Below are 57,671 nucleotides of genomic sequence, written 5' to 3'. Positions count from 1 at the left end.
CATAAAAATCCGAGTGTGTTATCACGGAAGTTGTTAGTGGAGTTAAGCTACAGCCCAACCCAAAACCAATGGCAGTTTAACACCAAAGATATCTATACATAATTTGTACTGACGTGAGAATGCCCTGTCATGCAATGGACTCTGCCCCCTAGGCGATCACACCTAACCGGAAACACACAGACTGTTGCCATTCGCGTCTTCTCCTGCTGGTTGCTCCTTCATCACAACGAACGAGCGCTCACTATGCTCCTTACCTAATATATATCCCTACCGCTTTGTCAATGACCTGAGTTTTGTTTTAGGGGCATTTCGCCCCTCCGACCTACCCAGCGAGCGCCGCTATCAAAAAGGTGTGCTCGTACAAATTAACAGTAATAAAAAAGCTGCGAGTTAACTCTCATCCTATCTCGCGGTGACAAATTGACCTGTAAAGGAGAATGACCCTCCAGATGGTCCATTTCCCTGTAGTGGATTATCTTGTAGCCCAAAAAAACTAAGCTCAATTGTCCCTTCTACCGTTTGAGTTTTCGGATTAAAGGTAGCGCTATAATCATTTCTTGCAATACCGCTACCACCAGAACTTGAGATACTAAAGTTGAGTGCCCTCGCTGTAATCGCCTTCTTTCCATTACATACCCAAGTGCCCTGAGAAGTGGTAAAAGCATCAAACTGACCCGAAATACCACCTTGGTTTGAGTCGTCAACAATCAAGTTACCTTCTTTGGTAAGAGTAATCAGCGCACGTGAAGCAAAGTTTCCATTGGCATCTTTAATTGTTGCAAGATATGTACCAGTGACAAAGTTGCTGCAACCTGCTTGTTCTGAATTGGTATTAATTTCAGATTCAGCCTTTACCGAGTGAATGTTCCAGATATTTAAAATGCCGACTGTAGAAAGTATACCAATTGTCAATCCGACTAATGTCTTACGAATTTTCATGATGAACAATAGTAAAGAATTTATTGAACTCTACTTAGAAACATATAGAGAAAAGAGACATATTCTTGATAAATTTTTGTTAATGTTTGGTTAAAATCAGAGGCTTCCAGGAAATAAGGGGATACCCAGCGCGGCAGACCCTGGGAAGAGCAAACGGCTGACACTAAAGCATCACAGGAGTCAGAACGGGCATATCCGGATTGAAATGAGAGATGCGGTGGATAGTACCACCCATCGACTTGTAAATCCCAACAAATAACCGAAAGCTGGTAAAACGAGAAAAATCTGACATACTGACGGTAACGCTACCCCTTGTTCCATCGAGTTTCGGTGTATGTCTGCACGCTCATACCTTACGTGATACCCAATTATCGAAAGTTGGTAAAACAGAAAAAACTGAGCCTGCTGTCTCCAGATGCAAGTCTCCAAATCAACGCAGCTATGAGAATATGCGATGGCACGGAGTGCCCGCCTCCGGCGATCGCACAGGTGCCATCCGGGAGGCAATCGCGGCAATATCTCTTCTCCTGTTTGGTTAAAACAGAGAAGTAAAAAGCTGAAATCTATATAAGATAAGCTTTAAGAGCCTCTATTTCCGTTGTATGCAGAGTTCTCGGCTCAATGCCCTTGAGACACATGAGAAACAGGAGTTAGGAGCATCTCCCCTAGCTTTCAACCACACTCTGCTTTTTGATGACAACCATTTTTTACGACGGCACTAATCTGTCACCAATAACAAATAATTAGTCACTGTACACCAACCATCACACACATATATCAATACCATCCTCAGTATTTTTACTATTTTTTAATAAAAAAAATACATAGTTACTATAAGCTTAAGAATGTTTTTGGAATTCCGAAGATAACAATTTTACCAATTTTATGGAAAATCACTACTCTTTGTAGCTGATTTTTTCAACAGCAGAAATCCTTAAATATTTACATATAATATAGGGTTTTGAGAAATTGATGGCAAAACAACGTTAAATTTTATTGTAATTTTCTAAACTACGGTAGTCACAATTGAACTTTTAATACAAAATAAATTTATACATTGGGCAAGCGTTGTTGAGTTCATTGCTGCCTATGCACATTATCTGTGCAACAGCGCATTGATAGCTTGGCAACTCACAAACAACGCGTATATCCGGATGTGTAGCGACCAAGCGGCTGCGTTTCCCATGCTCTTGTTATTGTAGGTGCATTGTCTCATCAGTTCATTTTCAATTAGACCAAACACGAGTTACACAGGACAATATCGTCACTGACCCCAGCTATCGCGGCATGGGGCTTGTAAGAGGAAAACTCACTAATTTCTTAATACAAGACTAAAACAGTGTCTAGCCATTAATACTGAACTATCTGGGTGTAGTAACCCACAAGACGTTAAGAATGCCTCCCTAGTTTCTAACCTCTCTGATAGTCAGTGGCGAAGGGATATATATACCTAGCAATAGGACTTATCGTAAATGTTTGTACCAGTCGTAGATTCAAACAATCGACCCCTGATGCCAACAACGCCCAGTAGGGCAAGACGTTGGATAAAGTCAGGCAAGGCTACACCGTTCTTTAAAAAAGGAGTGTTTTGTGTTCGACTCAACGTAACCGCAACTACCGCAAACTACCAACCTATTGCAGTTGGCATTGACCCAGGTAGCAAGCGCGAGGGCTTCACAGTTAAATCCAAGGCTCATACTTACCTAAACATCCAAACTCATAGCGTGGACTGGGTAAAAGACCATGTAGAAGTTCGGCGAAATATGCGACGCGCAAGACGGTTTCGTAACACCCCGTGTCGTCAAAATCGGCGCAACCGACTTGTTAATAAAGAAAAACTGCCACCATCAACAAAAGCCCGTTGGCAGTGGAAATTACGTATTTGCAAGTGGTTAACGCTGATGTTTCCTGTTTCGGTCTTTATTGTTGAAGATGTTAAGGCGAAAACCTGGAAGAATGCTCGAAAGTATAATGTCATGTTTTCCCTAATAGAAGTTGGTAAAAAATGGTTTTACCACCAACTTAGTTCCATTGCTAACGTGGAAACTCGCACGGGGTTTGATACTTACGAAGCAAGGCAAGCTCTAGGGCTGAAAAAGTCCAAGAACAAGACAACTACTAAGTTCGATGCTCACTGCGTTGATTCATGGGTATTAGCAAATTGGTATGTTGGTGGTCACGTTAGCCCAGACAATACAGCCTTAATTGAAATTGTTCCTTTAGAATTTCATCGTCGTCAACTTCACCGACTGCAATATCAAGCAGGACATATTAGACCTCGATATGGCGGAACAATTAGTGCAGGATTCAAGCGTGGCTCAGTTGTTAAACACCTTAAATATGGGTTTTGCTATGTCGGTGGTTGGCAAGAATCCCCAACAAAAAAAGACCCTAATAGAAAAACGATTAGCCTGCATAGTTTACAAACTGGCAAGCGATTGTCCCAAAATGCGTTACCCACAGATTGTAAGTTTTTGTCTTACAACTCGTGGCGAATAGCAAATTAACTTGTAAAGCCGTCCTACAAGGACGGGGTTTCAGACCCAGGAATTTCGATGAGTAGCGCCCTAATTCTCAAGGAAGGCTCAACGGGACAACAAGTTGTAAACCTGCAATACGTCTTAAACAGACAGGGGTTTTATTCAGGTTCATTGGACGGTATTTTCGGACCAAAAACCAAAGCAGCTGTGGTTCAGTTTCAACGAAATCATCGTCTTGAGGCTGATGGGATTGTGGGAACAGCTACTTTGAAGGCTTTAGGTAATTTAGAGGGTATAGGCGGCTAGTTGACCGTTAGTGTTGATTGAATTGCAAAATTCTGTAAAAAGTTTTAAAAGGAGAATATCATGGCTACCACGACTTCTATCCTGCCTCTTAAAGAAGGCTCAAGCGGACATCCAGTTACCGTCATCCAAGGATTCTTAAAGACACTCAAGCTATATTCAGGTGCAACTGATGGAGTTTTTGGTTCGCAAACTAAAGCTGCTGCGATCAAGTTTCAGCAGAATAACAAGCTGACTGCTGATGGCGTTGTCGGACCAAGAACGGCGATCGCATTAGACAATGCAGTGTGGGTATCACAGAGAAAGACTTTACAAGAAGGCTCAAAAGGAGATGAAGTCCGAGACTTGCAGGGACTTTTGACCAACTACTACAAGCAAGTTAATATTGATGGCAATTTTGGACCGAAGACTAAAGCAGTGGTTGCAGATTTTCAAAAAGCTAGGGGTCTTAAGGCTGATGGAGTGATGGGACCACTAACTTGGGCGTCTTTATACACTCTGATTACCCATGATATTCCAGAAGATCAGCGAATTGCACAAATTTTTTCTGAAGAAGCCTGCTAAGAAGTTTGGATAGTCTTTTAAAAAGAGGTTGTACATTTGATGCGTGAAGACTAAACTTCACTTTTATTATGGTGCGTTAGCTAAGTGTTACGCACCTACTTATACCAACTCTCTGTAACAATGCGCTTAATAATTACCCCCCGCCTACGGCGTCCCCCCGATGCCTTGGGGGGACTACAGGGGGGTGGAATTAAGCTTAACTTTATAGAGAAATGGTATTCTTTAAGATTTTCTTTATCAATTTGTTTTCATAAGTTCGTAGTGAGAACTTTAGTCCTCATTTTTCGTCAGGAGTAAAGTCCTCACTAGAAACAATTTTAACAAAGGAAACTATCATGACTACAACTTCCGTGATTCTCAAAGAAGGCTCAGGAGGAGCAGAAGTCACCAAGCTACAAGAAGCATTGAAAAAACTCAATTTTTACTCTAGTGCTGCTGATGGTATTTTTGGATCACAAACCAAAGCAGCTGTGATTAAATTTCAGCAGGCGCAAGGGCTTGTTGCTGATGGAATTGTTGGTCCTACAACATGGTCTAAATTGAATGAACTACTGAACAAACAGCCAGTAACTAGATGGCGGCTGATGACAGAAGTCGAGGAGATAAAAGAAATTAAATCACTGATTAACAGTCGGCTGGGTGTGGCTGCGCTGAATCAAGTAGCATTAGAAAACTTTATTGGTTTTGATTGCACTAGACGTTTTTATATCAACGAAGAATTTGGTGGTTTCCAAACCCTGATGCGGGTTAAGTGTAGTACACCAAGAGGAGCATCTACCGCGATCGGCTACGACGAAATCCGAATTATCTTTAATCGCTTTGAAGGCAATATTGAGAATTTTGACATCGAGCGAGTCTCAGAAGAAACTGCTGCAAAGATTGTGCTACCAGATTAGTTTTCACCAAAACAGTGCTGAGTAAAAATTACTCAGCACTCAGCACTCTAAACTCCAATACGGTTCAGTTAAGGTTGATGTGTAAAAAATCATGTGTGTAGAGACGAGAGGTGGCGCGTCTCTACATTGTCTTCCTGATAAGGGTTCTGATCTTATCTGAACCGTATTGCTCTAAACTCAGGACTTTAGTGACTAGCAACTTTCCCATTCGGGCGTTGAATAATCTTTTCTACCACCCGCCGCTTCGCCTTTGGATCTATTCCTACCAAGCGCACATACTCGTTGGTGTATTCTGTTAAACAAGATTCCAAAGCCGATATTGCATCTGATTTGCCATCAATTGTACCAATCGGGCAACTTTGCCAAGAACCTGTGCGGAACCGCCGTTCGTCTACATGTTCAATGGCTATTTTGTAACCCTGTGACAAAATTTCACGTATCTGTTCTTGTGTCTCCAGAGTTAAATGGGTATCTGATAGCTGCTGTTTCTGGTGTCCATTGCTTCTTTCCAATGGCTTTGAGCTATTGGTTGATTGATTGGGTACTGCTGCAGGAGCAGGTGCTGGAGGCGCAGGTTGATAATTTCCGCCTCTATTCAACCGATTGTACTCATCAACCAATTGGGAATTTTCTACCCGTTTTTGTTCACCAACGATCAAGTTGCCCATTTCAATTAAGTGAGACAAGCTGAAATTAGGCTTTCTAAATTGCGGCGGTCCTTCGGTGCTGTTCACCACACGCTGGGATATGCGCTCAATTCCTATTTCATGTATAAAGTGACGAATTTGTTCGTCGTAAATTTGGGAACGCAAAGCGCTGAAAAAGTCTATTGATTGATGGGAGAAAGTATCAACTAACTGTTCAATTTCCCGGCGTGACAGTCCATCCGGTTCAAAAATCCCGCCAACAATGCCAATCTTGTCATCGCGGTCTGGTTCCCAGTAAAATTTCTCCATCCGACCATCGCGAATGAGCGGCGCATAAAGGGTGGAAAAATCATTGCCTGTCACAAGAATCGGCACGCGATGTAAAGGCGTTGAGTCGTAACTACCGGGGAGTTGCACATCGGTGGGGTTATCAGCAATATTCATCAGTGTGGCATTCACCAACTGAGTATTGACCGTATACTGAGTGCCTTCATCAAAGCGTCCAGCACCTGCATCCAAATCGTTAATCATAATCACGCACATTCTGCCGCGCACGCGGATGAGTTCCGCTGTTTCTCGATAGCGCAGACGAATCAGACGTGCTGGATCTCCTGCATCTGGACTTTCCAGTTCGCCGCCAGAGATGTGAGTCACTTCGACACCCATTCTCTCGAAGACTAACTCACATTGAAAAGACTTGCCCTCGCCTTTGCGTCCGTGAATACCCAAAATTAAGGGGACTCGGACACCAGGAAGGTCAAGGTAGTTTTTAGTGATGTGAACTGCAAGTTTATCCAAAAAGCGAGGGGAAATATAGTAACTCATGAATCTTTACAGATAATTTCAAGCCCTGATAGGGATTAGTGACTGTTGCCAACAGAAAATTGACACCAATTTAAGGATAAGTTAATTTGCTTAAAATAATATTAATTTTTTATAGCTACTATTTTTCATTGATTTTGCTTTAAAAGCAATTTTTTCTTTTTATCTAGATAATTGGGCTGACTTATGTTATTTAAATTACATATTTTATCATCATGTTTCATAACTAGAGGCAAGACTAGAAAGGCAAAAAACAGATTTTATCGTACTCCCAACTTGATGACTGGCTTCCCGTCAGAAGAATATCTATCCTAGCACTGCCGTAGCTTGCGAGAGTCAGAAGGCGAAGCGAAGCGTTAGACACCCCTCGCTCTAAAAATAAATGAATGAACTTGACACGAAAACATGGGGATGCGGGGAAAAGAGGTCGTCCACCTTGGGCGAGGTCTCAACCTTACATCAAGACAACGCTTGTATTATCCGTCTTTCATAACCCCTATGATTGGCGATCGCCTCCGGCACTGGCACCTTTGCAATCGCCTAATTGGAGAGTCACGATGGCGTCTTGCTTTTCTTACGATAGTTACTACATATCTTGTCTACATTGTCAATGCGTAAGTCCTATTCCAGTCTCCGCGTCCTCTTAGTAAAAATACTTGAGAGCTCTACTAAGCTTTAACTAGAAAACGGTGGCAGCAGTACAAGTTGGACTTTTTACTCATCGAAGAATTATTCCAAAGCCTGCTACTCCTTGTCACCCTCCGTTAACTTCACAATACCTACGAGATAATAAATCTGACAATTACTTTACTAGCAAGCGCCGTTCTTATTTAACACAACCTTTAGGGTTTTCAGCAGCAAATTAATATCGTAGCCAATAGACCAATTGCGTTGATACTTTAGATCCATGCGAACAATATCTTCAAAGTCCTTAACGGTGGAGCGACCATTAGCTTGCCATTCGCCTGTCATACCCGGTTTGACATTCAACCTCTCCCAGTGGTGATTTGAGTAGTGCATCACTTCATCGGGAGTGGGAGGACGGGTACCGACTAGGCTCATTTCCCCCAGCAGCACGTTCCAGAACTGAGGGAGTTCGTCTAGGCTGATGCGGCGGAGAAACTTTCCTACACGGGTAATACGAGAGTCATTCTTATTTTTGAAGATATGATGACCTTTGGCTTCATTATTGACCAGATGCTTGAGTCGATCAGCCCCGACCACCATCGAACGGAATTTCCAAATCTGAAAGGAACGTCCGTTTAGACCACAGCGAATTTGACTGTAGAAGATCGGACCCGGGTTATCCAGGTAAATGGTTATAGCAAGAGGAATCACTACGACTGCTGTAATAGCCAGCCCTACAAGCGCACCCAGGATGTCAATTATACGCTTGGCTTTGCTTGTTACAGAAGGATGAACTGGAAGCCTGGCGAAATGAACAATGTAAGCACCATCCAGAACTGGTATATGAATGGGGTAAATAGGGTGGGAAGTAGAGGAGTTAGACATGGTAATCACAGTTTCAGCGGGTCGGTTTAAGAAGCGAATTAGTTGAAAAGACTGGCTTTTTAGCAACTTAAGTTGCTTGGTTTTGATGGGATTGGCTGGTCAATTAAGCAAGCGGATGGGTAATACCAATTGACCAAAACTTGGCTAGACAACAAGGGTCTTAAACCCTTGGTCAATACTTCACAGCTGAGTGTTAACCTTGGTCAGCACAGCGTCGTAACTATCAAAAATTTCAAACACTGAATCTAGTTGAGTCAGTTCAAAGATTATCCGGATAGGTGCTTGCAAGTTGCAAATGACAAGGCGACAACCACTGGAACGTGCAGCGGAAAGCCCCGTTACTAAGGCACTTAACCCTGAACTATCCATAAAATCCACTTGGGCTAAATCAATCACCCAGAGATGTTGAGACTGAGGCACTAAACTAGTTAACTGTTCCCTCAAGACCTTACCATGCTGCAAATCTAAGCGTCGTTGAGGCTGAAATACAATCAGTTTATATTCTTGTGTGAGAGCCATAAATTTTACTATTGATTCCGGTAGGTGTCTATTGCACGATTGAGAAAATCTTGGCAGGCAAAAGCTATTGAGGAGTATTAGCAAAGCTCCACTGCAAATGCTTATGCTTGTTTATTTAAATTGACGCTGCGACTGGCAGAGAGCTTTGTCATTGAAGCTTGGCGATCGCTCGTTGAACACAGCTTTGTGTGGCTAGAAAAATGCTAGACGGTTATCTCGAGATTATCAGGATCTACCTAAACAGTTTGAGAGTATCTTCTATTGAAATTGTTGTTAAAGTCAGAGCAGTTTGGTAGAGCTAAAGTCGCCTAATGTGATTCGGCTTTTCGTTTTGTGTTCTTATGTTGTTTGTTCGCCCCCACGACGTGGGGCAAAGGCGTAGGATAGCACCAAACTTAAGAAGACAAGGTTGCCTATGAGATAGCGCTGCCATAGCCGACCCGGTTCCATTGCTAGTCGCCACAGCCACTCCATACCAACAGCACGAATTGCATATGGGGCACGGGGTACACGTTCAGCGACAAAATCCAACAGAGCACCCACGCCCATACAAGTGATACCGGGGAGAAGGCTTGCGTATTGATTGATCCAAATTTCCTGTAACGGTACTCCCATCGCCACTAACAGCAGGTGCGGGCGGGCTGCCCGGATAGCCTCTAATACCTGCTCGGTTTTTGCTTGAGGGAAATAGCCGTGCTGAGTTCCTGCAATAACCAAACCAGGATAGGCTTTCTTTAGGTTAGCTGCCGCTTCTTCAGCTACACCTGGCTTAGCACCAAGAAGATAAACTGATAAACTTTTTGCCGCCCCATCCTTGCACAAAGCCGGAACTAGGTCGGTGCCATTGAGGTTATGCACCAACGGTGTACCCAGTAAGGCACTACCCCAGCGAACTCCACTCCCGTCCGCTAACAACAAATCACTGTGATCTAACGCCTCCGCCAGTACTGGGTTTTGGGCAGCAGTTACCATCGTGTGCGCGTTGGCATAATACACGCGACCGCCCTGCTGCCTCAGTAACCGCGCCAGTAAAAGCTCGATTGCCTCGGACGAGGACATACGATCAAAATGGGTGTTGAGAAAACTAACTCGGTCTGCCATATAATTTGAACCTTATAATTTAAAGTTGAGAAATGCGGAATTCAGAGGATAGGTGACGTTGTGCTATCACCGGAATATACTTAGAGCTTTATGGCTGGGTAATATCAAGCCTGTTCAATTGCTTGCAATCAAACAATGGCTGCAACCGGACTAAAATCTTTATCTATCGGGGCTTTTAGCATACTTGCATTACATGCTTATGCGTAACCACAACAAAAGACTTGATATGACCTGAGACTTTATCTACAAGTCTTAGTATCAGTATCGTCTGTAAATACCGAAGAGAAATACTATCTGATGGTTACTTAAAGCCTTTTGGATACAGCATCCTTTAAGGGGAGAAAATTGTCCACTTAGTTATCCGCTAGGCTGTAGTGTGCAGACAGTCTAAGCGTCATAATGGATTTATCTACTAGATAGGTTCACGCATTACCGATTATAGTTGGTGTTGCACAAGTATCTGATGATTCTGCTGGATAAACAGCATCTGGGCACTTATCCTGGTGTATCCTTTTCAACGGAAATGCTGTAATTTAGCCAATTGGATGAAAGTTGCTCAGGCTATATGATTATTTGTATGTCATACTAATTTCGACATAGAATTCGACAAATAACTAGGTAGAACCACAAGATCCTGAGCCTTTACAGGTCATTTATGTATAGCAAAAATTTTTGAAATTGGTATGAGAAGGTAACAAGGCTATCTCAAATATTTTACCTACTTAAATTAAAGCCTTCGCAACTGCCTTAATACTTCGGCAAAAACATAATTTAATACTAAATTATTAGCAATTTCCCACTAACTATACTAGATGACGTTTGAAGGTGCAGAATGTAGGCTGTATATACAATATCCTCTCATTAACCTGTAATTAATATGAAAAAGCATCGAATTATGGTCATTGGTAGCAACGTTACTACAGTACAGCGCGTCAGTAGTTACTGCCTCAAACAGAGTTCAGAAGTTTTACCCTACTACGGTATCCCCTCAAATGAAGAGATAACTTTGTTCGCCCCCGAAGTCTTGGTGCTATGTTTACCAATCGCTAATGACTTCTGCTATCAGATATATCCATACATTTTATGGTCAGAACAGTTTATGGATAAGGGGTTCCCATCGGCTACCACCCCTACAGAACTGTATGCCCGTCTGCAGGAAGTCCTGCAAACTTAAATCAACCCTTGGCGCACAGCCAGAGCTGCTGCTTGGACGCGATCATCAACGCTGAGTTTGTTGAGGAGCATACGCACATAAGACTTGACGGTTCCTAGTGAGAGGTAGAGCTGGTCGGCAATCTCTTGGTTTGAGTGTCCCTTGGCAATAAATTTAAGAATCTCGCGCTCACGATTACTGAGAGCCGGTTGTTGGAGTCCCTCAGATGTAGGAACCTCGGGGGTGACAACGGTAGGCTTGAGCAACCGGGCAACCTTTTGAGCTATTTGCGGGTCCAGATAAGCACCACCTTGGAGAACCAATTGAATAACAGCGATGAGTTGCTCCCATTCGATGCTCTTAAGGCAGTAACCATCCGCACCTGCTGCAAGCATCCCCATGACCTGGGTATCCTGGTCAAACGCACTCAACGCAAGGATACGAGTGGTAGGGCGATCGCTTTTTATTCGCTGCGTGGCTGTAATCCCATCCATCACTGGCAGATCAATGTCCATCAAAACGACATCTGGCTGGAGTTGCGCAGCTAATTCAATAGCTTGTGCACCGTCACCTGCCTCTCCAACTACACTAAAGGCAGGTTCAAGGGCAAATTGACCTTTCATGCCTCGGCGTATCAAAGCGTGGTCATCGACCAGTAGAATACGCACGGTTTTCTGTTCACCATTGTCAGGCATCATTGGCATCATTCTTTCTCCTACATCTTTTCATGCTCAGACCTAGCCTTATCTGTGGTAACTGGGAGGATAAACCAGAAGATGCTACCCTCTCCGAGAGAACTTTCGACGCCAATGCTGCCTCCGTGAGCCTCAATAATTTGACGACACAAGTATAGACCCAGACCGCATTTCCCACGCCGACCTCGTCCCTGAACAAAGCGATGGAACAGTTGTTCCTTCTCCTGTGGCGCAATTCCGGAACCGCGATCGCGCACGGAAAGCTGCACTTGAGCTTCCCCAACGGGCGTTACCTTCAGGAAGATTTCTTTGTTTGGCTCACTCACGCGCACAGCGTTATCAAGCAGGTTTTGCAAAACCCGTTGAATCTCTATCTCATCACCGTAGACGGTCGGCAGTAATTGAGAAATTTTATAGCTGACGGTGAACTCACGCTTTGAAGTAGCTTTTATCTTGGCAATCGTTTTGACAAAAATTTTTTCCCAGTTAAGGGGTTCGTAGTTCAAGTGAGTCCGATAACCAGCTTCATAACGGGAGACGTTCAAGAGGGCTTCCACAAGCTTGAGGAGATCTTCGTTAGCTTCGCGGTACTCTTGGAACACTTCCCTCAAGGTACCACTGACAGGACCAAAAGCTCCTTTGAGCATACCTTCTAAAGTATTGCGGGTAGCAAGCAGGGGAGTGCACAGGTCGTGGGAGAGGGCAGAAATCAGGTTCTCAAGCTGTTGGTTGTGCACCTCAATGGATTCCTGACGATAGCGAGCCTCGCCTGCCATTGCGTCGAGAACTCTAGCCAACCGACCGATTTCATCGGCAGACGAATAGCCAAGCCGGACTTCCATTTGACCCGTCCGCCAAGCTTCACCTACCTCCATCAACTTGTGCAAGCGAACCTCGACTCGTCGAAACAAAAGCCGGAGATTCAGGCACACTCCTACCAAGATCACGATTGTGCTAAAGATGTTTACAGCAGTGTTTACATGATAGAGTTGCTGTAAATTATGCTTGCGTTCCTCCAAAAGTATCTCCTCGCGCTCAAGCAAGACTCGAATCTGAGTGCGCAGGGAATCAAATAAAATCTTTTCCTGCAGAGTAAACCTACTGCTCAAGCGAAAGAGATCCCTTTCACCCAACTGGCTTTGCCACCGAGCATGGACATTTTTGATCTTATCGAGTTGCTGGAGTTGAGTAGGGTTGTCTTGTACAAGAGTATATAGGCGGCTGAGGCTGCTGTAGAAAGCGAACTGTGCATTACTGCGAGTTTCTAGGAAGTTTCTTTCCTCATCTATCACAGCGTTGAGTAGACGTTCTCCTTCACGCTCTACGACTAAAGTATGGGTTACTAAATCGGCTGCTTGCTGAGTATGGAAGGCTATCAAGAGGTTTAAGCCTTGTTGCCCCAGTATCAATAACACTAGCACCGCAAAGCTAATGTACAGGGGCGCAAATAAATGAGTTTTCAGAGTCGATGGAGCAAATAAACGCACTAAATTAATAGCTCACACTATCTAATAAATCTTTATGCTTATACAGGTAATATCAGACAATTAGCTGACGTATTGGTTGAGCCAAATTTGCTTTGCTTTCACGCCTTTGCCAGCACTAAGTTTTTGGCAGTGGTGATCATGGTGTACAGGTTGGTATAAAGTATATGCCATCGCGCAAAGCGCCACCCCGAAGGGGTATTGCCCTTCCGCCTTAGTAACCGTGCCAGTAAGAAATTGCCTACCTCGGGCAAGGACATATAAGTAAAACAAGCGTTGAGAAAAATTACTGTATCAGTCATGTAACCAAAAGCAAAGATTCTTACAAAGTATTTTAATTAGAACAATTTACTCTACCAAATTACGGTGTGTCAAAATTAATGTATGAATTTATACACATTGCTGCTCGGACTTATTAGTTAGTGTTTAGTGTGAAAATCTATCGGTTGATACTACGGTTTCAAGTTGCACTTAATTCTTAACCAATGGAAATATTACTAGTATAAAATATAACATAAAAAATGTTAATATCTGTACGGCAGTAATCTAGAGTACAACTAAAGGTTTCTTCTTAGAATCAACCTCAATAGATTTGCAAAGTTTTTTGTCAGATGATTGTTTAGCAGAATAAACCATTTTTATTTCCTTCACAAAACTAAAGTTGTGAAAGACAAGTTTTGTCCTTTATATGTTCAAATATTATACCAAAAAAAATTGATTGGTATATATTTAAGGGGCAATCCTCCTAAGGAGAGTTGGAGCGTGGGGTTGGGGCAAATCTAGAAAAATCTGGGCAACCGTATGAGAAAACGTACCATTTAGTGTCCACTATGAGTGCAATTTCGGCGCTTTATTGCAAATATACAGCAAAAAACCGACTGCCCAAAGCGCCGAAATTGCGACGGTAGCCGAGATTTTTACAGGTTTAATGAAGGGGTACGTACGCTTCGTGATCGCATAGCAATAGCGCAGCCATGATCACCTAGAAAGGGAGAAAATTAGAAAGTTGGCAGACCTACTCTCTTTTTAACACCTAGATAATCAGTGAAATCTTGGTGAATAAAATGCGCCTTGCCAGCGAAGAAGTCACCCCAAAGTTATCAAAAAATAAAGGTCTAAATTCTTATCTAAAAAGGCATTTTATCGGGGTGCAAAATTCAAATTTGAACCAGTGAGGTTTTGTATTATTAGTACTGCCTAATCCCTAAATAAGAAGTATTGCTGCCAAAGTGACAAATAAGGGATTAAGCTACAAACTGCCTATTATTTTACGGAGTTCCGTAGTAGATTCCCCTGCCATTGGTGCCAATAAAAACGAGTCCGAACTGCTGAGAGCTAGCCTCCATAACATTAGGGTCATTACCAATAGGCTTATGCGGATCACCAATGCTTGTCCATGTTTTTCCATTATCTAGAGAACGGAAGATTCCCTCACCCAGACCAGTGATTTTGCCATACAGATACAGCGCTGGAATTGTGCTTCCCGTCTGCGGCTTCCCAAACGCAAATAAATAAGCTCTCTCCACGCCAGCAATAGGATCAAACTTCACACCGCCATCTGTTGAGCGGTAAAGCCCATTCCAGTTGAGACTCACCCAGACTTCGCCGCTGTTTCTCGGAACTGTTTTGAGCATCGACCAACCTTCACTCGGCAGCGATGAGTTCACAATGCTGAAGGAAGCGCCCCCGTTGCCACTACGGTAGACTTTGCCGCCACTGTAGTAGTAAAACGTGTTGCCATTGACTTTGTCTGCTTCCAGGGGTTGACCCCAGTACCACGGTCCCTTCGGTCCGTTGGGCAATCCTGATACTGTGGTCCACGAAGCTCCGCCGTCGGTTGTGCGTATCGGTTGTCCGTCACTCAGGATCACAACGAATAGATTTGAGTTGGTTGACGACATAGCTACGCGCAGTGGTATTATTTTCTGCGGAAATGATGAAAACTTTGTCCACGTTAGTCCGCCGTCTGTCGAAGTGGCTCCCGTATAAGTATTATTCCATCGGTTACCTCCGACACGCACCATTTGTGAGGGATTGCTTTCACTGTAGGCAAGGCTATAGGTGTCTTGAAACCGGGGACCGCTCTTGTTGCCCAACGGTTCAGACGGATAGACATCTAGTCCGCTGCTGTGGTTAAACCCGTCTAGATCAGCGACGCCGCTCAATAATAGAGACCCCCGTGGAGGTGAGACTAGGGCGAAGCTAACTAGCTCCTCGTGTCCTTTTTCATAGTTCGACCAGACAGACGACTGCGCGTTGATGTTGTTTGTCTGCCATGTTCCGAACCAGTCTGTTAACCAGACTTTACCAGGAACCTTCGGGTCAAATTCAATGGCTGAGGTACCTGAGGCAAAATACCAGTCGGACCACCAAGGGACTTGAGGGTTCAAGGTACGCGTTTTCTTTTGCCATGTAGCTCCACCATTAGTAGATTGAAAGATACAATAATCTTTATTTTGAGCATACTGCTCAGAAACGATTAAAACGTGATTAGGGTTATTTGGATCTACAGAAAGGGGATTGAATGCAGTTTTCGCGTTACTTGGCGTGATATTGCTCCAAACCTCGTTCGCATATTTGCTCACACCTGATGCGTGCGTCACATACAACACTCCGTTGCTAGCCAGAGCCATCCGATTCGCTTCTGATGGACTTCCTGCTATTTTGCTCCACGTCACACCCGTGTCGGTGGATTTATAGATTCCGTCTCCATGGGCATTGGCGTAGACTAGACCAGACGCCTTTTTGTTAAATAAGATGCCTGCGATGCCAATATCTGCTTTCGGCTTTGCAGGGAATGAGGTAACTTTCACCCATGTCGCACCAGCATCTGACGACTTCCATAACCCATTCAAGCGGGAGCCAAAGAAGATAACATTGGAATTAAATGGATTGACGGCAAGTCTTTCTCCTACCCACCGATGAGTCTCGTTGCCGCCCATCGGCAAGTCTATGTTCAGCTTGGTCCAAGTTTTCCCTTGATCTGTAGACTTAAAAATTGTCCCCAAGCCAGCTGAACTAGCGGTGTATTTGCCAGTCGCGATGTAGACGATATTTGGGTTGTTCGGGTCAAGTGCTAGTGCTTCTCCCCCATAGTAGTTGCTCTTGGCAAGCCCAAAGTGGTCAGTTAGTGAAATCCATCTCTTATCTATTGAATTCCAACGATAAAAGCCACCTATGTCGGTTCTTATGTAGACGAGATCCTGGTGTAGCGGATGCAGATAAACACCCGTGACATAGCCCCCTCCCCCGATGGATACATTAGTCCATTGATATCCCGAGGTCGTGCTGCAAGTAGGCTTAAGGGGTTCAATTGCTATAGCAGTAGCCAGCGCAATCATCACAATGCACGTTGTTTTTCTTAACACAGTCCAGAAACGGCGATCGCTCATACCAATTAACTAGATTCTGCAACATGAATAAATGCGATGCGAGCTAAACTTGTCACCCATGACTTTCTATACTTCTTGTTGATCAAGAGTGGAATTTAGCCTTATCTGGCGCAACAGGTAAAGTAAACCAGAAGGTGCTACCCTGACCGAGAGTACTTTCGACGTTGATGGTTCCTCCGTGAGCCTCTATAATTTGGCGGCATAAGTAGAGACCCAGCCCAGCTCCGCCACCTCGTCCTCGTTCCTGACTAAAGCGATGGAAAAGCCTTTCCTTCTGTTGGGGAGCAATCCCTGGTCCATAGTCGCGCACTGATACCTTCACTTTGTCAACTCCAAGTGGTGCCACCTCAACGATAGCTTGCTGATCCAGCTCACTCACTCGTACAGCATTATCAAGCAGGTTTTGCACAACCCGTTGAATCTCAAGCTCATCACCGTAGACAGTCGGCAGTGACGGAAAAATTTTATAGCTAATAGCGCACTTTCGCTTACTCCTGGTATCGCTGCGGATAATAGCTTGGACAAAGATATTGTTCCAATCAAGGATCTCGCAGTTGAGATTCTTACCAACTTCTGTTTTATGGCGAGAAATATCTAAGAGAGCTTCGACAAGCTTAAGGAGGTCCTCGTTAGCCTGGCGGCAATCTTCAAGCACGTGTTTCCAAATGTCGGTTATGGAACCAAAAGCACCACCGAGTATAGCACGCAGAGTAGCGCGAGTTGCTAGCAAGGGAGTACGCATATCGTGGGAAAGGGCAGAGATGAGATCTTCAATGTGTTGCCGTTCAGCAGTGGTTATACGTTCCAGGTTGTCTAAATTACGCCTTAACTCCAGTTGGGCAATCACTTGACGACTTAAGATACGCAATGCCTGCACTTGTTTTGGACCAAACTGTCGTGGAACACGGTCAATGACACAAAGTGTTCCCAGTGCATATCCCTCGGGTGTGATCAGCGGGGCACCAGCATAAAACCGAATATGAGGGTCAGAAGTTACCAGTGGGTTCGTGGCGAACCGATGGTCGAGTAGTGTATCAGGAACAATCAAAATGTCATTGGGCTGCAAAATGGCGTGGGCACAGAACGCCACATCACGTGACGTTGACTCAGCTTCTAATCCGACTTTCGATTTGAACCACTGACGGGATTCATCAATCAGGCTGATTAAAGCTATAGGAGTGCCACAAATTTCTGCCGCTAAAAGGGTCAGGTCATCGAAAGCAGCTTCACAGATAGTGTCCAGAATTTGATATTGGCGAAGGACTGTAAGCCTCGCCGTTTCATTTTGAGGCAGCATGGGTTTTATTAATTGGTTCCTACTTTAGCCAAACCTCATAGACTGGACATCAATGTTACCTGAAATATAACACTATCCCGCTGCTGACTTGATTGATTAGTTATATTTGCAAAGCCCAATTTTCAGACACTCCCCAAAGTAATGCATCACTCGTTTAAGACCAAGACTGCTGCTCACTATGTAACCAGTACCAATGACACAAACACGCATATTCTTTGAATCCTCTCACTTTTCACTCCTAAGACTGCTCCTGTAAAATGCGGCGCTTTTGGGTAGCCCCCGTGCTTTTTAAAGCAACAGCCTCAATTGAACTGTAAAGAGACTGGGGCAAAAGCCACAAAAAATAGGCAGCAGCCAAGCTTATAAGTGTACGGCGCGGCTCTTGCAGGAGAATACGCCAGTTGGTCGCCAAAGCTCGATTGAGCAGTTGTACAGCCATTGAACCATCTTGCAGACGTACTGCCCTGCGAGCTAAATACCGCAGTTGATAGGCTCTGGCTAGTGTTTCCCATCGAGTCACTATTTCTGGAGCGTAGGAACGTGTTTTTTCAATCACCTTTTCCCAAGAATCTAACTGCTTGAGCATATTTGCTGAAAGCCCGCCTGAATTCACCCGATACAAAGTCAGGGCTTCAGAAATGCCCTCTATTTCCCAATCAGTCTTAATGGAAATGCGAATCCAACATTCTATGTCCTCAGATTGGCGGAAGTGTTCGTCAAAATAAAAATCCTCTATAGTACCGTGAAGATTATCTTGGAATTTAATAGCTTCAAAAACTTCTCTGCGAATCACGGGAGCCGAGCCATTGCCAACCGGATTGCGGCAAAGTAAATAGGGTGTGGTAATTCCTTTCAGCTTAGGCATCTGATACGTACCTAAGGCTTTTCCAGCTTCATTGATAAAAGCAGAGCGACTAAAGCTAACGCCGACGGCTGGTGAATTTTCCAAGTGAGCAACCTGTTTTTCTAGCTTTTCTGGTAACCACAGGTCATCTCCATCTAAAAAAGCTAAATATTCTCCTTGAGCATGGCGAATACCAGTATTCCTAGCTCCAGCTAGCCCTCGATTTGCCTGGTGAATGATTTTAATTCTGGGGTCAGTGAATTGCTGACAAATATCTATACTCCTATCCTCAGAAGCATCATCGATAATGAGAACCTCAAAATTTTTATAGGTTTGATCGAGAACGGATTGCAAAGTAGCAGCTATGTACTTCTCGACTCCATAAACCGGAATAATTACAGAAACTTTTTTCATCTTTAAGACTGACTTTGTTTCAGTCACGCTCCGCTCTTAGTTTGTAATGTTAATACTGTAATCTCTAATATTGCAAGAGAAATACTACCTGCTGGCTACGATCGCACTTTTGTTGATAGTATCCGATCCAGAACCAAAATTATCCATCTGGCTATCCGCCTAGTCGTAGACTCGACCTCAACTCCCAATACTGTCCGGATAGGACAAATTTACAATCGACTAATCTCGATCACGTACAGCGACACAATAGACCTAGCCGCAATAATGAGGCGATTGCCATGCAGGGCAGTGCGCAAGAGCGTCATGGCACGGAGTGCGCGCCAAGGTGCGATCGCTTACAAATCTAAAATATTTTCGTCTGGTTCTCGTTACTTAGAACAAGTTCCCGTATCCTAAAATACATTGCTTCTGACGTTTGGATAGTTTACTTGAAATTTCTAGCAACTCATCTCTAGACAATATAACTTTGTTAAAGATTTTTATGGGTCGTCTAGAAGTGTAGGAAAAAGTGATTGAAAATCCGTCTGCTCCTACAGGTGGCTTGGCACGATGAAAAACATTACGTGTGTCACTGAAAATTACTGTGCCAGAATCAGAATTTCATCTCTAATGGAATACATGATTTGTTGTCAGAGCTTGAAGAAGAATTTCGATTACGAATAAGCTTTTTTCTGAACTGATACCAGGATTGAGGAGTCCAGAACAATGATGTAATGGGTTGTGCCAGGATGTATAATATAGCTAATAAAAAAGTTTTATACAGCATCGGGCGTCGTAGAAGATTTTTAGGAGCTAAAAGCAAAGCCTTAATGAGCCATGAGAGAGTTCGCCAGTGGTCTCCAGATTGTTTGCTCATAAAGGCAAACCAGTAGTACATCTCACTTCTATGTCGGTTGTATATATCTGTTGAAATTTCTGGGTGTCGAAGCCGAATATTTTCAACCACTAAGTTATAAGACTTTGCCATAGTTAAGGTGTTACGGGACATACTCCCAAATACCTGACGATAACCAACTAAAACCTCTGGTATAACTCGGAACTCATAATGTTCAGCAATGCGAAGGTATATATCAAAATCTTCTAATCCTTGAGCATCTTGTTCTTTCAAATTTGTATCGTAAAGACCTACTTTCTCTAAGTAGGAACGGCGTATTAGAGGTACACTGGCATTGCCAATTGGTTCTTCACAGAATATAGCTGTCAAGACGTTACCCTCGAGGTTGCACCTATGGTATGTTCCCGTGGGTAGACCCTCTTCATTAATATGAGCTGTCCATGTATAGACCAAACCCACGGATGGACTCGCTTGGAACATGCATTGCACTTGCTTTTCTATTTTTTCTGGATACCAAATATCATCGGCATCAATCGGTGCGATATATTCCCCTTTAGACTTTTGAATCGCTAAATTTCGCGCCGCAGCAACACCAGAATTAGACTGTTGAAACAGAATCACTCGATTATCTTTTGCCGCAAATTCTTGGACAATTTCAACTGTTCGATCTCCGGAACCATCGTCTACTATGACAACTTCAATCTTCTTATAACTTTGTGATAAGACAGATTCTAAGGTGGCAGCAATAAATTTTTCTGCGTTATATGCAGGAATAATCACAGACACCAAGGGCAAGGTATCATAGCTATCAAGATTGGGATAAACATTGTAGGTCTCAGACATCAGAAATAACCTCCTTATGCTTAAATTTTAAGGTTATATTCATGTACATCAAAGGAAAAAATAATGCTTTAATGACTGCCATTATGAATGTTTTAAGTTGTTATATTCCCATGTCTTAAACGTTTTTCAAAAAGAACCCATCCTATTTGCTCTTCCTCACATGCCCTAGGATTTAGGTCATCTAATGAATAAATATTTTTACTAGGAAGACGCTTCTTTCTGAAGAAATACCAAGAGCGAGGAGTCCATATAAAAGATGTAATGGGCTGCGCCAAAAGGTATAGTATAGCCAAAATGAAGTATTTATATAGCATAGGACGTTTTAGAATGTTTTCAGGATCTAGTAGCAAAGCCTTAATGAGCCAAGATAAAGTTAGCCAATGATCTCCTGATTGTTTGCCCGCCCAAGCAAGATAAAAGTAAAACTCACTTCTAGACAAGTTGTATATGGTTTTTGGAATTTCTGGGTGTTGAAGCTGAATATTTTCCATTAGCAAGTTATAGGACTTTGCCATAGTTAAGGTGTTGCGGGACATACTTCCGAAGACTTGACGATAACCGACCAGAAGCTCCGGTACAATACAAAACTCGTAATGTTCAGCAATTCGCAAGGCTATGTCCCAATCTTCACAGCCCTGAGCACCCTGTTCTTTCAACTTTGTATTGTAGAGACCTACCTTCTCTAAACAGGAACGTCTTATTAGAGGTACGCTGGCATTGCTAACGAAGTATGTGTATACCAAGGCTGCAAGAACCTTACCCTGCCGATTACTTGCATGGTATCCCCCCGCCAATAAACCTTCTTCATCAATAAAGGCTGACCATGTATAGATTAAACCTACAGATGGGTTGGCTTGGAGGATGCATTCCACCTGCCTCTCCAATTTTTTGGGAAACCAAATATCGTCGGCATCAATGGGCGCGATATATTCCCCCTTAGACTTTTCAATTGCACAATTCCGTGCGGCAGCAACACCAGAATTAGCCTGCTGAATTAGAATAACTCGATTATCTCTTGCTGCAAAGCATTCAACAATTTCAACAGTTTGGTCTCTAGAACCATCATCTACTACAATGACTTCAATATTTTTGTATGTTTGCGATAAAACAGACTCTAGTGTTGCCCCAATAAATTTTTCCGCATTGTAAGCAGGAATAATCACAGACACTAGGGGCGAGGAATCAAAAATATTAAGATTGTGAGAATTTTCTTCTGGTTTCAACATCATGTTTTCCTGTATTAAATACCTATGATTCAACTATTTCCCCAATTAAGGCTTCCAACTTAACTAAGTACTTTTGCCAAGCATTTTTTACTGATTCCCGACCAGCCTTCCCCCAGGTTTCTAAATCTTGAGTTGATAGGGATGCGATCGCCACAGCTAGTTTGACCGGATCTCCTGGCGGCACTAAAATACCGCAATTATGTACTTGTTCGCTTAAACCATCTACGTCAGAAACAATAACGGGTTTACCTGCTGCTTTAGCTTCTAAACAAACAATACCCCAGGGTTCCCAACGAGAGGGAATCACCACGGCGTCACACTGTTGCAAGAAACTCGGGACATCATCAATGCGCCCCAAAAATTTGACATTATCCAGCCCTTGAGCCAATTGCTTCAGTTCCGCTTCTAATGGTCCTTCTCCTCCAAGGTGCAGTTCCACCTCCGCAGGTGAAACTAATTTCATAGCTTTTAGCAAAACATCAAATCCTTTCTGGACACCGAAGCGTCCATAGGCTCCTAAAATTAAGGGGCGTTTAGCAGGTTTTGGATCAACAGCAAAAAACTTTTCTAGAACGTTAGAAGATTCAATTACAGTTAGTTTCTCTGGAGAAATCAGACGATTTTGCTGCATCCATTCGCTCTGACCCTGCGAAACTGCCACTACACGATCAGCAAGACCATAGGATAGTTTGAGCATGAGGTGAAACCGAGACAACGAAGAGACATTGTACTGTTCAAATCCCCCAGAATAGTGATGATCTTGGATGATGAGCTTTGTCTGCCGATTTAGTAGCTTCAGAGACAGCAATTTTGGTAAATTTTTCCAATTACAAGCAGTTTTAAAAATGATTACGCTTGGTTGTAAACTACTAAGTATTTGCTTAACTGTATCAGTTGGTGAAACTATGAATTCAAACTTTTCTGTCAATTGAGAAGTGCAGATAGCATCGACCGTGGATTTGATTCCACCCATTTTATTGTCACTGACCAACATTAATACTTTAGGTTTCATTACTAAAAATGAAATGTTAATTTTTCTAAAATTACTGGTGGTGCTGAAGAGACTTATGCCATGTGGTTCAAATGCTGAAAATAAAAATCCAACGCTTAAGTGAAATTTTCTGTTGATTTTATTGATGAGAAGAAATACTTGATAACAAATAAAATTCTCACTAGTTTCTTAGGTAAAAGCATACTAGATAATGCAATTATGTTTATATATGAAAATAACTCTTTAGAACAAGGATTAGGTATTGTTCTAAATTCGATATGAGCTAAGTCAGACAAATCCTGGTGATAATCCATCTTTTTAGATATCAAATCGAATAATCGATTGATTTTAAGATTTTTTTTGTATATATAGGATTCATTAAATTTACTATTTCCCATATAGTAGTTATTCCCATGAAACCTATACTTAACAAGTGGCTTAGCCATATAAAACTTTCTAGCTTCTACTAATGAAGAACCATAAATCAAACAGTTATCAGCATCCATCCACCAGTCTTTTAAATACGGAATGGGTAATATTTTTTCCAGAATACTCCTACGCATTGAGAGTGTTGAAGTGGCAGAACCTATCCATTCTCGATGATACAGAGTTAGAATTACTGAATAGCCCAGATCGCGATCATCGTCGTAAAATTCTGACACGTTCTCTACAATTTTGCTCTTTATTTTCTTTACAAGCCTGCTTTGCGATGGCAAAAAGATCCCTTTTGAATTCCCAAATATTTCTGGTGGACAAAATAGAAAATCACACTCTTTATTTTTCTCGTAGAAATCTAAAGCTTCTTCAAGATACGTATCTTTGTAAATATCATCCGCATCAAGAAAAAAAATGATGTCGCCAGTTGAAGCAAGATAACCCTCATTAAAACATGAAAGCTGACCCTCATTTTTTTCCTTCAAAATAAGCTTTATTTTATCGTGACCCAAAAACTTTTCTTTAAGGATTTGGACTGACTGGTCTGTAGAACCATCATCAACAATAATTATCTCATCAAAACTAACGGTTTGGTTTAGAGCACTATTAACAGCCTCTACAACAAAATTACTGTAGTTAAAATTATTCACTAAACAAGTTGTTTTCATTTCTTCCTCCTAATGTGTTAAAGTTATCAACGAATTTCTACTGAATTGAGTCAAGGCTACTTTTTGCCGAATACATATCTAATGCCCCAAAGACTGAAGATAGGCTGGCACAATCCCTGACAAATGAGTACTGTTGCGGCTACCCAAAAGATTCCCCATTTCACAGCTACTAGCAAGGAAATCGCGAACAACACAGTATAAATTAGATTCCAGTAGAGATTGATATGGGTTTTACCCACAGCGTTGAGTAGCAGGTATGTGGCGTTGGAAAAGGGGAGCGGCAGAGCTGAGAGGCAGATAAGTACCAAGATTGGAATTGCCGTCACCCACTTTTGCCCGAAAACAATCGGCACATAGAACGGAGCTAAGCTCGACTGTAGAAGAACGAGTGGAACTACAAATATGCCAACCGTTTTGAGACTACTAAAAAATCGCTCTTTAAGCTGCTTGAAATTTCCACGGGCTGCACAAAGATGAGGGAACAAAGCCGAAGTAAATGCATTTATCACATTCAGACTAATCCCTAATCCAGCATTGAAGGCAAAATAGTATATTCCTAGGGCATCAATTCCCAGAAAACGTCCCACTAGTAAGTAATCTATATTACCTCTAAGCTTATTTAGTAACTCAACGCCAAGTATATCTTTGCCAAAATTAGTAATTTCCTGCCACCGCTCCAGCCTAAAGGACTTGGGAGGTCGCCAGGAATGATTCATATAATTGATTACGATCCAAGCTGGAGTGGTTAGGACAATGGGTAAGACTACAGCCCACATCCCCAGTCCCTTTATGGCTAGACCTATTGTTAAAATATTGGCGAGTAATGACTGGGTGACATTACATAACGCCATAATGTTTAGTCGGTTCTCTCGTTGAATCAATGCCGACTGAACCATGAAAATCGGTAGCATTAAGTAGACTAGGGCGCAAATGCATATTGGCAAAATAACTTGGTTATTTCCATAAAACCAAGCAATCGGAAAGGCAGCAATACACTGAATAATAAAAAGTGAGCCGCACAGAATCCAATTAAGCCAGTACGATGTATCACATATAACTTTTAGATCCTGTTCCTCTGCCTGAATAATCTTAGACCCGATTCCAGACCTGAGGGTAAAAACAGTTGCAAATTCATTGGTGGTCAAAACGACTGCTACCAGTCCGTAATCGTAGGGGTTGAATATGCGAGCTAAAGTAAACGTTGTCCCCAAGCGGAAGATACGATTCGCTAACTCTGCTCCCCCTAGCCAACCAAGATTGCGAATAAATTGACCTGATAATACCTGCTTCAGTTTATTAGTAATTATCATAGTTTTGGTATTAAAGTGAACCATATCTTTTCCTGTGGCTTTTACTTCTAATGAGGCGTTGCTTCTGAGTGCTTTCCAAGAGAAATAGGACCCTGCACTTCTCCTTTAAGTGCAATGCCGATTATGACTAAAGCAGGCCAAAAGAGATACGATAAAATTTCTAAATTTTCACCAAATGTATAGAGAAATAGTATTAATATCATGCTCAAACCAACTTTTGCCGTTTCACTTTGTTGAGCTTTAACCAGTAAATCTAAAAAAGTACATAACATAGGAAGAGCTAAGGCAAAAAGTCCTACAAAACCCTTGACAAATAAAAGACCATACCAAGTATGGTGAGAGCCAATCGGCATATATTCCACTAAATGCGGTCCTTGTTCTACAACGCCATGTCCCCATATAGGTGCTTCATTCGAGGAACGGTCGAGGGCAATTTTGGCTAAAGTTTTACGAACTCGAGAAGAGTCTGGTCTAGCGTCTGTGAATTTCTGCTGAAAATCTTCATAACTTCTCAATAGAGTTGTTGTGATTAGACTACCGATGAAACTGACGAAGCCTAAAGCAATTAAAACGATTGGACGAGCTAAATTAGTTAACAATGAGGTCAGCAAAAAAACTACTATTATTGATAACAAAGCCAAGCGGGATGCGGAAATAATACACATGAAGAGGCTGCCGACTATAGCTATCCATCGCCATTTTTTATTAGTTTCTTGCAATGCCATAAAAAAGTAAATATTAGCCATAAAGCCTAAAGCTGGTGCCCAGGGAGTAAAAAGTCGCCACCGGGGTAACCCATTGCTGGGATCGATTTCGTAAAGCCTTAAGGCAAAAAACTCGTCGCCTGGTCCACCGACAATTTTTAAAGGAGAAACATAAGCAGTTTCAGGTAAGTGGAGTAGGTATGCCAAAAAAAACACAGGTGCAAAGAGCAATGTTTGAAAACAAACTATACAAGCAGATCGCCAGAGTAACTGAGGTCGAATTTTTAACACGCCAACTAAAGGAAATACAGCTAATAAAGCCCAGCCTTTAGCCCAGCCAATAGAAGATTTAATCAATAAGCTTGTACCTAAATCAAAGTTAAAATGCCCTGCAATCAAAGCTAATTCCATAACTAGCATTCCCCCAATCCATATCCAAGTTGTTAAAGGAATCGTAATCCTTTCGTCTGGAGGTGTTGCTTCTGTTTGGTTCCAGAGCTTTTTACATAAATAAATTAATAGTATCCAGCCTATAACTGACCCGACAATATAGAGACCACCAATTAGATAAAAAACATAAGTACCAATTATCGAATACCAAATTATGCGTTCAGGAAAGTTAATGGGCTTCATTGCAATTCTTATAGAAGAAAATGAGTCAACAACTGACTAATAACCTTGCACTTAGTTAGAACTGGCTTGCTCTGAATATTTACATTCAACTCATTCACGTATCGAAGTTTGACGTTTGCGATCGCGAAGCGGCTCCTTGAGAGCATCGCCCGTTAGGGCGCTGCGCTTTGCGCAATCGCGCAGCCAGAGTAACACCACTCCAGTGGTGGAAAAAACCGAGCCTAGGGCCGCACCTAGATAAACATATGATTTTTTTGGCTCAGTAGGACTATCGGGTAAGCTGGGTTCTGCGAGAATTTGAATGAGTGGATAAGAACCAAAGGCATTAGATTTGCCAATATCCAATCTAGTCAAAGTAGAGGAAAAGACTGCTTCAGCAAGTTGCATATCCCGTTTCAGGGCATCTAAGTTAGACTCTTGCTGTGCCAGCTTTTTAAGTCTAGTTTCAAGCTGGGCAATCTGTTGTTCTATTGCTTGAGCTTGAGCGGTGAGTCCCTTTTGGTCTGCCTGAACTGTAACCAGTTGTTGGAAAAGAGTTTCCCTAGCAGCGCTAGAGTTAGTGCTATTACTAAGGTTTAATTGCTTTAGAGTTGCCAGACTGACTGGTCGCCCTAGTAGAGACTGACTCCGGGCTTGCAACGCTTCTTGAGCAGCATCTCGTTTGGCTTTCTCTGCAACCACTGTAGGATGGATAGGCAGAAATTTGGATTCTAGAACAACCAAAGCAGCGCTAGCTTCACTATAGTTTTTTAAGTTCTGCTGAAATATCTGGTCTGTTTGAAGGATAAAAGCATCTGTAGCTTGCCCAGCAGATAGTTTTAAATTAGCCGATAATTGTGCCAGACGAGTACTAGCCTGTTGCTGTTGAGCTAGTATTTCCGCTCGTTGTCTACGTAACTGTTCAATGTTGGTTGTAAGATCCTTGATTTGCTCGTCAGAGTTCAAACCCGAACGCGCTTTGTAATCGGAAAGTCGCTTCTGAGCGCTTTGCAATTTTTTCTGCGAGGAATTGAGGCCTGTTTGGAAACCTACGTCTCTTTTAGTAGCTTCTTGATTTCTCAGCTCATTAAGTCTTGCTTCAAGGGCTTTGTAAAAAGCTAAGGATTTATTCCGAGCTTCGTCGGGGCTCGCACCTTTAAACTCAACCTTGATGACGCTTGTATTAACTAATACCTTTATTTTCGGTCTACCAAACTCTTCTAAGGGCATATTGAGCTGATCTGCTGCTGCCTTGAGTACAGGTTCGCTTTCAGCAATAAATTTATAATTTTCTCTTGGGTCTTGAGAAGAACTCATAGCGTACGGAGACGGATTTTCATAGGAAGCTTGACCAATGCCTGGTAAATTAACATTGGCGTTTGAACTTGCTCCTGGCAGATTAATAGCTGAAGAACTGGTATAGGTTGGTGGTGTAATCTTTAAATAAAATAAAGCTGAAACCCAAAAGGTTAGATTGGTAGCTAGACCTAGAAGTAAGTAACGCTGCCAACGTCCTTGTTTCGCTACTGATTTGCCCGATCTGCTAGGGTAACCCGCAGAGATTTCTATATAATTGGTCATTAACAATCCTCTCAATCGGAACCTGGCGGAATTACAGAGCCTACAGGGTGTTGTGCGATCGCGCCATAGGCGGGTGCTACGCACCATCGCGAAGACAGCGCACTGCTACGGCTGGGCATCGCCTGAATCTACTTCCAGACTTATGCCTTAGTGACCTAAGACTTTATTTGTAATTCTTAGTACAGTTTCCCCCTGAAACAGCGATGGCAAACACTATCTGATGGCTACGATGCACCTGAGGCAGATAGTGTCCTATGGGCGAGATACAATTATCCACTAAGCTATCCGCCTGGATATTGTGGCTTGTGTTGCAAAAACTTATTGAGGACATGAAAACGGGTGCATCTTATTACAGGAACACACGCAGAATGTCTGGAACGTAATTTTTCCTTTTCTCCCCTGCTCCTCTTGCACCCCTGCACTCCTGCATAGTTTGCTTACTGTAAAGACACAATAGGCAACACTTCGATAAGAACAGCCGAGAAAATCGTTGATTTCTTGATAAGTTTTTCCATCATTCATTAGCAGGAGAAGCCGCTACTTTGTCTATGCACTTTTTTCTGGGGCGTTTATTATTTAAACCAATTTAACCAAGCTTCCCAATTTTCCACGATTTGGGCAAATTCTGCATAGCCTCCTGCTCTGGGATGAGCACCATCATTAGCTTTTGCCTCATCTATCCAAATCTTTGACTTGGACAATATCGGAAAAACATCTAAATAAGGCACATTCAATTCATAACACACATGAGCCAACTGTTTAGATAAATCGGTCGTTCTTTGCTTTCTTTGATTATCTTCCGTATCCGCATACGGCGCTGGACCAACCATCAAAACAGGATATAACTGTTTAGCTTCACTTAAAATTGTGTAGGTATTTTCGATTGATTTTGTAAATTCAACACGAGTTTTACTGTTTTCCAGCGTTGTGTCATTCAGTCCAAAAGAAAACACAATTCTGCCGTCGTATTCTTTAGGTAGCCGAAGTGATACTTCTTGTAACCAACGATTTGCTATATCAGTACTCGTATTCCGCCTAATTCCTAAATTATAGTAGGTAATGTCATAGCCTTTTTTATTCGCATGAACACATATTCTTCCTGTCCACCCAAGGCATTCAGGATCGCCAGTACCGTTGACAAAGGAGTCGCCAACAAAACAAATTCTTACTTCTGGTAGATGTTGAAATTTCACAACAAATTATTTAAAATATAGTGCGTTAACGCACCTTACATTTTATGATTATTTTCTTAGGCACTTCCAAATTAAAAAATATTTAACTTTTCTTGTGGGATGCGATTGGGGAGCGTCCTATAAACTGGGCGGGCAAGGATGCCCAACGCCAGTCACCTCTGTCGGGAAACCCTCCAAAGGGCGCTGGCTCCCCCACAAGTTGGATAATTTCTTTGTTGGAAATTCCTTAATAAAAAAGAGAGGTAGATAAATTTACCTCTCCTAATGGGTGATAGAAAAATGGCTTACACCTTTCTCACAATCAATTTCAACTGATCAGCTTTAGTATCTGCTGCTATTAGGCTTGTGAACGATAAAGCTGAGAACTTGGCACTGCTTGATGTTGTCAAAACCCACCACGCGGATAAAGTTGTTGCCGTACTGAGAACGGCAAGCTTGAACTTCGTTTACTACTTCTTGAGTAGATCTTGCATTAAACAAAGGCAGTTTCCAAAGAGTCCAGTAATATACTGTCGGCTCCGAATTCTCGTTGAACTCAATTGCCGGAATGTAACCTTGGTTCAGAATGTACTGGATTTGCTTGGCAATCTGAGCATCAGAGAGGGGAGGCAGGTAGGAGAGGGTTTCGTAGCGACGCTCTTTTGGTAGGGTTTGCATAAGTGATGATAATGGGTTGTGGTTGATATCAGTTATTAGTTATCAGTTATCAGTTATCAGTTCTCGTTTGTTAACTGTTAACTCTTAACTGTTCACTGTTCATTGTTTGGATCTGAAGTTGCTTGCTGTTCTGGTTTAGGACTGGGAGTTAATGTATCTATTTGCGTGATTCGCTCAAGATGCTGGCGACGGTGTTCCATATTGCCTTGCTGAATGCCAGTGCGAACCATTTCGGGTAAGTATTCAATGACTTGTTCCGCGATGTGTTCTCTAACAATCATGATCCGCAAAGCCAATTCGGGTTTCTCTTGGAACAGTTGCCTAATGTATGCTTCTCCGTCCTGAACTTTGTCGGCGGAAAAGCGTTGTAGCCAAAGTGCCAAGGGAGGATTTGTTTCGTTGATTTGAGCCAACACCGTTCTCAGTGCCTGATAAGTCAGGTAACTTTGCAGCGTCTTGGCTGTGTCCTTCGCAATTTGCTTGATATCCATGCTTGACCCCAGCCCCTTGAAGAATGAAGAGTGAAGAACGAAGAATGAAGAATAGCTTCTATCTTCATTCTTCTATCTTCTATCTTGCTCAGACGGTATCAACTGCTTCAAACTCGAACTTAATTTCCTTCCACAGTTCGCAAGCAGCAGCCAGTTCAGGAGACCACTTAGCAGCTTCGCGGATAACATCGTTACCTTCGCGAGCCAGGTTGCGACCTTCGTTACGAGCTTGGATACAAGCTTCCAGGGCGACGCGGTTAGCGGTCGCGCCAGGAGCGTTACCCCAAGGGTGACCGAGGGTACCACCACCGAATTGCAGCACGGAGTCGTCACCGAAGATTTCTACCAGCGCTGGCATGTGCCAAATGTGGATACCACCGGAAGCTACAGCCATCACACCAGGCATAGAAGCCCAGTCTTGGGTGAAGTAGATACCGCGAGATCTGTCTTGCTCAACATAGTTTTCGCGCAGCAGGTCAACGAAGCCCATTGTGATACCGCGCTCACCTTCGAGCTTACCAACAACGGTTCCGGTGTGGATGTGGTCACCACCAGACATCCGCAGTGCTTTAGCCAAAACGCGGAAGTGGATACCGTGGTTCTTCTGACGGTCGATAACGGCGTGCATCGCGCGGTGAATGTGCAGCAGAATGCCGTTGTCACGACACCAGCGAGCCAATGTTGTGTTGGCGGTGAAGCCTGCTGTTAGGTAGTCGTGCATGATGATGGGCATTTTGAGTTCTTTAGCGTACTCTGCCCGCTTCAGCATTTCTTCGCACGTAGGAGCGGTCACGTTCAAGTAGTGACCTTTGATTTCACCAGTTTCCGCTTGTGATTTGTGGATAGCGTCTGCAACAAACAAGAAGCGATCGCGCCAGCGTTGGAATGGTGCAGAGTTGATGTTTTCGTCGTCTTTTGTGAAGTCTAGACCACCGCGCAAGCACTCGTATACAGCGCGTCCGTAGTTCTTAGCAGACAGACCCAACTTGGGCTTAATCGTACAACCCAACAGAGGACGACCGTACTTGTTCAGTTTGTCACGCTCTACTTGGATACCGTGTGGAGGTCCTTGGAATGTCTTCAGGTAAGCAACAGGAATCCGCAAGTCTTCCAAACGCAGTGCTTTGAGAGCCTTGAAACCAAATACGTTACCTACAATTGAGGTAAACATATTGGTGACAGAGCCTTCTTCAAACAGATCCAGAGGATAGGCAACGTAAGCAATGAATTGGTTGTCGTCGCCGGGAACTGGCTCGATGTCATAGCAACGACCTTTGTAGCGATCAAGGTCGGTGAGCAAGTCCGTCCATACGGTTGTCCAAGTACCGGTGGAAGACTCAGCAGCTACAGCAGCACCTGCTTCTTCTGGTGGAACTCCTGGCTGGGGTGTAACGCGGAATGCCGCTAAAATGTCTGTATCTTTCGGTGTGTAATCTGGGGTGTAATAAGTTAATCTATAATCTTTTACCCCTGCTTGATACCCTGTTTTTGTCTGAGTCTTCGTTTGAGCGTAAGACATAGTTCCCTTCCAAGAAGTTTCTCTTTTTATTTAACAAATCACGTGTTGTGCAACTTTCCCTCACGTCAAACTCCTCCCCTGTGAGTGGGGGACAGATAAGGAAAAATCGCTTGTTAGGGGTTGCTTATTGCAAAAACTTGCTGTTTTTCTGCAACTACTGACGGAAATTCACAGATTGATCACTGAAAGACACAAGTCGCACATCACGTTAGTTTGTAGCCTGTTTCACAATATATCAAGAATCTCATAAGTTATTCTTTGAATATTTTTAACTTTTGTATTTAAATTTGTTATTAATGAATTATCTTAACATTATATTAAGAAAGCTTTACAAAAAGGATGTCATAATAGTAAGTCGCTTTCAATTACGGGTGTAAGGATGTTACGGTGCGGCAGACTCATTCTCCTGTAGGTGTACGGGAAAATAATTCCCTGACTCGTCTACACCCCTACACCTTGAGAAACATTCCTAAAATGCTTATTCCTGAACTTGAAACCCAACGCCTGCTGCTACGCGGATTCCGTGAAGAAGACCTTGATGCTTACGCCGAGATGTGCGGCGATCCTGATGTCATGCGCTACATCGGCGAAGGCAAACCTCTATCCCGCCCTGAGTCTTGGCGAAATATGGCAATGATGCTTGGTCATTGGCAACTACGAGGATATGGTATGTGGGCGGTTGAAGAACGTTCTAGCGGTGAAATGATTGGTCGGATTGGCTGCTGGAAACCTGAGGGCTGGATCGGTTTTGAAATTGGTTGGACGTTGCGGCGAACTTATTGGGGACGTGGCTTTGCAACGGAGGCAGCAAGGGCAGCAATGAACTATGCTTTTGGCAAGTTACAGCGATCCCATGTGATCAGTTTGATTCGTCCGGAGAATTATGCTTCAAGGCGAGTTGCCGAGAAGTTAGGGGAAAAACTGGAAGGGACAACGGAAATGTTTGGAGATGAGGTGGTCATTTACGGAATGAGTCGGGAAGATTGGCTAACGATAACGAATTGCTAAAGATGGTACTCTCTGGGTCTGCACTGGGTTTGCTACGATTAAATCCATATACTCAAGCAATGCTCAGAGCAAGTTCCCAGTCTTCCTTGTAGCCGTGTTTTCAGCATTACTTCTGAGGCTCGGTAATAAGTTATGGATTGGTACCAGTGAAGGTCTAGCTTGGTTCACGCCCAAAATTTAAGGCACAAAACCTGATCTAGCTTTGACTGGCACCGTCAAATAAACAAATTGGGAAGATGAGGAAGTTTTTTTTCCTGTATCTCCCCCCACCGCCCCCACTTTCCCCATTCCCTCGTAACTCTTGACTTAAACAATGGCTGTCACAACCCGACAATTAATCGAATGGAAACAAAAGGGACGTCCAATTGTGGCGTTGACTGCCTGGGATTATGCGATCGCTCAGATATTAGATACAGCTGGAGTAGATTTAATCCTTGTGGGAGATACAATGGCAGTGGTGTTGGGGTATGAAACAACACTGCCAATTACTTTAGAAGAAATGCTTCATCATGCCAAAGCTGTGCGTCGCGGCGTGAAGCGAGCATTAATGGTCGTAGATTTACCATTTTTGACGTATCAAGAAAGTCCTCAGCAAGCGATCCACTCTGCTGGGCGTGTACTTAAAGAAACGGGCGCTCAAGCAGTAAAGTTAGAGGGTGGCTCAAGAGCAATGGCAGAAACTGTTGCCCGTTTGGTGCAAGCAGGAATTCCGGTGATGGGTCATGTGGGTTTGACACCGCAATCCATACATCACCTTGGTTTGCGTCAACAGGGGAAGACAGAAGAAGCAGGGGAAAGGATATTACAAGAGGCGATCGCCCTAGAACAAGCAGGTGCATTTTGTATAGTGCTAGAGCATATCCCCGCTGAGTTAGCATTACATATTACGCAAAAAGTCAGTATTCCCACGATTGGCATAGGTGCAGGACCCCACTGTGACGGTCAAGTACTAGTGACATCAGATATACTCGCACTTTCAGAAAAGCAACCACCATTTGCAAAAATTTATACTAATTTGCGGGAGACAATTACCAAAGCTGTGCAGGATTACAGTACTGAGGTGAGGGAGCGAAAATTTCCAGAACTGGGTAGTAGGTAGTTGTTGGTTGTTAGTTGTAGAGACGCGCTCTCATGAAAGCGTCTGTACATTTGGAGCGTTGTTAACCACTAAGGAAAAATGCGTTATCAAGCAATTTGCACCACAAGTACAAGGAACTGGCGCACGTTATAAGGCAAAGGAACTATTTGAGCAAGAAGCAAGGCGACTGCAACAATTAGGGGATCATCCAGAAATTCCCACGCTATTAGCATATTTTAAGCAAGATAATCGCCTGTATTTGGTGCAACAGTTTATTGACCAGTAGTCTAGCAAGCAACGAGTGCAAGAAACAAAGCAGGTGACATACTCCTACACTCGTCCTTCGGACGCTCGTGTAGGCTTCCAAGACAATCCGGCTATTGCGCGCGGAGGCTCTTGGCTTTAAGAACGGAATGCCCTACCGCTCTATTTTTTATATTTATCGCTGCATTGTGGTCACGATCTAGCGAACAACCACACTGGCAAGAATGCCAACGTTCATGTAGTTTCTTGGGAACTTTCATGCCGCAACTAGAGCAGTCTTGTGACGTGTTCCTGGGATTCACAGCTATCACAAGCAAACCAGCGTTCTCGGCTTTGTTTGCAAGTATTGACAAAAAACTTGACCATCCCGCGTCATGTACAGACTTAGCTAGCCGCGTTCTTGAAAGTCCTTTAACGTTTAGGTCTTCATGAACAACAACATCATATTTTGACAACAATTGTTTTGCCGTTTTGAAGTGAAAATCCTTACGCTTATCAGCAACTTTCTTGTGTTGCTTACCCAACTGTTTTACTGCTTTACGTCTACGATTACTACCTTTTTTACGACGTGATACCCGTTTTTGAATGACACGTAACCGTTTTTGAGACTTGCGGTAATGTTGAGGAATAGCAATAGGTTCACCTTCAGAAGTTGTCAAGAACTCCTTTAAACCCATATCAATTCCTGTTATCGAATTAGGATTAATATCAGGTTTAACAGTTGGAACTGTTGAATCTTCTAGGCTTAGAGTTACATAGTATCCATCAGCCTTTTTGGTGACAGAAGCAGTCTTTACCTTAAATCCAGTTGGTATAGGACGATGCAATACAAGCTTGATTGAACCAAGCTTTGGTAAGTTAATCAAATTACCTTGAATGCAATCATCCTTCATCTGTGGATAGGTAAAAGTCCGGTAGCGGTCGCGAGGTTTAAACCTTGGTCTCCCACTCCGTTTTCCATTACTGTCACCACTTAAAAAACGGTCAAATGTTACCTTAACTCGCTTAACCACATCCTGCAAAACCTGTGAATGGATATCACTGTAGTGAGGATGACTTTTTTTAAGTAATGGTAACGTTTTCTTTTGTGAATAGTAATCTGGGTTATCCCTCAATTCTGGAAGATGACAAACGAGAGGACAGACGTTGATTGGACAACGATTCTGCTCATACCAATTAAATCTATCCGCCAACAAATAATTATATTGAGCGCAAAGCATAGACAACCATCTGTCTATTTCAACAGCTTGTTGCTTTGTTGGTCGTAGTTTGTATTGATATGCAGTCCTCATTTATTTATCACCTCCTTGTTGCAACTATGATAACATAAATGCAAAGGCGTTGTGTAGGCATCCATGAAGAATAAAGCATTAAATTTGAGGATATCAGAACGCAGGTTAAATAAGTTGCGGCTATACTCAGCTTGGAAAGATAAGACTATGACTCAAATACTTGAAGACTTCATTGACTCGTTACCAATTCCAGAGATAGACAAAAACTCGGACACCCTCTCCCGCGCTGACTGACAGTCAGCATAGGTCGAGGGTGTACCTCCTTTTTGTCCGGGCATTCATCTCACGCTCCCCTTCGGGTGAGACGTGAGGCTTCTGCCCGATTAAGCTAAACCTAAGAAAATTTCACAAATATATAGGTTTTGGATATGGGTTTTGGCACTGTGAATAGTTTATATTTACCGAGTAAGTGGCGTTAGATATGGGAGGAATCGCTGCACAGTTCTAACAATTGACCCTCTAGTATCATAATCAACAGACGTGGGCGTCACTTACTGCATATAAAAAGTCATCATTTCTGCTAAATTGCAAGCGTTTGAGTCTAAACTGAAAAGTCCGTCTTCCGGAATACCTCTAGCTTTAACATCAGCAATCATGTCTAAGGTTCTTGTCTCCGATCCAATTGACCAGGCTGGGATTGATATTCTCTCCCAAGTCGCCACTGTAGATGTCAAAACAAATCTAAAACCAGCCGAACTCATAGAAATCATTGGTGAGTATGACGCGCTGATGATTCGTTCTGGTACCCGTGTTACCAAAGAAATTATTGAAGCTGGGACGCAGTTAAAAATCATCGGTCGTGCTGGTGTCGGTGTGGATAATGTGGATGTCCCCGCCGCCACGCGCAAAGGAATTGTGGTCGTCAACTCTCCTGAGGGTAACACCATCGCCGCCGCCGAACACGCGCTAGCTATGATGCTGTCTATGTCTCGCTACATCCCTGATGCCAACGCTTCAGTGAAACGCGGTGAGTGGGATCGCAAAAGTTTTGTCGGAGCCGAAGTATACAAAAAAACCCTGGGTATTGTAGGCTTAGGTAAAATTGGCTCCCATGTTGCCGCTGTTGCCAAAGCAATGGGGATGAAATTGTTAGCTTTCGACCCCTTCATCTCCACGGAAAGAGCAGAACAAATTGGTTGTCAATTAGTAGATTTGGATTTATTGATACAGCAAGCAGACTACATCACGCTGCATATTCCCAAAACTCCAGAAACCACCCACTTAATTAACACCGAGAGATTGGCAAAAATGAAACCTACCGCCCGCATTATTAACTGCGCTCGCGGTGGGATCATTGACGAAGAAGCTTTAGCAGTCGCTCTTAAAGAAGGGAAAATTGGCGGTGCCGCATTGGATGTGTATGAGACAGAACCCTTGGGCGAGTCCTCATTAAGATCAGTGGGGAAAGAAGCTATCCTCACCCCACATTTGGGCGCTTCGACAACAGAAGCACAAGTCAATGTGGCAATTGATGTTGCTGAACAAATTCGCGATGTGTTGCTGGGACTTCCTGCGCGTTCAGCGGTGAATATTCCGGGACTGAGTCCTGATGTCATAGAAGAACTCAAACCCTATATGCAGCTAGCGGAAACCTTGGGTAACTTGGTGGGACAGTTGGCTGGTGGACGAGTGGAATTGCTCAATATCCGGCTGCAAGGCGAACTGGCTACAAACAGGAGCCAGCCTTTGGTAGTAGCATCTCTCAAAGGTCTACTTTACCAAGCCCTGCGGGAACGGGTGAATTACGTTAACGCCAGCATTGAAGCAAAAGAGCGCGGAATTCGCGTTATTGAAACGCGGGATGCTGCGGTTAAAGACTACGCAGGTTCCCTGCATTTAGAAGCTACAGGTTCTTTGGGAACTCATGCTGTTACGGGCGCTTTGTTAGGCGGGGGGGAAATCCGCCTCACCAACTTAGACGATTTCCCGATTAACGTTCCCCCTAGCCCACATATGCTATTTACCCTGCACCGTGATATGCCAGGGATTATTGGCAAACTCGGTTCCCTACTTGGTAGTTTTAATGTCAATATTGCCAGTATGCAGGTCGGTCGCAAAATCGTTCGTGGTGATGCGGTGATGGTTCTCAGCCTTGATGATCCCTTACCTGATGGGATTTTGTCTGAGATTACCAAAGTGCCTGGAATTCGTGATGCATATACGGTAACACTATAGGAGTCAGCACTCAGGAGGAGCCAGCACTGTAGGAGGGTTTCCCGACAGAGGTGACTGGCGTTCAGAAGTCAGAAGAAATAAATAACTCCCGTGTCTTCTGGCTCCTGAATTCTGAATTGTGAATTATGATTTATGGCAAACACTTGGTGGGAATTACAAATTTTATGTGAACCAGAGCTAGAAGATTCCATCTTTTGGCGGCTGGGAAATCTTGGTTGTCGCGGAATCGCTAGTGAAAGAAAAGGAAATAACTTGTTGATACGGAGTTATTTGCCCGAATTCCAAATGCAGCTTTCTTCTTTAGATGAACTCTCACAGTGGCTGCGTCAAGATGCTCTTTCTATGGGATTTTCTATACCGACTGTGCAGCGGGAGTTGATTGATGAGCAAGATTGGGCAACGAGCTGGAAACAATATTGGCAACCCCAGGAGATAGGCGATCGCTTCCTGATTAACCCCGCATGGCTACCAGTACCAGAAAATTCTGACCGTCTAGTTCTTCGTATGGACCCTGGTGTAGCATTTGGCACTGGCGACCATGCCACAACACAGCTGTGCTTGGAATCATTGGAAATGCAGTTGACTGACGCCCCTAACTCGGAAGGGAATGTGATCATTGCGGATATTGGTTGTGGTTCTGGTATCCTTTCGATAGGGGCGCTGCTGTTAGGAGCAAAGAAAGTCTATGCAGTAGATACTGACCCTTTGGCGGTAAAATCAACCGCAGAAAACCTCGCACTCAACAGTATAAGTCCAGAAAGGTTAGTGGTGGCTGAGGGGAGTGTAGAGGTTTTGACGAAACTGATTGAGCAACCAGTCGATGGTATCGTCTGCAATATTTTGGCAGATGTGATTATAAAGTTGGTTCCACAAATGAGTGCGATCGCTTTCAGCAGTGGGCAAAGCCCAATCGCCAAACCCAGCAGTTGGGGTATTTTTAGTGGCATTTTAGTTGAGCAATCCAAAGCCGTCTGCGACAGCCTAGAAAAGCATGGGTGGGTAGTTGCAACCGTGTTGCAGCGCAAAGAATGGTGTTGTATTAATGCGCGGCGTTCTTAAGCAGTCCTAAAAAAGGACCGCAAAACCAGTATTCAATTGAGTGCAATATAGCACAATACGGTTCAGTTAAGGTTGATGTGTAAAAAAATACGTAGTGTAGAGACGTGCCATGGCACGTCTCTACATTATGTTACTGATAAGGGTTTTGGTCTTATCTGAACGGTATTGCAATATAGCAGGATTGTAGGGGCACGGCAAGAACAGCCTCTACCCCAAGCCCTCGTTACCAGGCTCGAGCCTCCTGGTAACGCTGTCATTCCTAGGCTCTTGCCTCTCGTGTTTGGAGGAGGCAGGAGCCTCCAAAAAAAGCATTCCCAGGCAAAACCTGGGAACGAGGGATTCCTCCGAGTCCCCAATCCCTAACGTTTCGGACTTCGGCGTGAGCGCTCAGTCGAACGCTTCGCTCAACGTTAGCCCCGAGCGAAGTCGAGGGGCTAATCCCTAGTCCCCAATCCCCGTGAAGCTCCTTTCATCAAAGTTCGGTAATCATTATTTATGAGGTGATAAAAACCGGATTATCAATCACTTTATTGTTCAATAACATAAGAATCAAAGCAAGCTAAATGCTGAATTAACTAAACAAAATCCTATTGGTTGGAGACAAAACAATGGCATTAGTTCGTTGGAATCCTTGGCAAGAAATGAACTCCTTACAACGTCAAATGAACAGCTTATTTGATGAGATGCTCGTACCATCAGCATCTGTTGAAAGAAATTTCCCTAGAATTCCTGCTGCTGAATTGCAAGAAACAGCAGAAGCTATCCATCTCAAGCTAGAACTTCCAGGAATAGAAGCTAAAGACTTGGATGTGCAAGTCACACAAAACGCTATTTCTATTAAAGGTGAGCGTAAGTCAGAAACCAAGACTGAAGAAAAGGGTGTTACCCGCAGTGAATTCCACTACGGTAAATTCCAGCGCGTGATTCCTTTACCGGCTCGTATTCAAAATACCAATGTCACCGCAGAATATAAGGATGGTATTTTGAATTTGATACTGCCTAAGGCTGAAGAAGAGAAGAACAAAGTCGTCAAAGTTAACTTGGATCAAGCTGCAGCCTAATTGATTTTCAACAGTTATTAACTGCCTTTACCTTTAAGGCGATTTAACTTAAATGCACAGTTGGTTAGCCTAAAGGTAACGCTCAGTCTCTTTTATGAGACTGGGCTTTTTTATTGAGCAAAAAGCAATGCTACCAATTCTCTGTAAAAGCCCCTCCAGAATTGTCTAGAGGGGCTTTGTTTACGCTTGACCGCTTATCCTACCTTGGCTTAGCTACAGGTGAGTTCTGAACGCAGTTGTTTACGTTCTGGTTCTGATTCACATTCTGGGTATTGACGTATGCCCAGCTAGATCCAAATGAAATTGCAGCACCCACGAGCGCAGCAATAAGCGTTGGTGGTATTGGCAAACGGAGATTCAGCGAAACCTCTGATGATTCATGTTCAGAAGGAGATTTTGCCTGGAAGTTGCTATTAGAATGAAAGTTTGGCATAATTAAGCGGGCATCCTTAGTTACCTAAGCTGCCTGGTAAATTTTATAAAACAATTTCAACCTTGACCGTCGCCAAACGCAGGGTAAATAATCACAAGACTCAGTATGATTTGTCATGCTGAGTCTTCAGCTATCTAACAACTAAAATACTCGAACGAAAATTCAGTTGTCAAGCCGTTAAGCTTTAATATTATGGATGAATTTATTATTACCAGATTGTATTAACTAATAGGAATTGAGTTGATAACAAATACAAAATTAGACATATTTAAAAATGTACAAAAATATATTTTAGCTATATCAAAAAATAGTTGAAAGACGTTCAATGTAAGCCTAGCAAAGACAAAAAGTGTTATTTTTAAGGGCTAAAATTTAAAAAATACGTAAAAAATACAAAATTCAAACTCTATAAAAATACAAAATTATATTTTAGCTATATAAGCAGTAATTGAAAGGCTTTCAAGCTTCAAAAAATGGTATTTATATTAACTACAACTTAAAAAATATACAAACAATACGAAATTCAAACTTGATAAAAAATACAAAATTATATTTTACTTTTTGTCTCTCTCCATCAGAAATCCGACCTTGCGTACTACCAGAGCCAATTACCAGAGAATTTTGTAATTAAAAAAGCCCCTCCACGGTCAATGTAGAGGGGCTTGTTTTGTTTGGGCTGTGTGTTTGGTCTTGCTAGGCTCTCGTCCCTTCTAGGGGCTGTATACGCTTGTATACCTCTGTAGACGTTATGTGACTGTCATGTGGCTGGGTTGATCGCGTAGTCGCTTGGACTACGCGACAGTTACCTAAGAGATTGCACTTAAAATAATACCCCCTCGCGCTCTGCAACCAGCCGAACACGACAGCGAGGGGTATCATGATAACTAAGCTTTCCAATTACCTACTCCATTAAAAGCCTTATCTAACATACTTTTTCCGTAGCTCGGTAAGAATAACCAAATTAATGGATCTTCCATTCCTTTTCTTTTCTCCGAAGCATAAAGTTTTTCCCCTACGGTTCTTAGCTTGTTAAAAATTTCTTCAGAAAATTGTCTTTCATTTTCTGGTGACAAAAGCAGGATACCGATAAATTTAAAAATTAATAATCTTGCCTTGCTAAAAAACAAACTATCAGAAATGTCTAAGTCAGAAGGCTCGTATAGCTTGTCCTGTGTCTCTAGGCGCAAAGATAAAGCACCCAACTCAAAAAATAAATTTTTCCTAAATGCTTCATGGAACTCATATGAGATAGCTAAATTTGCGGTGACATACTCAGGCGTTATATTGAGGTCTAATTCCAGGTAGGCAAAAGTTTCAGAAAAGACGGCGTAAGCTCTGGCTAAGTACTTTTTGTAAAGCTCAATTTCCTTACTATCGCTCCTTTCTAAAGTTTTTATAAATGTATAGGTATCAATTAATTCATCCTTAATAGCTTCTTTTTGGTAGTTTTTCAATTCGCTGCTTATGTCTTCTGGTATTAAATCTGCATCCCCAAAGTTTTTAGAGAGTTCTGTTTCACTTAAGTTTTTCAGATAGTTAATTCTTGCTTCCAACTCTACAAAATATGGCTCGTGTTTTTTAACAGGCGTATTAGGTAAGCTTTTTAGCCTATTTAACACCTTTCTTCTGTTTTTATTGCCCATGTTTTGACTCTTCCACTACGGATAAGCTGTATCACTACAATGATACCCCTCACACTCGTTGATCATCTGATCGCAGAGAAGAGGGGGGTTCCCCCCGTTGTGGGAAGTGTCCGTTGTCCATCTGTGGTTTTTTTTCACAAAATTGACTTTAGCACTCTTATTTAATGAAACCGCAGCGCATCACCTGATTGAATATCAAACCAGTGAATATTTTGGGGTGGCAAAGCTAATGTAATTTCCTCATTATTCCATTTTTGGTCTGGAGGTAACAAAGCACGCACAGTCAACGGTTCTGTTTCAGAACTTGCAACACGCACACTTACTAAATTGTGCATACCCAAGTTTTCCACCAGATACACTTGACCTTGAATCGTCTGTGTATCATCTGGTTGTGGAATGCGGACGTGTTCTGGACGGATACCTAATATAATTTCCGGTGGTACTGTGGGTAAATCTGGCAAAAGTATTTTTGCATCACCAAGCATCGCATAACGTCCCTTGCAAGGTAGCGTCAGCAAATTCATTTGCGGACTCCCAACAAATCCAGCGACAAACAAATTAGCTGGTTGGTTGTAAATGCGTTCTGGCGGGTCGAGTTGCTGGACCAAACCGTCGTTGAGTACAGCCACTTTTGTGGAAAGTGTCATCGCTTCTGTTTGGTCGTGAGTTACGTAAACCACAGGGGCTTTTTGGGCGGCGAATATTTGCTTGATATCTGCACGGACTCGTTCGCGTAAGAGTGCATCTAGGTTACTGAGTGGTTCATCCAACAAATACACTTGCGCGCGACGCACCAACGCCCGACCGACGGCTACCCTTTGTCTTTGTCCCCCCGATAATTGACCGGGTTTGCGTTGCAATAATTCTTCTAATCCTAGAAGTTTTGAAACTTCTGTGACTCGTTGTTCAATTTCGGCGCGAGGAGTTTTTTTCAGCTTGAGTCCAGAGGCTAGGTTTTCGTACACACTCATGTGAGGATAAAGTGCATAGCTTTGAAACACCATTGCCATATTGCGATCGCCTGGTCGCTTAAACGTGATATCCTCGCTTCCAAGAAATATTCGACCACGAGTCGGTTCCTCCAATCCTGCAATCATTCGCAGTGTCGTAGATTTACCACAGCCACTTGGACCAAGTAAAGTCAGAAATTCATCTTCATCTACAGTTAAACTAACGTCTTTAACCGGAATGACTTTGGGAGTATAGGTTTTATTTAAGCTTTGCAGTTCAAGTGTAGCCATAATTTTTATTGCGGTTTGCAACCCTTATAAGGTAGACCAAAGAAATAATGAACCACAGATGGACACAGATGGACACAGATAAATAATTACTTCATTCAATTGAGTTGCGCTATATCTGTTGATTATCCCTTAACAGCACCAGCAGTAAGACCTTGAATAATCTTGCGCTGGAAGAACAAAACGAGTAAAACTAAAGGCAAAGTTCCAACTACGGTTGCTGCAGCAATGGGACCATAGGGAATTTCAAAGGTTGTTGCACCGCTTAATTGTGCCGCAGCAACGGGAATAGTTTTCATGTCTTCACGAGTGATAAATGTCAGAGCAAAGATAAACTCATTCCAGGCAAAAATAAATGTGAGAATTCCAGTCGTCACCAAAGCAGGAATTGTCATGGGTATTAATATTTGCAATAGCATTTGCAAAGTGTTGTACCCATCTACCCTTGCTGAATCTTCCAAATCTTTTGGTAATTGCTGGAAAAAGCTGCGTAACACTAAAATTGTCAAAGGTAAATTGATAGCAGTGTAGGGAATAATCAGCGCTAAATAGTTATTGCCCAAATGCAACTTTTGGATAATTTCTAATAGTCCCACGAACAGTAAAATTCCAGGAAACAAAGTCACAATGAGGATAGCTGCAAGGATGGCTCTTCCACCCCAAGGACGTAACCGTGCTAAAGCATAAGCAGCAGGCGCACCCAAGAGTAAAGATAAAGCTGTGGAAACAATCGAGACGAAAGCACTATTTAAAATGTAGCGCCAAAACGGACGGCGAGTAAATAATTCAATGTAGTGATTGAGGGTAATCCGAGTGGGAAAATAAACAGTGGGAATTTTGGCAATATCCTGATTCAACTTAAATGAGGTCAGTAATTGCCACATTACCGGTGCAAGACAGAAAACGACGACTAAGGCGATCGCTATCCAAAGCAAAATCTTTTTCCCAGGATTCTTTCCTTTTGTTGCTGGTTTAGGATGTGTGGTTAATCTTTCCTGAGTGACAGCCATAGCAATTTTAGATTTGGTTTATATTTGAAAATTTGCAGTTAGTAAGAAGTATTGATTCGAGATTTGTTGAGTAAAAAACTGGCAATAGCAACCGCTGCAATCAATAAAAGAAAAGTTACCACTACTAATGCAGCTCCATACCCAAAATCTAAGTAGCGCATGACAGTAGAATAGATATACAGCGATACCACTTCTGTTGCACCACCAGGACCACCTCCGGTCATGACAGCCATCAAATCAAAAACCCCAAAAGCCTGTGCAAACCGAAACAGCATGGCAATAAGAATTTGTGGCATCAAAAGGGGTAGAGTGATTTGGTAGAAGCTTTGCCAAGGTGTCGCGCCATCAATCGCGTGGGCTTCGTACAAATCTGATGAAATCGACTGCAACCCAGCGAGTAACAAGATGCTAATAAATGGAGTCGTTTTCCATACATCTGCAACTATCACGGCTATCATTGCCAGTGTTGGTTGTCCCAACCAGTTAATTCCAGTTTGAATCAAACCCAGCCGCAGCAGAATGTCATTGACAACCCCAAACTGGTCGTTAAAAATCCATGCCCAGGCAAGACCGATGAGCGCAGTAGGCAAAGCCCAAGGTAAAATGGCGATTGTACGCACTGCACCCCGTCCAAAAAAACGCTGATTCAAAATCAGAGCGATACCGAGTCCTAGCACTAACTCTAGAATCACCGTTGTTGCTGTAAATACTGATGTTGTCCAAAAACTTTGCCAAAAACGACCATCTCCCGCCATTCGTGCGTAATTTTCCAAACCAGAAAACACAGGTAGCAGCTTCGTTCCCAAATTTTGGGTAAAGAAACTCAACCAAAAAGCACGGGCTATTGGATAGCCGAAGACAAACAACAGCAACAGCAAGGCGGGTAGTAAGAAAAACCACGCTGTTCGTTGTTCTCGACTTCGTATTGTTTGCATGTGAGTTGCTAATTGTTAGTTGTTAGAGACGCGCCATGGCGCGTCTGTACATTTGTTGGTTGTTAGTTGTATACCAGTACCTACTACCCACTATCCACTACCTAACAGTCGCCTGGTTTCATTAGCAGCAGCTTGCATCGCCCTTTCAGGAGTTATGCGATTTGTGAGTGCAGCACTGAGGTAACGTTGCAAAATATCTGATGCTTGAGGATATTGGGCGATAGGCGGACGTAAAACTGCCTGATCAACTATCTTGAGTAACTGGGGGTAGTAAGGATATTTGCTGACAATTTGTGGATCTGTAAATAATGAGCGTCGGCTTGGTACAAAACCTGCATTTAAAATAAATTGGCGCTGTGCTTCTTCACTGGTAAAATATTGAATTGCTGTCCAAGCTTCTTTAATATGTTTGGAAGATTTGGAAATTCCCAAACCCCAGCCTCCCAAACACGCTCCTCCACTGTTACCAGGAGTACCAACCATTGCTTGAATGGCGATTTTACCTTTGATGGGAGAATCTTGAGCATTAGCTAAGGGCCAAACATAAGGCCAACTCCGTAAAAATGCTGTTTGACCGCTTTGAAATATACGTCTTGTATCTTCTTCAATATATGTTGTGACACCAGGTGGAGAAATTCCTTGTTGAATCGTGTCTTTCAAAGTTGCGATCGCCTTTAATGTTTCTGGTTTATCTAACCCAACTTCCAAGGTATTGGGATTCACCCAATATCCACCAAAGCCTTCCAACACTTCCACAAACATAGCAGCGAGTCCCTCGTACTGGCGACCTTGCCAAAGGTAACCCCAATTAATCTTTCCTTGCTTTTTTAAGGACTCAGAAATTTTCAGCAAATCTGCAAAGGTTGCTGGCGGTTGAAAACCTGCTTGCTTGAGTAAGTCTTCCCGGTAGTAGAGAACTCCAACATCACTGCGCATGGGAATTCTGTAGAGTTTACCTTCGTAACGTCCCCCTTCTACGTCTTTGGGTGAAAATGCTGCTAACTCTTGTTTGGATATGCGATCGCTCAAATCTAACAACCATCCAGCAGCAGCAAACTTGGGTGTCCAAATCACATCCATATTGATCAAGTCATAAGGAGAATCACCCAAGATAAATGCCGAAGTATACAGGTCTTCCAGCAAATTTGTCGCATTTGGACCTTCAATAATATTGATCCGAATGCCCGGATTTTTTGCTTCAAAGTCTTTGATTATACCTTGTCTCCAAGGTTGGGCATCAGGAGCAGTCATCAACATATTCAGGACTACTGGTTGCTGTGATAAAGCTTGCGCGATGGAAAATAAGATGATGCCCAGTAATACAGCCAAAAATATTCCTGTAGGATATTTTATTTTTTGTAATATTTTTGGCTGTTGTTTTAGTTTTTTTAATTCAAACATTTTTACCTAACAAATCTTACCCGACAACAATTGATTTTTAATATTTTTTATTAAAACACTTTACTATTCCCTATCATGTCTTTGTTTGAAATATTCACTATTTCTGTAATATTTTGAAAACTTTAGATAGCAGTTAGGCAGTCTCTCTCATTTTTGGAAACACCAGTTCAGAACGTCGGCAGCTGGAACTCTGCCTATTTTGTCTTGGCAGTTTTAAAACTTTCATTTTTTCATATCTTGTGCGTAAGTTCTGTTAGATTATGATTATTAAAAATAAAACATTCAATTGGATCAGGTGGGAAAACATCTTTCAAAATAAATAGTTATTTTTAATTATAAAAAAAATCTTGTACTTCCTAATAAAATCCATCTTTAGGTAGATTTATGACTTTCTTAAGGTAGAACTACTTTACAAAAATACTATAGATATTAAATAAGCAAAAATCAGAATTTTATATTGAGACTTGTTGCTTGGAGTGCAAAGCACCCCTTTAGGACAATAATCGCAGGAGTCATCTGCATTTCAAACCTTTTCCGATTCAAGAATCACTTCCCAAAAAGGCTATGCCACTCACTAGGAAAAAACTGCAATCAAAAAATAATAGTCTCACTTTGCCAGAAGGTTGCCGATGAACTGAAAAGCCTACGCTGTCTTGCGTAAGCGTAAAATGTGCCGCAGGCATATGCATAGCGTGGCGTGCGGGCTACTAAGAAGGCATAGCAATCACGCTAGTACACGACGGCGGAAATAAAGCTACCATTCAAAAGCAGCGAAAAGCCCACAGAATCAGCCTTTTGACTTTTGACTTTTGACTTTTGACTTCCGCGCAGCGGTACTAGGAGTCTGTCACATTTTTAACTCCTAACTTTCAGAAGGTGACGCTTGCGTGATCACAGATTACACTGAGGATGATGTTAATCACTGGTTGCCTGTAGCAACACTTACATAAATTAAATGACATAGTTAAACATTCCTAATGTGTAATTCTATATCAACATCAGTTATGTCAGTTCATCAACGTAGTTACGGTCATACCGCCGATTTAATTATTAGTGTTGCCAGTCAAAAAACCCGCGAATTGCCCCAAGATACCACTCGTGTGGGTTCTTTTGTCAAACGACAAGGAACGATATCTAGTTTTCTGGCTCCTCTGACCCAGGATACTTTTAAACAGGTCGTTACGGAAGTTGAACAAAAATTAAGAATTGTCAACCAAACCTTGTCCATGTTGGATTCTCAAGGTTTTGAAGCAATTCTACACGAAATGCTACAGTCAATTACTTTGAAAACAGGGGAATTACTATGTGCTGACCGCACTACTATATTTTTATTGGATGAAGAAAAAAAAGAACTTTGGTCAATATTAGCTGAGGCAGAGGGCGATCGCTCGCTAGAAATCCGTATACCAGCAGATAAAGGCATTGCTGGCGAAGTTGCCACACATAAGAAAATTATCAATATTCCCTTTGATTTTTACAACGATCCCCGCTCAGTATTTGCCCAAGAGCAAGAAAAAAGAACTGGCTACCGCACCTACTCTATGTTGGCTTTGCCACTTTTAAACGAACAAGGGCAATTAGTCGCAGTCGTACAATTACTGAATAAGTTAAAATTGCCTAGCCATCCAAATGCTCCTCTTTCAGAGCGGATTGATACTAGGGGTTTTACTGATACGGACGAAGAATTATTTTTGGAATTTGCTCCATCGATTCGGCTCATTTTAGAGTCCTCGCGCTCGTTTTACATAGCAACTCAAAAACAGAGAGCCGCCGCAGCCCTGATGAAAGCAATCAAATCACTCAGTCAAAGTAGTCTTGACTTAGAGGACACCCTGAAGCGAGTGATGGCTGAAGCGAAGGAACTGATGAACGCAGATCGCAGTACCTTATGGTTGTTAGACCGCGACACTGGCGAACTTTGGACGAAAATAACCCAAGACGACGGAACAACCAAGGAGTTGCGAGTACCGAAGGGTAAAGGCTTTGCTGGTATAGTTGCCCTTACCGGCAAGACGCTGAACATTCCCTTTGACCTGTATAATCATCCAGACTCGGATACTGCTAAACAAATAGACCAGCAAAATGGTTATCGCACCTGTAGCTTACTTTGTATGCCAGTGTTTAACGCCGATGGAGAATTGATTGGCGTGACTCAGCTAGTGAATAAAAAGAAACCAGGGCATTTTCCCCCTTATCATCCCAGATTGTGGCCCAAGCCTCCTGAATGCTTCCAAGCGAGTTTTGACCGCAACGACGAAGAGTTCATGGAAGCTTTTAATATTCAGGCGGGGGTGGCGTTGCACAATGCCCAGTTATTTGCCACAGTTAAACAACAGGAACTTTTACAGCGAGACATTCTTCGCAGTCTTTCCAATGGGGTGATTTCTACTGATAAAGCAGGGTTAATTATCGCCGCAAATGAAACCGCCAAACGCTTGCTGGGTGTAGAACCAGAAGAACGCTTGGAAGGTAAATTAATCAGTGATGTTGTCTGCATCAAAGAAGGCGACTTTAGCAATTGGTGTCAAGCAGCCTTAAATCCAGCAGACTTAAGATACCGCGAGCAGTACTATCCGGATCGCACCCTGCTGACGACTAGCAAAACACAGCACAGTGTGAATTTATCGATCAGTGCGATCGCAGACGCCAGCGACTCTCAGCAAGTGCGTGGGACGTTGGTTGTTATGGATGACATCAGCGATAAAAAGCGGCTCAAGAGTACGATGTATCGCTACATGACTCAAGAATTAGCAGAAGAGTTGCTGAAATTGGATGACGCGAAACTGGGAGGCGATCGCAAAGAAGTTTCGATTTTGTTCTCTGATATTCGTGGCTACACCACTTTGACCGAAAAACTGCAAGCAGAAGAAGTGGTAAGTATGCTCAACGAATATTTTGAATCGATGGTAGAGGCAGTTTTTCAATACAAAGGTACCCTAGATAAATATATCGGCGATGCCATAATGGCTGTTTATGGTTCCCCCTTGCCTTTACAACAACACGCTTGGATGGCGGTGCAAACGTCTATAGAAATGCGCCATCGCTTGCAAGAACTTAATGCCCGTCGTCAAGCCGTTAACAAGCCAAAAATTGATATAGGTATAGGTATAAATTCTGACATAGTTATTAGTGGTAATATTGGCTCAAGCAAGCGAATGGAATTTACTGCCATTGGCGATGGCGTTAATCTAGGCTCCCGACTGGAAAGCGTGACCAAGCAGTATGGCTGCGACATTATTATTAGTGAAAACACATATCAGCCTTGCAAAGAGTACATATGGGCGAGAGAACTCGATTACATTCGTGTCAAAGGGAGAAATGAGTCGGTCGCCATATATGAATTAGTCGGGTTGCGTTCCGACGCGATTTGTAGCAACAAGCTGCAATTAATTGAGTATTATCACAGAGGGCGCGAATATTACTTGAGTCGCCAGTTTAGCCGTGCCCAAGCTGAATTTGCCAAAGTTTTAGAAATTGACAGTAAAGACTTAGCCACAATACTACATTTGCAGCGTTGTCAGTATTGGTTACAACAATCTTCATTAGATAGTAATTGGGATGATGGGGTGTGGACATTTAAGGAAAAGTGACATCCTTCCTGAGTAATCGCTGGGGCTATAGTCAGGGATTCCAAAATTGTATTCTGTGTTCTGCGTTTTTCTTTAATATGTCCACTTACTGATTAAAGACATTCTTTAGATAGAAGATGGAGGAAAACATTAGCAGTTACCGTACTTAATCAGAGAGAAAATTTTTTGGCTCTTTCTTCCAAAATAAAAAAAATTATAAAGCTCGGCTGCTTTTTTTACTTTTTGGAAACTGAGATATTTAATATGACTTCTACAAAACGATCTAATTCTGACAAAGGTACTCTTCTCAATTCGCATCAACAACCTAAAAAGACAACTTCCAGCATAGCTCATAAAACAGCACCACCCGAAAAGATATCTTATAGCGTTGCCCATGCAATTCCTGGACGTATTCGTTTTCGTATTCCTCGGCTAGTCAAAGATTCTGAGTATGCCAATAAACTCAAGCTGGTGATAGAATCCGACTCTAGGACTACGGATGTCCGTGTTAACCCGACAGCTGGATCGATTGTCGTCACTTATCAACCAGGCGTCATTTCAGATCAGCAAATGCGCAAGCATCTGGTCAATCTTATTCAAACCGCCCCAAATATAGTTTTGCCAAAGCGAGCAACCGCCAAATCAATTCTGGGAGCCATTTTTGATGCTGTGATCAACCTACTTGACAGTACACGTAACATCAACAAAGCGCGTACCGCCATTGTGTATGGACAGCCCAAGACAGATTTTTGGGAACGATTGCTCTCGACCACGGAAAGCATGATCAAGAGGCTAAAATCTGGCATGATGTTCATCTTGCCCAACAAGCGATTGCAAGCGCGGAGTGCGTCCAAACAAGTGGGCTTGCAGCTCGAAAGGCTGCAATCTGTGGGCGTAGACGCGCATAGCGGAGGTAGCGACATGGGCGAGGCTGTGGCGACTTGAAAAGCTTTTCGGCTGCTGGGGAAACCCCCTCTCGTGCGACTGGCGTCGGCTACTGTATTAGAAGCTGACGCTGTGTAGCGTGTGCCGACATTACCCACCGTTTCCGCTAAGATATTCACAGCCTGGAAGGTTTTAGGCAGCTAAGTAGAAAAATGGGCACTCCTAACTTCAATCAACTCCGCAATGAGAATCCTTTGGTTCGGGCAATACATACCGCTGTCAAAGGAAGAGCTAGATATAAAGTCAGTGGACTTCATTATTCGGAAGATCTCAAAAGATACCTTGAATCGCGATTGTCACAGGAAGAAATCATCGCGCAAGTTCATGCTAACCATATCACAGGAAATGTTCTTGTGATTTTCCATCCAGAAAAAAGCCCAAATGCGATCGCCTTACTCCTCCAAGATATTGTCTTAGATTACACAAAACAGGTCAGAAAACTACCTCTAAGAACAGCTTATATCAGCACAGCAAAAGAAAATTTACCTATAAATAAAGGAGAGTTAAATCAGCCTAAAGCCGATGCTCACAAACAAAATGGCAAAGCTCTACTGCCCCAAGCCCACACAAACAAACAATTAGACCAAGCGAGCAATCAACTTGTTCATCAACTTGTTCTAGTATCAGGGGCTGTTTCCAGCCTTGTCCTATCTACCGCACTGCTACACAAATATAATCTTGACACAAGCATTTTACTAGCAATTCAGAAACTGCACACGCCACTTCTTGATCGCATCATGCTTGGTATCACTTCTCTTGGCGATCCAGCGGTTTTGGTGTTGGTTTCTTTGGGATTGGGATTTGGACTTAGATATCATAACCGTCGCTTTCAAGCAACTACCTTGGGTATAGCCGCAGGTGGTGCGATCGCCTTAAATTGTTTGCTGAAACTGCTGTTTGGTAGAGCACGTCCAGCACTGTGGGACCGACTTATTCATGTGGGTTTACACAGTTTTCCTAGTGGTCACGCAATGGTGTCAATCGTGATTTACGGCTTTATCGGCTATATTCTGGCAAAGCAATTTCCTCAATGGCGGGGACGGATTTTTGCTTTGACCTTTGTCTTAATTCTGGCGATAGGTTTTAGTCGGCTTTATCTGGGCGTACACTGGCCTACTGATGTGGTCGCTGGCTATGCCGCAGGTTTAGTGTGGTTGATGGCTTGTATTGAGAGGTTGGAACTACGACAAAAATATAACTCGTTAGGTAGACATTTACAACAGAAGCCTGAAGCATCAAACAGGATGTTAGAACTTACCCATTCACAGAAACCTGGCTATGTGTTTTCAAGCTAAAATTTGAGTTACTTGAGATTTCCTAGCTAAATGTGCATCTGGTGCAAATTAATAAACCTCTTGCAAAAGCCAATTTTATGAAAAAAAAACCACAGATGGACACAGATGGACACAGATAATTTATCTGCGTTTATCTGTGCCCATCTGCGGTTCTAAATATCCATGAATCATACTTTTGCAAGAAGTCTAATGAACAAACGCAAAGTATTGCTATTTCTGCTGCTATTCACAGCAATGGTAGCAATCAGTACTATCGCGGGGCATACCAATCCCCTATATGCAGCTTCATCAGTTGGTAAAGACACGCTGACGATGATCACCTCGCCGGACTATCCGCCTTACGAGTATTACGACACTCAGGGCGGTGAAAGGAAAATCGTTGGCTTTGATGTTGATATCGCCAATACCATTGCCAAGGAACTGGGGTTCAAACTCAAGGTGATGGAGTCGGATTTTAACGGCTTGATTCCCGCACTCCAGGCAAATCGTGCTGACTTTGTGATGGCTGGGATGACTCCAACAGCAGAACGGCGAAAAAACGTTGATTTTTCCATCATCTATTATCAAGCGAAAGATACAATTGTTGCTCCCAAGAGTAGTAACCTAAAAAAACCAGAAGATTTATCTGGGAAAAAAGTTGGCGTTCAACTGGGTACAATCCAGGAGCAAAATGCTAAGAAATTAGCCGAAAAAATTCCCGGAATTCAGCTAAAGCAACTTAACAAAGTCCCTGAAGTCATTCAGGAAATTAAATCTGGGCGAATTGATGCTGCTATCGTCGAAGATACCGTTGCTAAAGGATTTGCTCAAGCTAACTCGGATTTAGAATTTAACGTTATTCCTTCATCACAAGAGGGTACAGGTTCGGCGATCGCCTTTCCCAAAGGTTCAAATCAAGTCGAACCTTTTAACAAAGTCCTTCAGCAAATGAAGGACACGGGCGAACTGGAAAAACTAGCGACGAAGTGGTTTTCCCTCAACACCGCAGCAAACGCCGCATCCTCAACAGCACCTGCTCCTCAAGGTGGGCTGAATTTAGACTTTAAGAGAATCCTTCCAGATCTTCCTTTTATTCTTCGGGGAATTCCCTTAACTTTGTTGTTCACTGTGTTATCGGTATTCCTGGGTTTAATCTGGGGAACATTCCTATCTTTATTAAAAATTTCAGGTATAAAGCCACTAGGTTGGTTAGCCAACGCTTACACCTCTGTATTTAGAGGCACACCATTGCTGTTGCAGTTGGCGTTGGTTTACTACGCAACACCCCAGCTAACTGGTTATGATATCCCTGCATTGCAGGCAGGAGTCCTCACATTTACTCTGAACTCTGGGGCTTATATGTCAGAAACTATCCGGGGTGGGATTCAAGCAGTAGATAAAGGACAGAGTGAGGCGGCAATGTCTATGGGTGTTCCCTACGCGTTGATGATGTGGGACATCATTTTGCCCCAAGCATTGAAGAACATTCTCCCCGCTTTGGTAAATGAAACGATTGGACTTTTGAAAGATTCCGCTTTGGTTTCAACTCTTGGTGTGGTGGAAATTTTACGCAGTGCCCAAATTGTCGGAGCTAATAAGTATATCTACTTTGAACCCCTGCTGTTTGCTGGGTTAATCTACTACGTTTTGGTCATGGGTTTAACTAGGGGCGCATCCACACTCGAAAGGAGGTTGAGGCGAAGTGAGTGAAGCTATCATTCGTACGGAGTTCTTGTGTAAATCTTTTGGCAAGCTTGAGGTTTTGAAAGATATTTCGACTGAGATTTACCAGGGTCAAGTCGTAGCTATTTTAGGTCCAAGTGGGTCGGGGAAGTCAACTTTCCTGCGATGCATGAACTTGCTAGAACGCCCCACCAAAGGACGAGTTTACTTTAAAGAATATGAAATTACCGCTCCCAAGGCAAACATCGCCAAATTTCGGCAGCGCTTGGTGATGGTGTTTCAACACTTCAATCTGTTTCCCCACATGACGACGTTGCAAAATGTCACGTATGCCCCCATTAAGGTGAGGGGAATGAATCAGGAACAGGCAACGCAAAAGGGGTTAGAGTTGCTTGGTAAGGTAGGTTTGGTGGAAAAAGCAGATGTGTACCCCGCAAAACTATCCGGCGGACAAAAACAGCGAGTTGCGATCGCCCGCGCACTAGCAATGGAACCGGACATGATTTTGTTTGATGAACCAACTTCTGCCTTAGACCCAGAAATGGTTAAAGATGTGCTAGAGGTGATCAAAGCTTTGGCACAAACTGGCATAACAATGGCGATTGTGACTCATGAAATGGGATTTGCCAGAGTTGCTGCTAGTCGAATTATGTTCCTCGATCAAGGACGTTTGGCAGAAGACACCACACCAAGTGAATTTTTCAATACTCCTGGGTGCGATCGCGCAAAGCAGTTCTTAGAAAAAATGCTGTAGTTTAAGAGTGCAGATATTTGCTGTGCACTACAGCTATATACGCACCTGTAGGAGGATGTCAAAAAAACCTAGGACCGAAGTTGTAAAATTGCAGCCTTCCATAACCAAGAAATTGACCATGAGCTTGCTCTCCTGGTGGAAACGCCGTGACTCCAAATAGATACACGCCAGCAACCTGAGGGTTTTGCACGGGCTTGAGAGCTATTGTGATGGTTCTACCTGGAGGGACTGGCGGGTCAAATGTGAGCGATATTGTTTTCGTCTTGCGGTCGCTTGCCGCATCTTTCAAAGCAAGTTTTTGACCTTTCTTGGAACGCGTCCCTTCAAAGGCGGAAGTGTCTTTCAAGTCAAAGCGTACACGGTCTACTCCCTCACGCTGGTTAATCGTTATCCGTTGCAGTGGTTCTCCAGCGTTTTCTGGCAGACCAATGGTAAAGTAATACGTTGCACCCCATACATAAGTCTCCTTGTAGGTCGTCACTACATCACCAAGGCTCGGTGGTTGGACAAAATAGACTTTACCATCTCGTAACTGAACTGCTTGACTCAAGTCCACAGTGTATCCGCCTATCACTGCTGTGCAAGCAATCGCTGTACTTAACAAAAATCCTACACGCATTGCTGTGTATACCTGCAGCTATCGCAGGTGACAAACTTACCCTATGATTCAATTTTACAATTTCCCTTTCAATGTTCTGCATTTTTACTCAACTAACGTTTGATTATTCTTAACAATATTTAAATAACATTAATTATTTGAGCGTAATCAGGCAACAAATACTGAAATAGCTTTACGAAATAGCAACATATTTGTAAAAGATAATTGATATTTGTTGTCAGAGTGCTTTAGTTAAGTTAGAAGTGAGAAGTATAAAGATACGCAATTATTCAAAATTATGAATGCTGTTTCTAGCGTTGAACTCAAGCGACCCATTTGGCAAAGTATTGCCATGTTAACTTTGGGCTTTTGGCTCAGTGCCAGCCTCTTGTTAGACTGGGTAATTATGCCTAGCTTGTATGTTTCTGGCATGATGACTCAAGCCAGTTTTGCCTCAGCCGGTTATGTCATTTTTTGGAATTTTAATCGGCTCGAATTATTGTCTGCTGGCTTGGTATTAACTAGCGTGTTAGCTCTGTGCAACAGCCAATCTAAGTGGCGTCGCAGTGCAATTATTTTATCTATGCTATTGCTCGCTATAGCTTTGGTTGATACTTACCTGTTAACTCCGCAAATGTCTGCAATCGGGCTTGAACTGAACCTCTTTCAGACAATTGAAACTCCAGCAGCTATGAATGTACTACATGGTGGTTACTGGGTTTTGGAAGTAGTAAAACTATTGGCAGGCGGCACACTTTTGGGCTGGTGCTGGCGACGTTAAATCACTACATGAGGAATGATGAATGATACAAAGCTTCAGAATGCATGATTCATCATTCATCAGCTTCCGGCGAAGCTTCCTCATTGTTAAAAAATAGTAGGCGTACCGCGAGTATGGCAAATCCTACGGCGGCGATCGCTTTCAACAACCTTGTAGGTAATAACTCTGCCACTGCTCCCCCAGCTAATGCTCCCAACAAGCTCGTCAACAGCAGTGCGCCAGCTGCCCCAAAAAACACCGCACGCGGAGATTGACAACGACCTGAAAGGGCGATCGCCGCTAACTGACTTTTATCGCCCAATTCCGACAAAAAAACTGTAATAAAGCTCAATCCTAAAAGATGCCAGTCCATAAGTAACAAATTCAAAATTTAAAATTCACACATTCAAAATTCAAAATTGGGCTACATCCCAAAAAAGCATCAGGGAAATCAGCAACAACATTACCCCTGCTGCTTTTTCTACGATTTTGGGAGAGAACCTGCTAGCCATCCAACTCCCTAACACCACACCTAGTAAACTAGTCGTGACGAGCGCTGCTGCAGATCCAAAAAACACCACCCACGGAGATTGTGATTCCGCACTCATTAACAAGGTGGATAGCTGTGTCTTGTCACCAATTTCTGCCAGAAAGATGGTCAAAAAGGTAGTAGCGAAAATGACTAGTGGGGTTTGTGGCTTCTGAGGTTTGTCAGAAACCAAAGGTGACGACACTTCAACTAAGGCGGTTGTAGAATTGCAATCTACTTCATCTTTTAGCTTTGGCTGGCTTTGTGTCTCAGATGTGGAAAAGGTCAAAGGCTTAGAGTCAAGTTTCACAGGTAGTATTTTTTTCGCTAAGTTGTTTTCATATTTTTATCATTTTCTCAATTTTTTTGACATATTGCAAGCTAAGGTTCACGAAAGCTTGTTACTATAGCGCTTCTCGTTTGAATTAAGTACAAATTTATCTGTGTCCATCTGTGTCCATCTGTGGTTCTTATCTCCTGATGTATTGCACTCAACCCCCGAACCGCTACACTCACTCCATTTTTGTTGAGTCAATACCCCTATAGATAGTTTTTTGTGAGAGCCAAGAAAAATTGGTAGTAAAGTCCTAGTTAATTTTGGTACCTAAGTCCTAAGTACTTTTGGGAACTTAGAGCGATTCGCTAAGTTTTGTATAGACCTCGCTTAACACGTTTGCCACTGAAGACAGGTTTAATATCAGATTTGCTGTTGAAAGTTGGTAATTTATCACCGTCTAAAGCACTTGCAATGCTTGTGTAACTTTCTTCAGTCAGAGTCACCGAGAAAGAATCATCCGCTACTAATCATTCGCTACTAATATTAAACGCGCTACAA

50 protein-coding genes and 3 pseudogenes (1 of these 53 only partly in view) are annotated in these 57,671 nt (G+C 42.8%); 18 read left to right on the top strand and 35 right to left on the bottom strand.

Annotated features, from left to right (window positions below):
• The 3 genes from AACT52_RS13840 to AACT52_RS13830 all read right to left on the bottom strand — a co-directional run.
• On the bottom strand, positions 1–3 hold the 5' portion of the coding sequence (locus tag AACT52_RS13840; RefSeq protein ID WP_233153931.1) for a PEP-CTERM sorting domain-containing protein. It extends 447 nt beyond the left edge of the window; only the first 3 of its 450 coding nucleotides appear in the window; the start codon lies at positions 1–3; its stop codon lies off the left edge, out of view.
• 399 nt (positions 4–402) lie between these two features.
• A complete protein-coding gene (locus tag AACT52_RS13835) occupies positions 403–939 on the bottom strand; it encodes a hypothetical protein (protein WP_073631385.1) in 537 nt (178 codons plus the stop codon).
• Between the two features lie 163 nt (positions 940–1,102).
• Positions 1,103–1,231, bottom strand: coding sequence for a hypothetical protein (locus tag AACT52_RS13830; protein ID WP_272937097.1), 129 nt, complete (start codon positions 1,229–1,231; stop codon positions 1,103–1,105).
• 1,180 nt (positions 1,232–2,411) lie between these two features.
• On the opposite strand from AACT52_RS13830, the gene AACT52_RS13825 reads away from it, so the two are divergent.
• The 4 genes from AACT52_RS13825 to AACT52_RS13810 all read left to right on the top strand — a co-directional run bounded on the left by AACT52_RS13825 (position 2,412) and on the right by AACT52_RS13810 (position 5,182).
• Positions 2,412–3,446, top strand: a complete 1,035-nt coding sequence (locus AACT52_RS13825) for an RRXRR domain-containing protein (RefSeq protein WP_073631383.1) — start codon at positions 2,412–2,414, stop codon at positions 3,444–3,446.
• 48 nt (positions 3,447–3,494) lie between these two features.
• Positions 3,495–3,725: a peptidoglycan-binding domain-containing protein gene (locus AACT52_RS13820; RefSeq protein ID WP_073631381.1), complete on the top strand. Its 231-nt coding sequence runs from the start codon at positions 3,495–3,497 to the stop codon at positions 3,723–3,725.
• Between the two features lie 60 nt (positions 3,726–3,785).
• Entirely contained in the window at positions 3,786–4,286 is a 501-nt protein-coding gene (locus AACT52_RS13815; RefSeq protein WP_073631378.1) for a peptidoglycan-binding domain-containing protein, read from the top strand.
• A 335-nt stretch (positions 4,287–4,621) separates the two neighbouring features.
• Positions 4,622–5,182, top strand: a complete 561-nt coding sequence (locus tag AACT52_RS13810) for a peptidoglycan-binding domain-containing protein (RefSeq protein ID WP_073631376.1) — start codon at positions 4,622–4,624, stop codon at positions 5,180–5,182.
• 185 nt (positions 5,183–5,367) lie between these two features.
• On the opposite strand, the gene AACT52_RS13805 is transcribed toward AACT52_RS13810, so the two are convergent.
• The 4 genes from AACT52_RS13805 to AACT52_RS13790 form a co-directional block, all read right to left on the bottom strand.
• Positions 5,368–6,654, bottom strand: a complete 1,287-nt coding sequence (locus AACT52_RS13805) for a ribulose bisphosphate carboxylase small subunit (RefSeq protein WP_073631374.1) — start codon at positions 6,652–6,654, stop codon at positions 5,368–5,370.
• Between the two features lie 807 nt (positions 6,655–7,461).
• Positions 7,462–8,163, bottom strand: coding sequence for a sugar transferase (locus AACT52_RS13800; RefSeq protein ID WP_073631411.1), 702 nt, complete (start codon positions 8,161–8,163; stop codon positions 7,462–7,464).
• A gap of 180 nt (positions 8,164–8,343) precedes the next feature.
• Positions 8,344–8,682, bottom strand: coding sequence for an STAS domain-containing protein (locus AACT52_RS13795; RefSeq protein ID WP_073631372.1), 339 nt, complete (start codon positions 8,680–8,682; stop codon positions 8,344–8,346).
• Positions 8,683–9,021: 339 nt separating this feature from the next.
• Positions 9,022–9,783, bottom strand: a complete 762-nt coding sequence (locus AACT52_RS13790) for a WecB/TagA/CpsF family glycosyltransferase (RefSeq protein ID WP_073631369.1) — start codon at positions 9,781–9,783, stop codon at positions 9,022–9,024.
• Positions 9,784–10,660: 877 nt separating this feature from the next.
• Between AACT52_RS13790 and AACT52_RS13785 the strand changes: the two genes are divergently transcribed.
• Positions 10,661–10,957: a hypothetical protein gene (locus AACT52_RS13785; protein WP_233153930.1), complete on the top strand. Its 297-nt coding sequence runs from the start codon at positions 10,661–10,663 to the stop codon at positions 10,955–10,957.
• Here the strand turns inward: AACT52_RS13785 and AACT52_RS13780 are convergent.
• The 17 genes from AACT52_RS13780 to AACT52_RS13700 form a co-directional block, all read right to left on the bottom strand.
• Positions 10,954–11,643 carry a response regulator gene (locus tag AACT52_RS13780; protein WP_339374983.1) on the bottom strand — a complete coding sequence of 230 codons (690 nt, stop codon included), beginning with the start codon at positions 11,641–11,643 and terminating at the stop codon, positions 10,954–10,956. The two genes, AACT52_RS13785 and AACT52_RS13780, sit on opposite strands and share 4 nt — an antisense overlap.
• Positions 11,644–11,651: 8 nt before the next feature.
• Entirely contained in the window at positions 11,652–13,118 is a 1,467-nt protein-coding gene (locus AACT52_RS13775) for an ATP-binding protein (protein ID WP_083630304.1), read from the bottom strand.
• 98 nt (positions 13,119–13,216) lie between these two features.
• Positions 13,217–13,417, bottom strand: coding sequence for a hypothetical protein (locus tag AACT52_RS13770; RefSeq protein ID WP_143172782.1), 201 nt, complete (start codon positions 13,415–13,417; stop codon positions 13,217–13,219).
• 966 nt (positions 13,418–14,383) lie between these two features.
• Entirely contained in the window at positions 14,384–16,507 is a 2,124-nt protein-coding gene (locus AACT52_RS13765; RefSeq protein ID WP_083630302.1) for a VPS10 domain-containing protein, read from the bottom strand.
• An 82-nt stretch (positions 16,508–16,589) separates the two neighbouring features.
• The gene (locus AACT52_RS13760; RefSeq protein ID WP_073631361.1) at positions 16,590–17,804 is read right to left on the bottom strand and encodes a GAF domain-containing sensor histidine kinase; all 1,215 of its coding nucleotides are present in this window, start codon (positions 17,802–17,804) and stop codon (positions 16,590–16,592) included.
• Between the two features lie 238 nt (positions 17,805–18,042).
• Complete coding sequence (locus AACT52_RS13755; RefSeq protein WP_073631359.1) at positions 18,043–19,062, bottom strand: glycosyltransferase family 2 protein; 1,020 nt, start codon at positions 19,060–19,062, stop codon at positions 18,043–18,045.
• Positions 19,063–19,654: 592 nt separating this feature from the next.
• The gene (locus AACT52_RS13750) at positions 19,655–20,740 is read right to left on the bottom strand and encodes a glycosyltransferase family 2 protein (protein WP_073631357.1); all 1,086 of its coding nucleotides are present in this window, start codon (positions 20,738–20,740) and stop codon (positions 19,655–19,657) included.
• A 92-nt stretch (positions 20,741–20,832) separates the two neighbouring features.
• Positions 20,833–21,966 (bottom strand): glycosyltransferase family 2 protein, encoded by a 1,134-nt coding sequence (locus tag AACT52_RS13745; protein WP_073631355.1) that lies wholly within the window; start codon positions 21,964–21,966, stop codon positions 20,833–20,835.
• A 22-nt stretch (positions 21,967–21,988) separates the two neighbouring features.
• On the bottom strand, positions 21,989–22,978 hold the full coding sequence (locus AACT52_RS13740; RefSeq protein WP_073631353.1) for a glycosyltransferase family 4 protein: 990 nt from the start codon (positions 22,976–22,978) through the stop codon (positions 21,989–21,991).
• A gap of 95 nt (positions 22,979–23,073) precedes the next feature.
• Positions 23,074–24,060, bottom strand: a complete 987-nt coding sequence (locus tag AACT52_RS13735; protein WP_073631352.1) for a glycosyltransferase family 2 protein — start codon at positions 24,058–24,060, stop codon at positions 23,074–23,076.
• A gap of 56 nt (positions 24,061–24,116) precedes the next feature.
• Positions 24,117–25,367: a lipopolysaccharide biosynthesis protein gene (locus tag AACT52_RS13730; RefSeq protein ID WP_073631408.1), complete on the bottom strand. Its 1,251-nt coding sequence runs from the start codon at positions 25,365–25,367 to the stop codon at positions 24,117–24,119.
• 50 nt (positions 25,368–25,417) lie between these two features.
• Entirely contained in the window at positions 25,418–26,707 is a 1,290-nt protein-coding gene (locus AACT52_RS13725; protein WP_073631350.1) for an O-antigen ligase family protein, read from the bottom strand.
• 90 nt (positions 26,708–26,797) lie between these two features.
• The gene (locus AACT52_RS13720; RefSeq protein ID WP_073631348.1) at positions 26,798–28,267 is read right to left on the bottom strand and encodes a GumC family protein; all 1,470 of its coding nucleotides are present in this window, start codon (positions 28,265–28,267) and stop codon (positions 26,798–26,800) included.
• A gap of 572 nt (positions 28,268–28,839) precedes the next feature.
• On the bottom strand, positions 28,840–29,460 hold the full coding sequence (locus AACT52_RS13715) for a GDSL-type esterase/lipase family protein (RefSeq protein WP_073631346.1): 621 nt from the start codon (positions 29,458–29,460) through the stop codon (positions 28,840–28,842).
• A 321-nt stretch (positions 29,461–29,781) separates the two neighbouring features.
• The gene (locus AACT52_RS13710) at positions 29,782–30,117 is read right to left on the bottom strand and encodes a ribulose bisphosphate carboxylase small subunit (RefSeq protein ID WP_073631344.1); all 336 of its coding nucleotides are present in this window, start codon (positions 30,115–30,117) and stop codon (positions 29,782–29,784) included.
• A 92-nt stretch (positions 30,118–30,209) separates the two neighbouring features.
• Complete coding sequence (gene rcbX / locus AACT52_RS13705) at positions 30,210–30,608, bottom strand: RuBisCO chaperone RbcX (RefSeq protein WP_073631342.1); 399 nt, start codon at positions 30,606–30,608, stop codon at positions 30,210–30,212.
• A gap of 88 nt (positions 30,609–30,696) precedes the next feature.
• The gene (locus AACT52_RS13700; RefSeq protein WP_073631340.1) at positions 30,697–32,127 is read right to left on the bottom strand and encodes a form I ribulose bisphosphate carboxylase large subunit; all 1,431 of its coding nucleotides are present in this window, start codon (positions 32,125–32,127) and stop codon (positions 30,697–30,699) included.
• A gap of 474 nt (positions 32,128–32,601) precedes the next feature.
• On the opposite strand from AACT52_RS13700, the gene AACT52_RS13695 reads away from it, so the two are divergent.
• From AACT52_RS13695 to AACT52_RS13685, 3 genes and pseudogenes are all read left to right on the top strand, one after another.
• Positions 32,602–33,135, top strand: a complete 534-nt coding sequence (locus tag AACT52_RS13695; RefSeq protein WP_073631337.1) for a GNAT family N-acetyltransferase — start codon at positions 32,602–32,604, stop codon at positions 33,133–33,135.
• Between the two features lie 313 nt (positions 33,136–33,448).
• Complete coding sequence (gene panB, locus AACT52_RS13690; RefSeq protein WP_073631335.1) at positions 33,449–34,234, top strand: 3-methyl-2-oxobutanoate hydroxymethyltransferase; 786 nt, start codon at positions 33,449–33,451, stop codon at positions 34,232–34,234.
• 58 nt (positions 34,235–34,292) lie between these two features.
• Positions 34,293–34,493, top strand: a pseudogene (locus AACT52_RS13685) (serine/threonine-protein kinase); the annotation flags it as partial.
• A 72-nt stretch (positions 34,494–34,565) separates the two neighbouring features.
• Here the strand turns inward: AACT52_RS13685 and AACT52_RS13680 are convergent.
• Positions 34,566–35,769 (bottom strand): annotated as a pseudogene (locus tag AACT52_RS13680) (RNA-guided endonuclease InsQ/TnpB family protein); the annotation flags it as partial.
• A gap of 63 nt (positions 35,770–35,832) precedes the next feature.
• Here AACT52_RS13680 and AACT52_RS13675 point away from each other — a divergent pair.
• From AACT52_RS13675 to AACT52_RS13660, 4 genes are all read left to right on the top strand, one after another.
• Complete coding sequence (locus AACT52_RS13675; protein ID WP_198940912.1) at positions 35,833–36,003, top strand: hypothetical protein; 171 nt, start codon at positions 35,833–35,835, stop codon at positions 36,001–36,003.
• A gap of 360 nt (positions 36,004–36,363) precedes the next feature.
• On the top strand, positions 36,364–37,944 hold the full coding sequence (serA, locus tag AACT52_RS13670) for a phosphoglycerate dehydrogenase (RefSeq protein ID WP_073631331.1): 1,581 nt from the start codon (positions 36,364–36,366) through the stop codon (positions 37,942–37,944).
• 132 nt (positions 37,945–38,076) lie between these two features.
• Positions 38,077–39,003: a 50S ribosomal protein L11 methyltransferase gene (gene prmA / locus AACT52_RS13665; RefSeq protein WP_073631329.1), complete on the top strand. Its 927-nt coding sequence runs from the start codon at positions 38,077–38,079 to the stop codon at positions 39,001–39,003.
• 608 nt (positions 39,004–39,611) lie between these two features.
• Positions 39,612–40,064 carry an Hsp20/alpha crystallin family protein gene (locus AACT52_RS13660; protein ID WP_073631327.1) on the top strand — a complete coding sequence of 151 codons (453 nt, stop codon included), beginning with the start codon at positions 39,612–39,614 and terminating at the stop codon, positions 40,062–40,064.
• A gap of 199 nt (positions 40,065–40,263) precedes the next feature.
• Here AACT52_RS13660 and AACT52_RS13655 read toward each other — a convergent pair whose 3' ends face one another.
• From AACT52_RS13655 to AACT52_RS13630, 6 genes are all read right to left on the bottom strand, one after another.
• On the bottom strand, positions 40,264–40,497 hold the full coding sequence (locus AACT52_RS13655) for a hypothetical protein (RefSeq protein WP_073631325.1): 234 nt from the start codon (positions 40,495–40,497) through the stop codon (positions 40,264–40,266).
• Between the two features lie 884 nt (positions 40,498–41,381).
• Positions 41,382–42,140: a hypothetical protein gene (locus AACT52_RS13650; RefSeq protein ID WP_073631323.1), complete on the bottom strand. Its 759-nt coding sequence runs from the start codon at positions 42,138–42,140 to the stop codon at positions 41,382–41,384.
• Positions 42,141–42,301: 161 nt separating this feature from the next.
• Positions 42,302–43,381, bottom strand: coding sequence for an ABC transporter ATP-binding protein (locus AACT52_RS13645; protein WP_073631321.1), 1,080 nt, complete (start codon positions 43,379–43,381; stop codon positions 42,302–42,304).
• Positions 43,382–43,503: 122 nt separating this feature from the next.
• Complete coding sequence (locus AACT52_RS13640) at positions 43,504–44,388, bottom strand: carbohydrate ABC transporter permease (protein WP_073631319.1); 885 nt, start codon at positions 44,386–44,388, stop codon at positions 43,504–43,506.
• Between the two features lie 38 nt (positions 44,389–44,426).
• Complete coding sequence (locus AACT52_RS13635) at positions 44,427–45,323, bottom strand: carbohydrate ABC transporter permease (protein WP_073631318.1); 897 nt, start codon at positions 45,321–45,323, stop codon at positions 44,427–44,429.
• A 90-nt stretch (positions 45,324–45,413) separates the two neighbouring features.
• Positions 45,414–46,724: an ABC transporter substrate-binding protein gene (locus AACT52_RS13630; protein WP_073631316.1), complete on the bottom strand. Its 1,311-nt coding sequence runs from the start codon at positions 46,722–46,724 to the stop codon at positions 45,414–45,416.
• A gap of 1,004 nt (positions 46,725–47,728) precedes the next feature.
• Between AACT52_RS13630 and AACT52_RS13625 the strand changes: the two genes are divergently transcribed.
• The 5 genes from AACT52_RS13625 (at position 47,729) to AACT52_RS13605 (ending at position 54,949) form a co-directional block, all read left to right on the top strand.
• A complete protein-coding gene (locus AACT52_RS13625) occupies positions 47,729–50,314 on the top strand; it encodes an adenylate/guanylate cyclase domain-containing protein (RefSeq protein WP_073631314.1) in 2,586 nt (861 codons plus the stop codon).
• A gap of 243 nt (positions 50,315–50,557) precedes the next feature.
• Positions 50,558–51,238, top strand: a complete 681-nt coding sequence (locus AACT52_RS13620) for an HMA2 domain-containing protein (protein ID WP_073631312.1) — start codon at positions 50,558–50,560, stop codon at positions 51,236–51,238.
• Between the two features lie 152 nt (positions 51,239–51,390).
• On the top strand, positions 51,391–52,533 hold the full coding sequence (locus tag AACT52_RS13615) for a phosphatase PAP2 family protein (protein ID WP_073631311.1): 1,143 nt from the start codon (positions 51,391–51,393) through the stop codon (positions 52,531–52,533).
• 189 nt (positions 52,534–52,722) lie between these two features.
• Positions 52,723–54,222 (top strand): ABC transporter permease subunit, encoded by a 1,500-nt coding sequence (locus tag AACT52_RS13610; RefSeq protein WP_073631309.1) that lies wholly within the window; start codon positions 52,723–52,725, stop codon positions 54,220–54,222.
• Positions 54,215–54,949, top strand: coding sequence for an amino acid ABC transporter ATP-binding protein (locus AACT52_RS13605; protein WP_272937096.1), 735 nt, complete (start codon positions 54,215–54,217; stop codon positions 54,947–54,949). The genes AACT52_RS13610 and AACT52_RS13605 overlap by 8 nt, the downstream gene beginning before the upstream one ends.
• A gap of 58 nt (positions 54,950–55,007) precedes the next feature.
• On the opposite strand, the gene AACT52_RS13600 is transcribed toward AACT52_RS13605, so the two are convergent.
• Entirely contained in the window at positions 55,008–55,568 is a 561-nt protein-coding gene (locus AACT52_RS13600; protein ID WP_073631307.1) for a DUF2808 domain-containing protein, read from the bottom strand.
• 277 nt (positions 55,569–55,845) lie between these two features.
• Between AACT52_RS13600 and AACT52_RS13595 the strand changes: the two genes are divergently transcribed.
• Positions 55,846–56,328, top strand: coding sequence for a hypothetical protein (locus AACT52_RS13595; protein WP_073631305.1), 483 nt, complete (start codon positions 55,846–55,848; stop codon positions 56,326–56,328).
• A gap of 52 nt (positions 56,329–56,380) precedes the next feature.
• Here AACT52_RS13595 and AACT52_RS13590 read toward each other — a convergent pair whose 3' ends face one another.
• The 3 genes and pseudogenes from AACT52_RS13590 to AACT52_RS13580 form a co-directional block, all read right to left on the bottom strand.
• Positions 56,381–56,680, bottom strand: a complete 300-nt coding sequence (locus AACT52_RS13590) for a TMEM165/GDT1 family protein (protein WP_073631303.1) — start codon at positions 56,678–56,680, stop codon at positions 56,381–56,383.
• 40 nt (positions 56,681–56,720) lie between these two features.
• Entirely contained in the window at positions 56,721–57,146 is a 426-nt protein-coding gene (locus AACT52_RS13585; RefSeq protein WP_073631301.1) for a TMEM165/GDT1 family protein, read from the bottom strand.
• A gap of 335 nt (positions 57,147–57,481) precedes the next feature.
• Positions 57,482–57,616 (bottom strand): annotated as a pseudogene (locus tag AACT52_RS13580) (RNA-guided endonuclease TnpB family protein); the annotation flags it as partial.
• Positions 57,617–57,671 lie beyond the last annotated feature (55 nt).

The sequence above is a fragment of the Scytonema sp. HK-05 genome, from assembly GCF_963872035.1.
Lineage (GTDB): Bacteria > Cyanobacteriota > Cyanobacteriia > Cyanobacteriales > Nostocaceae > Kalymmatonema.
Note: the sequence above shows the minus strand (reverse complement) of the source record. Positions and strands in the feature narration are given on the sequence as shown.

What these genes read in the sequence shown, in the direction of transcription:
- AACT52_RS13835 (WP_073631385.1), bottom strand. Translation starts at nt 939, where the DNA reads ATGAAAATTCGTAAGACATTAGTCGGATTGACAATTGGTATACTTTCT.
- AACT52_RS13830 (WP_272937097.1), bottom strand. Translation starts at nt 1,231, where the DNA reads ATGTCAGATTTTTCTCGTTTTACCAGCTTTCGGTTATTTGTTGGGATT.
- AACT52_RS13825 (WP_073631383.1), top strand. Translation starts at nt 2,412, where the DNA reads ATGTTTGTACCAGTCGTAGATTCAAACAATCGACCCCTGATGCCAACA.
- AACT52_RS13820 (WP_073631381.1), top strand. Translation starts at nt 3,495, where the DNA reads ATGAGTAGCGCCCTAATTCTCAAGGAAGGCTCAACGGGACAACAAGTT.
- AACT52_RS13815 (WP_073631378.1), top strand. Translation starts at nt 3,786, where the DNA reads ATGGCTACCACGACTTCTATCCTGCCTCTTAAAGAAGGCTCAAGCGGA.
- AACT52_RS13810 (WP_073631376.1), top strand. Translation starts at nt 4,622, where the DNA reads ATGACTACAACTTCCGTGATTCTCAAAGAAGGCTCAGGAGGAGCAGAA.
- AACT52_RS13805 (WP_073631374.1), bottom strand. Translation starts at nt 6,654, where the DNA reads ATGAGTTACTATATTTCCCCTCGCTTTTTGGATAAACTTGCAGTTCAC.
- AACT52_RS13800 (WP_073631411.1), bottom strand. Translation starts at nt 8,163, where the DNA reads ATGTCTAACTCCTCTACTTCCCACCCTATTTACCCCATTCATATACCA.
- AACT52_RS13795 (WP_073631372.1), bottom strand. Translation starts at nt 8,682, where the DNA reads ATGGCTCTCACACAAGAATATAAACTGATTGTATTTCAGCCTCAACGA.
- AACT52_RS13790 (WP_073631369.1), bottom strand. Translation starts at nt 9,783, where the DNA reads ATGGCAGACCGAGTTAGTTTTCTCAACACCCATTTTGATCGTATGTCC.
- AACT52_RS13785 (WP_233153930.1), top strand. Translation starts at nt 10,661, where the DNA reads ATGAAAAAGCATCGAATTATGGTCATTGGTAGCAACGTTACTACAGTA.
- AACT52_RS13780 (WP_339374983.1), bottom strand. Translation starts at nt 11,643, where the DNA reads ATGATGCCAATGATGCCTGACAATGGTGAACAGAAAACCGTGCGTATT.
- AACT52_RS13770 (WP_143172782.1), bottom strand. Translation starts at nt 13,417, where the DNA reads ATGACTGATACAGTAATTTTTCTCAACGCTTGTTTTACTTATATGTCC.
- AACT52_RS13765 (WP_083630302.1), bottom strand. Translation starts at nt 16,507, where the DNA reads ATGAGCGATCGCCGTTTCTGGACTGTGTTAAGAAAAACAACGTGCATT.
- AACT52_RS13760 (WP_073631361.1), bottom strand. Translation starts at nt 17,804, where the DNA reads ATGCTGCCTCAAAATGAAACGGCGAGGCTTACAGTCCTTCGCCAATAT.
- AACT52_RS13755 (WP_073631359.1), bottom strand. Translation starts at nt 19,062, where the DNA reads ATGAAAAAAGTTTCTGTAATTATTCCGGTTTATGGAGTCGAGAAGTAC.
- AACT52_RS13750 (WP_073631357.1), bottom strand. Translation starts at nt 20,740, where the DNA reads ATGTCTGAGACCTACAATGTTTATCCCAATCTTGATAGCTATGATACC.
- AACT52_RS13745 (WP_073631355.1), bottom strand. Translation starts at nt 21,966, where the DNA reads ATGTTGAAACCAGAAGAAAATTCTCACAATCTTAATATTTTTGATTCC.
- AACT52_RS13740 (WP_073631353.1), bottom strand. Translation starts at nt 22,978, where the DNA reads ATGAAACCTAAAGTATTAATGTTGGTCAGTGACAATAAAATGGGTGGA.
- AACT52_RS13735 (WP_073631352.1), bottom strand. Translation starts at nt 24,060, where the DNA reads ATGAAAACAACTTGTTTAGTGAATAATTTTAACTACAGTAATTTTGTT.
- AACT52_RS13725 (WP_073631350.1), bottom strand. Translation starts at nt 26,707, where the DNA reads ATGAAGCCCATTAACTTTCCTGAACGCATAATTTGGTATTCGATAATT.
- AACT52_RS13720 (WP_073631348.1), bottom strand. Translation starts at nt 28,267, where the DNA reads ATGACCAATTATATAGAAATCTCTGCGGGTTACCCTAGCAGATCGGGC.
- AACT52_RS13710 (WP_073631344.1), bottom strand. Translation starts at nt 30,117, where the DNA reads ATGCAAACCCTACCAAAAGAGCGTCGCTACGAAACCCTCTCCTACCTG.
- rcbX (WP_073631342.1), bottom strand. Translation starts at nt 30,608, where the DNA reads ATGGATATCAAGCAAATTGCGAAGGACACAGCCAAGACGCTGCAAAGT.
- AACT52_RS13700 (WP_073631340.1), bottom strand. Translation starts at nt 32,127, where the DNA reads ATGTCTTACGCTCAAACGAAGACTCAGACAAAAACAGGGTATCAAGCA.
- AACT52_RS13695 (WP_073631337.1), top strand. Translation starts at nt 32,602, where the DNA reads ATGCTTATTCCTGAACTTGAAACCCAACGCCTGCTGCTACGCGGATTC.
- panB (WP_073631335.1), top strand. Translation starts at nt 33,449, where the DNA reads ATGGCTGTCACAACCCGACAATTAATCGAATGGAAACAAAAGGGACGT.
- AACT52_RS13675 (WP_198940912.1), top strand. Translation starts at nt 35,833, where the DNA reads ATGAAGAATAAAGCATTAAATTTGAGGATATCAGAACGCAGGTTAAAT.
- serA (WP_073631331.1), top strand. Translation starts at nt 36,364, where the DNA reads ATGTCTAAGGTTCTTGTCTCCGATCCAATTGACCAGGCTGGGATTGAT.
- prmA (WP_073631329.1), top strand. Translation starts at nt 38,077, where the DNA reads ATGGCAAACACTTGGTGGGAATTACAAATTTTATGTGAACCAGAGCTA.
- AACT52_RS13660 (WP_073631327.1), top strand. Translation starts at nt 39,612, where the DNA reads ATGGCATTAGTTCGTTGGAATCCTTGGCAAGAAATGAACTCCTTACAA.
- AACT52_RS13655 (WP_073631325.1), bottom strand. Translation starts at nt 40,497, where the DNA reads ATGCCAAACTTTCATTCTAATAGCAACTTCCAGGCAAAATCTCCTTCT.
- AACT52_RS13650 (WP_073631323.1), bottom strand. Translation starts at nt 42,140, where the DNA reads ATGGGCAATAAAAACAGAAGAAAGGTGTTAAATAGGCTAAAAAGCTTA.
- AACT52_RS13645 (WP_073631321.1), bottom strand. Translation starts at nt 43,381, where the DNA reads ATGGCTACACTTGAACTGCAAAGCTTAAATAAAACCTATACTCCCAAA.
- AACT52_RS13640 (WP_073631319.1), bottom strand. Translation starts at nt 44,388, where the DNA reads ATGGCTGTCACTCAGGAAAGATTAACCACACATCCTAAACCAGCAACA.
- AACT52_RS13635 (WP_073631318.1), bottom strand. Translation starts at nt 45,323, where the DNA reads ATGCAAACAATACGAAGTCGAGAACAACGAACAGCGTGGTTTTTCTTA.
- AACT52_RS13630 (WP_073631316.1), bottom strand. Translation starts at nt 46,724, where the DNA reads ATGTTTGAATTAAAAAAACTAAAACAACAGCCAAAAATATTACAAAAA.
- AACT52_RS13625 (WP_073631314.1), top strand. Translation starts at nt 47,729, where the DNA reads ATGTCAGTTCATCAACGTAGTTACGGTCATACCGCCGATTTAATTATT.
- AACT52_RS13620 (WP_073631312.1), top strand. Translation starts at nt 50,558, where the DNA reads ATGACTTCTACAAAACGATCTAATTCTGACAAAGGTACTCTTCTCAAT.
- AACT52_RS13615 (WP_073631311.1), top strand. Translation starts at nt 51,391, where the DNA reads ATGGGCACTCCTAACTTCAATCAACTCCGCAATGAGAATCCTTTGGTT.
- AACT52_RS13610 (WP_073631309.1), top strand. Translation starts at nt 52,723, where the DNA reads ATGAACAAACGCAAAGTATTGCTATTTCTGCTGCTATTCACAGCAATG.
- AACT52_RS13600 (WP_073631307.1), bottom strand. Translation starts at nt 55,568, where the DNA reads ATGCGTGTAGGATTTTTGTTAAGTACAGCGATTGCTTGCACAGCAGTG.
- AACT52_RS13595 (WP_073631305.1), top strand. Translation starts at nt 55,846, where the DNA reads ATGAATGCTGTTTCTAGCGTTGAACTCAAGCGACCCATTTGGCAAAGT.
- AACT52_RS13590 (WP_073631303.1), bottom strand. Translation starts at nt 56,680, where the DNA reads ATGGACTGGCATCTTTTAGGATTGAGCTTTATTACAGTTTTTTTGTCG.